General features: G+C 34.8%; 51 protein-coding genes, 28 tRNA genes, 2 rRNA genes, 1 pseudogene and 1 riboswitch (1 of these 83 running past the window's edge). Of the genes and pseudogenes, 77 read left to right on the forward strand and 5 right to left on the reverse strand.

Annotated elements, in window-relative coordinates:
* The 18 genes from BM203_RS05445 to BM203_RS05530 all read left to right on the forward strand — a co-directional run.
* A 23S ribosomal RNA gene (locus BM203_RS05445) occupies positions 1-145 on the forward strand; the annotation flags it as partial.
* 83 nt (positions 146-228) lie between these two features.
* A 5S ribosomal RNA gene (gene rrf / locus BM203_RS05450) occupies positions 229-345 on the forward strand.
* Positions 346-349: 4 nt separating this feature from the next.
* Positions 350-422, forward strand: a tRNA-Val gene (locus tag BM203_RS05455).
* A 4-nt stretch (positions 423-426) separates the two neighbouring features.
* Positions 427-499, forward strand: a tRNA-Lys gene (locus tag BM203_RS05460).
* Between the two features lie 14 nt (positions 500-513).
* A tRNA-Leu gene (locus BM203_RS05465) sits at positions 514-595 on the forward strand.
* 31 nt (positions 596-626) lie between these two features.
* Positions 627-699: transfer RNA gene (locus tag BM203_RS05470), tRNA-Thr, on the forward strand.
* Positions 700-711: 12 nt separating this feature from the next.
* A tRNA-Gly gene (locus tag BM203_RS05475) sits at positions 712-783 on the forward strand.
* A gap of 10 nt (positions 784-793) precedes the next feature.
* A tRNA-Leu gene (locus BM203_RS05480) sits at positions 794-879 on the forward strand.
* 9 nt (positions 880-888) lie between these two features.
* Positions 889-962: transfer RNA gene (locus BM203_RS05485), tRNA-Arg, on the forward strand.
* A 7-nt stretch (positions 963-969) separates the two neighbouring features.
* Positions 970-1043, forward strand: a tRNA-Pro gene (locus tag BM203_RS05490).
* Positions 1044-1080: 37 nt separating this feature from the next.
* Positions 1081-1154: transfer RNA gene (locus BM203_RS05495), tRNA-Met, on the forward strand.
* 13 nt (positions 1155-1167) lie between these two features.
* Positions 1168-1241: transfer RNA gene (locus BM203_RS05500), tRNA-Ile, on the forward strand.
* Positions 1242-1265: 24 nt separating this feature from the next.
* Positions 1266-1339 (forward strand) — tRNA-Met (locus BM203_RS05505).
* A gap of 2 nt (positions 1340-1341) precedes the next feature.
* Positions 1342-1415 (forward strand) — tRNA-Asp (locus tag BM203_RS05510).
* Positions 1416-1421: 6 nt separating this feature from the next.
* Positions 1422-1494 (forward strand) — tRNA-Phe (locus tag BM203_RS05515).
* A gap of 17 nt (positions 1495-1511) precedes the next feature.
* Positions 1512-1582 (forward strand) — tRNA-Gly (locus BM203_RS05520).
* A 4-nt stretch (positions 1583-1586) separates the two neighbouring features.
* A tRNA-Ile gene (locus BM203_RS05525) sits at positions 1587-1660 on the forward strand.
* Between the two features lie 11 nt (positions 1661-1671).
* Positions 1672-1761 (forward strand) — tRNA-Ser (locus tag BM203_RS05530).
* Positions 1762-2683: 922 nt separating this feature from the next.
* Here BM203_RS05530 and BM203_RS08725 read toward each other — a convergent pair.
* Positions 2684-3927 (reverse strand): annotated as a pseudogene (locus BM203_RS08725) (MFS transporter).
* Between the two features lie 125 nt (positions 3928-4052).
* On the opposite strand from BM203_RS08725, the gene BM203_RS05540 reads away from it, so the two are divergent.
* The 21 genes from BM203_RS05540 (at position 4053) to BM203_RS05640 (ending at position 17906) form a co-directional block, all read left to right on the forward strand.
* Entirely contained in the window at positions 4053-4907 is an 855-nt protein-coding gene (locus tag BM203_RS05540; RefSeq protein ID WP_158592374.1) for a helix-turn-helix domain-containing protein, read from the forward strand.
* A 738-nt stretch (positions 4908-5645) separates the two neighbouring features.
* Positions 5646-5717, forward strand: a tRNA-Glu gene (locus BM203_RS05545).
* Positions 5718-5748: 31 nt separating this feature from the next.
* A tRNA-Ser gene (locus tag BM203_RS05550) sits at positions 5749-5835 on the forward strand.
* A gap of 9 nt (positions 5836-5844) precedes the next feature.
* Positions 5845-5918: transfer RNA gene (locus BM203_RS05555), tRNA-Met, on the forward strand.
* A 2-nt stretch (positions 5919-5920) separates the two neighbouring features.
* A tRNA-Asp gene (locus BM203_RS05560) sits at positions 5921-5994 on the forward strand.
* A gap of 6 nt (positions 5995-6000) precedes the next feature.
* A tRNA-Phe gene (locus BM203_RS05565) sits at positions 6001-6073 on the forward strand.
* A 7-nt stretch (positions 6074-6080) separates the two neighbouring features.
* A tRNA-Tyr gene (locus BM203_RS05570) sits at positions 6081-6162 on the forward strand.
* 4 nt (positions 6163-6166) lie between these two features.
* A tRNA-Trp gene (locus BM203_RS05575) sits at positions 6167-6237 on the forward strand.
* Between the two features lie 13 nt (positions 6238-6250).
* Positions 6251-6323: transfer RNA gene (locus tag BM203_RS05580), tRNA-His, on the forward strand.
* A 7-nt stretch (positions 6324-6330) separates the two neighbouring features.
* A tRNA-Gln gene (locus BM203_RS05585) sits at positions 6331-6402 on the forward strand.
* A 21-nt stretch (positions 6403-6423) separates the two neighbouring features.
* Positions 6424-6494: transfer RNA gene (locus BM203_RS05590), tRNA-Cys, on the forward strand.
* A 42-nt stretch (positions 6495-6536) separates the two neighbouring features.
* Positions 6537-6620 (forward strand) — tRNA-Leu (locus tag BM203_RS05595).
* Between the two features lie 113 nt (positions 6621-6733).
* Positions 6734-7906 carry a glycosyltransferase family 4 protein gene (locus BM203_RS05600; RefSeq protein ID WP_090093387.1) on the forward strand — a complete coding sequence of 391 codons (1173 nt, stop codon included), beginning with the start codon at positions 6734-6736 and terminating at the stop codon, positions 7904-7906.
* Positions 7899-8942: a glycosyltransferase family 4 protein gene (locus tag BM203_RS05605; RefSeq protein ID WP_090093389.1), complete on the forward strand. Its 1044-nt coding sequence runs from the start codon at positions 7899-7901 to the stop codon at positions 8940-8942. The genes BM203_RS05600 and BM203_RS05605 overlap by 8 nt, the downstream gene beginning before the upstream one ends.
* A complete protein-coding gene (locus BM203_RS05610) occupies positions 8942-9967 on the forward strand; it encodes a lysylphosphatidylglycerol synthase transmembrane domain-containing protein (protein WP_090093390.1) in 1026 nt (341 codons plus the stop codon). The genes BM203_RS05605 and BM203_RS05610 overlap by 1 nt, the downstream gene beginning before the upstream one ends.
* A 68-nt stretch (positions 9968-10035) precedes the next feature.
* The gene (locus BM203_RS05615; RefSeq protein WP_090093392.1) at positions 10036-12096 is read left to right on the forward strand and encodes an LTA synthase family protein; all 2061 of its coding nucleotides are present in this window, start codon (positions 10036-10038) and stop codon (positions 12094-12096) included.
* A 69-nt stretch (positions 12097-12165) separates the two neighbouring features.
* Complete coding sequence (secG, locus tag BM203_RS05620) at positions 12166-12399, forward strand: preprotein translocase subunit SecG (RefSeq protein WP_090093394.1); 234 nt, start codon at positions 12166-12168, stop codon at positions 12397-12399.
* 71 nt (positions 12400-12470) lie between these two features.
* The gene (rnr, locus tag BM203_RS05625; protein WP_090093395.1) at positions 12471-14783 is read left to right on the forward strand and encodes a ribonuclease R; all 2313 of its coding nucleotides are present in this window, start codon (positions 12471-12473) and stop codon (positions 14781-14783) included.
* Between the two features lie 9 nt (positions 14784-14792).
* Positions 14793-15251 (forward strand): SsrA-binding protein SmpB, encoded by a 459-nt coding sequence (gene smpB / locus BM203_RS05630; RefSeq protein ID WP_090093397.1) that lies wholly within the window; start codon positions 14793-14795, stop codon positions 15249-15251.
* A gap of 581 nt (positions 15252-15832) precedes the next feature.
* A complete protein-coding gene (locus tag BM203_RS05635; RefSeq protein WP_090093398.1) occupies positions 15833-16489 on the forward strand; it encodes a nitroreductase in 657 nt (218 codons plus the stop codon).
* An 82-nt stretch (positions 16490-16571) separates the two neighbouring features.
* Positions 16572-17906 (forward strand): hemolysin family protein, encoded by a 1335-nt coding sequence (locus BM203_RS05640; protein WP_090093400.1) that lies wholly within the window; start codon positions 16572-16574, stop codon positions 17904-17906.
* A gap of 53 nt (positions 17907-17959) precedes the next feature.
* On the opposite strand, the gene hpt is transcribed toward BM203_RS05640, so the two are convergent.
* The gene (gene hpt / locus BM203_RS05645; RefSeq protein WP_090093401.1) at positions 17960-18529 is read right to left on the reverse strand and encodes a hypoxanthine phosphoribosyltransferase; all 570 of its coding nucleotides are present in this window, start codon (positions 18527-18529) and stop codon (positions 17960-17962) included.
* 200 nt (positions 18530-18729) lie between these two features.
* Between hpt and BM203_RS05650 the strand changes: the two genes are divergently transcribed.
* The 3 genes from BM203_RS05650 (at position 18730) to BM203_RS05660 (ending at position 21478) form a co-directional block, all read left to right on the forward strand.
* Entirely contained in the window at positions 18730-19812 is a 1083-nt protein-coding gene (locus tag BM203_RS05650) for a M42 family metallopeptidase (RefSeq protein WP_090093403.1), read from the forward strand.
* A 58-nt stretch (positions 19813-19870) separates the two neighbouring features.
* Positions 19871-19959, forward strand: a riboswitch (TPP riboswitch).
* A 45-nt stretch (positions 19960-20004) separates the two neighbouring features.
* On the forward strand, positions 20005-20583 hold the full coding sequence (locus tag BM203_RS05655; RefSeq protein WP_090093404.1) for an ECF transporter S component: 579 nt from the start codon (positions 20005-20007) through the stop codon (positions 20581-20583).
* A gap of 148 nt (positions 20584-20731) precedes the next feature.
* A complete protein-coding gene (locus BM203_RS05660; RefSeq protein WP_228150114.1) occupies positions 20732-21478 on the forward strand; it encodes a tyrosine-protein phosphatase in 747 nt (248 codons plus the stop codon).
* Between the two features lie 62 nt (positions 21479-21540).
* Here the strand turns inward: BM203_RS05660 and udk are convergent, their stop codons facing one another.
* Positions 21541-22179, reverse strand: a complete 639-nt coding sequence (gene udk, locus BM203_RS05665; protein ID WP_090093407.1) for a uridine kinase — start codon at positions 22177-22179, stop codon at positions 21541-21543.
* A gap of 398 nt (positions 22180-22577) precedes the next feature.
* Here udk and BM203_RS05670 point away from each other — a divergent pair, with 398 nt between their 5' ends.
* The 11 genes from BM203_RS05670 to BM203_RS05720 all read left to right on the forward strand — a co-directional run bounded on the left by BM203_RS05670 (position 22578) and on the right by BM203_RS05720 (position 29866).
* Complete coding sequence (locus BM203_RS05670; RefSeq protein ID WP_090093408.1) at positions 22578-23294, forward strand: GntR family transcriptional regulator; 717 nt, start codon at positions 22578-22580, stop codon at positions 23292-23294.
* 10 nt (positions 23295-23304) lie between these two features.
* Entirely contained in the window at positions 23305-23994 is a 690-nt protein-coding gene (locus BM203_RS05675) for a GntR family transcriptional regulator (RefSeq protein WP_090093410.1), read from the forward strand.
* Positions 23995-24007: 13 nt separating this feature from the next.
* Positions 24008-24475, forward strand: a complete 468-nt coding sequence (locus BM203_RS05680) for a PTS sugar transporter subunit IIB (RefSeq protein WP_090093411.1) — start codon at positions 24008-24010, stop codon at positions 24473-24475.
* A gap of 18 nt (positions 24476-24493) precedes the next feature.
* Entirely contained in the window at positions 24494-25324 is an 831-nt protein-coding gene (locus tag BM203_RS05685) for a PTS mannose/fructose/sorbose/N-acetylgalactosamine transporter subunit IIC (RefSeq protein WP_090093413.1), read from the forward strand.
* Positions 25305-26126 carry a PTS system mannose/fructose/sorbose family transporter subunit IID gene (locus tag BM203_RS05690; protein ID WP_090093414.1) on the forward strand — a complete coding sequence of 274 codons (822 nt, stop codon included), beginning with the start codon at positions 25305-25307 and terminating at the stop codon, positions 26124-26126. The genes BM203_RS05685 and BM203_RS05690 overlap by 20 nt, the downstream gene beginning before the upstream one ends.
* A 17-nt stretch (positions 26127-26143) precedes the next feature.
* Positions 26144-27214: an SIS domain-containing protein gene (locus BM203_RS05695; protein ID WP_090093416.1), complete on the forward strand. Its 1071-nt coding sequence runs from the start codon at positions 26144-26146 to the stop codon at positions 27212-27214.
* Positions 27215-27243: 29 nt separating this feature from the next.
* Complete coding sequence (locus BM203_RS05700) at positions 27244-28239, forward strand: SIS domain-containing protein (RefSeq protein WP_090093418.1); 996 nt, start codon at positions 27244-27246, stop codon at positions 28237-28239.
* A 12-nt stretch (positions 28240-28251) separates the two neighbouring features.
* Positions 28252-28665, forward strand: a complete 414-nt coding sequence (locus BM203_RS05705) for a PTS sugar transporter subunit IIA (RefSeq protein ID WP_090093420.1) — start codon at positions 28252-28254, stop codon at positions 28663-28665.
* A 129-nt stretch (positions 28666-28794) separates the two neighbouring features.
* On the forward strand, positions 28795-29022 hold the full coding sequence (locus tag BM203_RS08525; protein WP_090093421.1) for a hypothetical protein: 228 nt from the start codon (positions 28795-28797) through the stop codon (positions 29020-29022).
* A gap of 146 nt (positions 29023-29168) precedes the next feature.
* Positions 29169-29504: a PTS sugar transporter subunit IIB gene (locus BM203_RS05715; RefSeq protein WP_090093423.1), complete on the forward strand. Its 336-nt coding sequence runs from the start codon at positions 29169-29171 to the stop codon at positions 29502-29504.
* Positions 29505-29518: 14 nt separating this feature from the next.
* On the forward strand, positions 29519-29866 hold the full coding sequence (locus BM203_RS05720; protein WP_090093424.1) for a PTS sugar transporter subunit IIA: 348 nt from the start codon (positions 29519-29521) through the stop codon (positions 29864-29866).
* Positions 29867-29925: 59 nt separating this feature from the next.
* Here BM203_RS05720 and BM203_RS05725 read toward each other — a convergent pair whose 3' ends face one another.
* Positions 29926-31371, reverse strand: a complete 1446-nt coding sequence (locus BM203_RS05725) for a 6-phospho-beta-glucosidase (RefSeq protein ID WP_090093426.1) — start codon at positions 31369-31371, stop codon at positions 29926-29928.
* A gap of 142 nt (positions 31372-31513) precedes the next feature.
* On the opposite strand from BM203_RS05725, the gene BM203_RS05730 reads away from it, so the two are divergent.
* The 8 genes from BM203_RS05730 to BM203_RS05765 all read left to right on the forward strand — a co-directional run bounded on the left by BM203_RS05730 (position 31514) and on the right by BM203_RS05765 (position 39745).
* Positions 31514-32014: a hypothetical protein gene (locus BM203_RS05730; protein ID WP_090093428.1), complete on the forward strand. Its 501-nt coding sequence runs from the start codon at positions 31514-31516 to the stop codon at positions 32012-32014.
* A gap of 84 nt (positions 32015-32098) precedes the next feature.
* Positions 32099-33445: a PTS cellobiose transporter subunit IIC gene (celB, locus tag BM203_RS05735; protein ID WP_090093429.1), complete on the forward strand. Its 1347-nt coding sequence runs from the start codon at positions 32099-32101 to the stop codon at positions 33443-33445.
* A gap of 121 nt (positions 33446-33566) precedes the next feature.
* A complete protein-coding gene (locus tag BM203_RS05740) occupies positions 33567-34031 on the forward strand; it encodes a hypothetical protein (RefSeq protein WP_090093431.1) in 465 nt (154 codons plus the stop codon).
* Between the two features lie 187 nt (positions 34032-34218).
* Entirely contained in the window at positions 34219-34689 is a 471-nt protein-coding gene (locus BM203_RS05745; RefSeq protein WP_090093433.1) for a Dps family protein, read from the forward strand.
* 126 nt (positions 34690-34815) lie between these two features.
* Positions 34816-35511, forward strand: a complete 696-nt coding sequence (rpiA, locus tag BM203_RS05750; protein WP_090093435.1) for a ribose-5-phosphate isomerase RpiA — start codon at positions 34816-34818, stop codon at positions 35509-35511.
* 22 nt (positions 35512-35533) lie between these two features.
* Complete coding sequence (locus BM203_RS05755) at positions 35534-36463, forward strand: nucleoside hydrolase (RefSeq protein WP_090093437.1); 930 nt, start codon at positions 35534-35536, stop codon at positions 36461-36463.
* A gap of 3 nt (positions 36464-36466) precedes the next feature.
* Entirely contained in the window at positions 36467-37192 is a 726-nt protein-coding gene (locus BM203_RS05760; protein WP_090093438.1) for a GntR family transcriptional regulator, read from the forward strand.
* A gap of 153 nt (positions 37193-37345) precedes the next feature.
* Positions 37346-39745, forward strand: coding sequence for a phosphoketolase family protein (locus BM203_RS05765; protein WP_090093439.1), 2400 nt, complete (start codon positions 37346-37348; stop codon positions 39743-39745).
* A gap of 88 nt (positions 39746-39833) precedes the next feature.
* Here BM203_RS05765 and BM203_RS05770 read toward each other — a convergent pair whose 3' ends face one another.
* Entirely contained in the window at positions 39834-41204 is a 1371-nt protein-coding gene (locus BM203_RS05770) for a PTS transporter subunit EIIC (protein ID WP_090093440.1), read from the reverse strand.
* A 202-nt stretch (positions 41205-41406) separates the two neighbouring features.
* On the opposite strand from BM203_RS05770, the gene BM203_RS05775 reads away from it, so the two are divergent.
* The 16 genes from BM203_RS05775 to pcrA form a co-directional block, all read left to right on the forward strand.
* Positions 41407-42600 (forward strand): bifunctional metallophosphatase/5'-nucleotidase, encoded by a 1194-nt coding sequence (locus tag BM203_RS05775; RefSeq protein ID WP_090093441.1) that lies wholly within the window; start codon positions 41407-41409, stop codon positions 42598-42600.
* A 10-nt stretch (positions 42601-42610) separates the two neighbouring features.
* Positions 42611-43783 carry a nucleoside transporter C-terminal domain-containing protein gene (locus BM203_RS05780; protein ID WP_090093442.1) on the forward strand — a complete coding sequence of 391 codons (1173 nt, stop codon included), beginning with the start codon at positions 42611-42613 and terminating at the stop codon, positions 43781-43783.
* A 174-nt stretch (positions 43784-43957) separates the two neighbouring features.
* Entirely contained in the window at positions 43958-46627 is a 2670-nt protein-coding gene (locus BM203_RS05785; RefSeq protein WP_090093443.1) for a calcium-translocating P-type ATPase, PMCA-type, read from the forward strand.
* Between the two features lie 236 nt (positions 46628-46863).
* Complete coding sequence (locus tag BM203_RS05790; protein WP_165777861.1) at positions 46864-47601, forward strand: amino acid ABC transporter ATP-binding protein; 738 nt, start codon at positions 46864-46866, stop codon at positions 47599-47601.
* A gap of 11 nt (positions 47602-47612) precedes the next feature.
* Positions 47613-48428 (forward strand): glutamate ABC transporter substrate-binding protein, encoded by an 816-nt coding sequence (locus BM203_RS05795; protein ID WP_090093446.1) that lies wholly within the window; start codon positions 47613-47615, stop codon positions 48426-48428.
* Positions 48425-49063 (forward strand): amino acid ABC transporter permease, encoded by a 639-nt coding sequence (locus BM203_RS05800; protein WP_090093447.1) that lies wholly within the window; start codon positions 48425-48427, stop codon positions 49061-49063. Before BM203_RS05795 ends, BM203_RS05800 begins: the two co-directional genes overlap by 4 nt.
* A 15-nt stretch (positions 49064-49078) precedes the next feature.
* A complete protein-coding gene (locus BM203_RS05805) occupies positions 49079-49732 on the forward strand; it encodes an amino acid ABC transporter permease (protein WP_090093449.1) in 654 nt (217 codons plus the stop codon).
* A 457-nt stretch (positions 49733-50189) separates the two neighbouring features.
* Positions 50190-51191, forward strand: a complete 1002-nt coding sequence (locus BM203_RS05810) for a helveticin J family class III bacteriocin (RefSeq protein WP_090093451.1) — start codon at positions 50190-50192, stop codon at positions 51189-51191.
* Positions 51192-51567: 376 nt separating this feature from the next.
* Positions 51568-52710, forward strand: a complete 1143-nt coding sequence (locus BM203_RS05815) for a CDP-glycerol glycerophosphotransferase family protein (protein WP_090093453.1) — start codon at positions 51568-51570, stop codon at positions 52708-52710.
* 10 nt (positions 52711-52720) lie between these two features.
* Positions 52721-54145, forward strand: coding sequence for an oligosaccharide flippase family protein (locus BM203_RS05820; RefSeq protein ID WP_090093454.1), 1425 nt, complete (start codon positions 52721-52723; stop codon positions 54143-54145).
* A 7-nt stretch (positions 54146-54152) separates the two neighbouring features.
* The gene (locus tag BM203_RS05825) at positions 54153-54851 is read left to right on the forward strand and encodes a glycosyltransferase family 32 protein (RefSeq protein WP_090093456.1); all 699 of its coding nucleotides are present in this window, start codon (positions 54153-54155) and stop codon (positions 54849-54851) included.
* A gap of 2 nt (positions 54852-54853) precedes the next feature.
* The gene (locus BM203_RS05830) at positions 54854-55318 is read left to right on the forward strand and encodes a SprT family protein (protein WP_090093457.1); all 465 of its coding nucleotides are present in this window, start codon (positions 54854-54856) and stop codon (positions 55316-55318) included.
* A 124-nt stretch (positions 55319-55442) separates the two neighbouring features.
* Positions 55443-56126: a MarR family winged helix-turn-helix transcriptional regulator gene (locus BM203_RS05835; protein ID WP_090093459.1), complete on the forward strand. Its 684-nt coding sequence runs from the start codon at positions 55443-55445 to the stop codon at positions 56124-56126.
* Positions 56127-56327: 201 nt separating this feature from the next.
* Positions 56328-56414: transfer RNA gene (locus BM203_RS05840), tRNA-Leu, on the forward strand.
* Between the two features lie 219 nt (positions 56415-56633).
* Positions 56634-57281: a glycoside hydrolase family 73 protein gene (locus tag BM203_RS05845; RefSeq protein WP_090093461.1), complete on the forward strand. Its 648-nt coding sequence runs from the start codon at positions 56634-56636 to the stop codon at positions 57279-57281.
* Positions 57282-57359: 78 nt separating this feature from the next.
* Positions 57360-57671, forward strand: partial view of a DNA helicase PcrA gene (pcrA, locus tag BM203_RS05850; protein ID WP_090093462.1) — the start only. The gene runs 1929 nt beyond the window's last position; the window shows 312 of its 2241 coding nt (coding positions 1-312); it begins with the start codon at positions 57360-57362; its stop codon lies beyond the right edge, outside the window.

Raw genomic sequence — 57671 nt, forward strand, 5'->3', positions numbered from 1 at the left:
ATCTAAGTGCGAAGCCCCCCTCAAGATGAGATTTCCCATACGAAAGTAGTAAGACACCTCAAAGACGATGAGGTAGATAGGCTAGGAGTGGAAGAGCCGTGAGGTTTGGAGCGGACTAGTACTAATCAGTCGAGGACTTGACCAAAAGCGAAGGCAGTCAAAGAAGAGAGTGGAACGGTTTTTTCGAAGGATAATATTTAGTTTTGAGTGTAAAAGCTCAAAAAGAAGTACGGTGGCAAGAGCAAGAAGGAAACACCTGTAACCATGCCGAACACAGAAGTTAAGCTTCTTAACGCCGAGAGTAGTTGGTGGGAGACTGCCTGCGAGGGTAGGACGTTGCCGTGCTTATGGAGGATTAGCTCAGCTGGGAGAGCATCTGCCTTACAAGCAGGAGGTCACAGGTTCGAGCCCTGTATCCTCCATTCCGAGTCGTTAGCTCAGTCGGTAGAGCATCTGACTTTTAATCAGAGGGTCGACGGTTCAAGCCCGTCACGACTCATGGCCCCATTTTTTGCGGGTGTGGCGGAATTGGCAGACGCGCTAGATTTAGGTTCTAGTGTTTTCGGACGTGTGGGTTCAAGTCCCACCACCCGTATTCGCCAATATTATTACCATATTTACATTATGCCGATTTAGCTCAGTTGGTAGAGCATCTGTCTTGTAAACAGGGGGTCGTACGTTCAAATCGTATAATCGGCATTACATATTTATGCGGAAGTAGTTCAGTGGTAGAACATCACCTTGCCATGGTGGGGGTCGCGGGTTCGAATCCCGTCTTCCGCTTTCATTACTTGCCGGGGTGGCGGAATTGGCAGACGCACGGGACTTAAAATCCCGCGGTTGGTTTCAACCGTACCGGTTCGACTCCGGTCCTCGGCATATAATGACGCGCCCTTAGCGCAACTGGATAGAGTGTCTGACTACGAATCAGAAGGTTGAAGGTTCAAATCCTTCAGGGCGCATTAATTTCGGGAAGTGGCTCAGTTTGGTAGAGCACCTGGTTTGGGACCAGGGGGTCGCAGGTTCGAATCCTGTCTTCCCGATTGTAATCTTTATTATTAATGGTTACATTTGTTTGTTGGCGGTGTAGCTCAGCTGGCTAGAGCGTCCGGTTCATACCCGGGAGGTCGAGGGTTCGATCCCCCCCGCCGCTATTTGTTCGACCTTGGACCTTTAGCTCAGTTGGTTAGAGCAGACGGCTCATAACCGTCCTGTCGTAGGTTCGAGTCCTACAAGGTCCATATGGCATGGTAATTTGTTAATATCGCGGGATGGAGCAGTATGGTAGCTCGTCGGGCTCATAACCCGAAGGTCGGTGGTTCAAATCCATCTCCCGCAATTGGTCCATTGGAGCAGTGGTTTATCTCGTCTCCCTGTCACGGAGAAGATCATCAGTTCGAATCTGATATGGACCGTAAGATGGCTCGGTAGCTCAGTCGGTAGAGCAAAGGATTGAAGCTCCTTGTGTCGGCGGTTCGATTCCGTCCCGCGCCATTTTTTGATATTTATTTGCGGGTATAGTTTAGTGGTAAAACGAAAGCCTTCCAAGCTTTAGTCGCGAGTCCGATTCTCGTTACCCGCTTTAGGGGCCTATAGCTCAGCTGGTTAGAGCGCACGCCTGATAAGCGTGAGGTCGATGGTTCAAGTCCATTTAGGCCCATCTAAATATATGGAGACTTACTCAAGTGGCTGAAGAGGCGCCCCTGCTAAGGGTGTAGATCGGGTTATTCCGGTGCGAGAGTTCGAATCCCTCAGTCTCCGCTATATAATAATAAAAGGCTGATACTTCAACGTATCGAGCCTTTTTATTTACTTTCGTAAGGAAAATGCACGGCAAAAAAGTAATTTACATGTTTAATTTTTGGATTAAAGCAATTACAGTAGCTTCGTGCTCGTTAATAAGTCGTTTTTATGATGACGTTGCCTTGCACCTTAGATCATGACTAAGAGATAAGAAATAGGGTTTACTACTACGCCGGAAGTTTTAACTTAAATGTATGCTAATCTTTTTAATTAGATTTGATAACCAACAATCGTAAAAGAGGTTACGTTATTTTTATTTATGGAGCTAGTCTACTTACTGAAGGAATTAAAAGATGATTAATTTTTTGATATACGAGGTCGAAAAAATCATTTACGTCAATCTATTAATTTGATCTTGCAACAGCTTGGAAGCGTTAAAAATACCAATTCCCAATTTTTTATTCTCTAGTAAAGAGCATAAAGGAAATTCGACCTCCATGCTTTTAAAAAAGGCGTACTGGGCTTGGTGGTACCAAGCAATTTGCCAATTGCGAAAGTGGGAGCATTTTTATCTCTACTGGCGATTTTGCCGCTAATCGCTTATTAGCAAGTATTTAGGGTGTTTTTGGTAATACCACAGAGCAAAATTGAATTTTTGGTTTGTTGCTAACAAATTGTTTTAAAATATGTTGAATAAAATTGCATGATTTAAAAATAGATTGGTCTAATTATTGTGAAATCAAAAAAATAGCTAAAATAAAAAGCCCAGATTAATTGGGCTTTTTATCTGCTATCCAGATTTAATTTCACAAATTTATTTTGGGGACGATTGTTTGTTCTGATTTAGTGGCGTTTTTTGCCTACTTTGTTTAAGGTACATTATATTAAATTGGTAGTGGTATAAATTAAGGACGGTTAAATTGAATCAATTTATTTTTAGTTATGCTGCATTTTTATTGATAGAATAACTCACCTTTACTATTGTTGCTAAAACCATTAAACAAGTTACACCTAATAGTGTTAATGTGATAGTAATACCGAACGAAGCAGTAATTGTAGTAAAAATAGTTGTCATAACTGGCGCAGTCACTACTAAAATCGTATTAAGCATTCCCATAGTTGATGACAAAATGTTTTGGTCGACTGTTTCAACAAGCCACTGTGTTAATTTAGGGCTAGCCGTACCAATAAATATTGCAAGGCTTGCCATGATTGGCAGATAAATGAAAATATTTTTAATAAGCATTGTACCAATAACTACGATACTTAAAGCTGTTGAAATAATTGCGATAGTGAATAATGACATATTCTTGAATAATTTTGTGCCTACAATACTACCAAGTGCCATACCAGCAGTCATTACACCTCCTATTAGGGCAATCGTAAAACTGTATGTTCCAATGACCATAGAAGACTTATTACCGGCGATTACGATTGAAATTAAAGGTTCAATTGTTCCTAAAACTCCATTTAATAAAGCAATTACTAAAACGACTGCTAACAACCCCTTTGCCTTTTTTACTTGTTTGAATGATAAAGCAATTGTTTTAAAGAACCCCTCTTCATTAACTGACGTAGTTCCTTCTTGAGGACGAGTCTTGTAATAATTACGGCCGACGCTGGCAAAAAGGGCACCTGCCACTAGAAATGTTAAGGCGTTGAAGATTGCTAGACTGGAATAAGACATGAAAAGTATAAACCAGAACCAATGAATTGTGCAATCATATTGATAATACCGTTGATCCCACTAACAAATCCTTCAGCTTCAGCAACTTCATCATCTCCAACAATGTTAACAACTAGAGGCATTTGAAGGCCGTTAGAGTATGAGCCAGCGATATCTGATATTAAGTTAATACCAATAACAGCTAAAACTAGATTCCAACCAGCAAAGCCGCTGGCAAAAAGCAAGCCGACGATTAGATAGAGTCCAAAGCGTATAGCGGCTAACCAAACCATTAATTTGAATTTATTTTTGGTACGGTCAGCTAAATAGCCACTAAAAACTTGTAGAATTTGAGGTACTGATTCTGAAATTGAAATCAGTGAAATAGCTAAGGCATAATTTCTTAATTTACTTGCATAAGTAATAAGTGCTAAGTAAAACAAAATATTGCCTGCACCAGATAGAAAACTGGCGATTGTAAATTTTCGATAATCCTTGTTCTTTGCAAAAACGTCCATAATTTTATAACTCCTAAATTAAATATTTTATACATTAAGTTATAACGTGTTTATAATAAGGAATAGCAAAAATGTCGTATTTGAATGTTAAACGCCAAATTTGAATGAAATTAAGAGGATCACGAATGACAATAGGACAATTGCTAAAGCAATATCGAATTGAGAGCTTGAAAACTCAAAAAGAATGGGCTGGTAATACGATTAGTACATCATATTATTCAAAAGTTGAAAAAGACCAGCACAGAATTACAGCCGAGGATCTAATTGCATTATTGCATGCTAATAACATTAAGCTGTGGGAATTTTTTGGCAGGCTTAGTCAAGAAGATAAAGTAAAATATGATGAAAACAGCGATATCGGCGAAGCAATTAATGAAGCGTTTTATCATAATGATAAGGAACAGCTTAAGGATATTAAAAATGTCATTGCAAATAGCGAAATAGTTGATAAAGAAGATCAGTTGCTATTTATAGATGCACTTATAGCTTTAGTTGGCAATCACGTAGAAGATCTTGATGAAAAAGAACGAATTAAGTTGAAAGAAAAGATTTTTAATATTTCTAATTTTGACGAAAATAAATTAGATTTGTATTGTAACTTGATGCCATTTTATGATCTTGATAGCAACTTGTTAATAAGTCGGCGAGTGATTACGCAATTTTGCCATTCTGGGAGTTCGAATGTTCAAGAAACAATATTAGGAATAGAGATAAACATGTTAATTATGTGTATTGAGAAAAGTAGATATAAAGAAACAGAATTCTTTATTCGGACAGCTGATCAAATTAGTACTAAACCAAATTTGTTTTTTTATAAAAACTGCATTTTTATACTTAAAAATATAGTGAATTATCACTATGAAAGAAAGGATGAGTATTTAAATAAAGCTCGAATGGCAATTGATCACATTAGTTCGTTAGGCATGCCGGAGTATAGCAAAGATATGAAAGACATTCTAGATAAGTATGGGAAAAATTAAAAAAGTCGTATTTGATATTTAAAATTCAAATACAACTTTTTTATTATCTTCTGTTAAATCGAAAATATACTTAAGCTACAAAGTTTAAAACAGAAGGAGAGGAAAATGTGAATACATCAACTTTTGGTTGGATCATTATCATTCACTTCTAAGTGATAAGGATGAAAAAAACGACGAAAAATCAAACATCAGGTAATTACAAATGGAGTGCTGATAAAATCTAAAATCACTAGTTTATAAATTAATATGAATAAAAAGGTTGGAAAGGAGAAACCAATATGACAAGATCCCTTAGAATTGGCCCACCATGATTTTCGGTGGTCTTTTTCTTTTTTTAAAGACCTTATATGGTAGCGGATAGTTTGTTTGAAGACACCTGATTAATTCGTTAACTGCTTGATTGTTTTGGCCGCAATACATTCTTCATCTTAGTAATTACTACTGATTATTTAGGTATAGCTTACCAAGAAGTTGAGAACTATAGGATAGCTGCTCGTGTCGCACATGTCTAGATTGTTGACCGGTTAAAAATAAAGAATAGGTTTTTAATGTTATATCTTAAGAAAAAAACAAATTTTTTTCAAAAAAGTCTTGCAAGATCACTTTGAATCCTGTATTATAAATAGCGTTGTGAGTCAGCGTAATAGCTCAACTTAATTATTTTAAAAAAATGTTGACTTTCTTGCTTAAGTTAGGTATTATAATTAAGCGTTATGTGACATTGGTCATGGCAAATCTGACCCGTTGGTCAAGTGGTTAAGACATCGCCCTTTCACGGCGGTAACATGGGTTCAAATCCCGTACGGGTCATTACCACTAATATTTTGGTAAATTTACAATTGGAGGATTACCCAAGCGGCTTAAGGGGACGGTTTTGAAAACCGTTAGACGGTCTTGCCGTGCGTGGGTTCAAATCCCACATCCTCCTTTATAATATCGCGGGATGGAGCAGTATGGTAGCTCGTCGGGCTCATAACCCGAAGGTCGGTGGTTCAAATCCATCTCCCGCAATTGGTCCATTGGAGCAGTGGTTTATCTCGTCTCCCTGTCACGGAGAAGATCATCAGTTCGAATCTGATATGGACCGTAAGATGGCTCGGTAGCTCAGTCGGTAGAGCAAAGGATTGAAGCTCCTTGTGTCGGCGGTTCGATTCCGTCCCGCGCCATCAGCCTGGAGGAGTAGCGAAGTGGCTAAACGCGGCGGTCTGTAAAACCGCTCTCTCTGAGTTCGGCGGTTCGAATCCACCCTCCTCCATAATAGGGATATCGTATAAAGGTAGTACATCGGTCTCCAAAACCGCTAGTGTGGGTTCAATTCCTACTATCCCTGTTAAAACTTTATGGCGGAATTGGTGAAGGGGTTAACACACCGGTTTGTGGATCCGGCATACATGGGTTCGAATCCCATATTCCGCCCTAGCATTGGGATATAGCCAAGCGGTAAGGCACTAGACTTTGACTCTATTATGCGCTGGTTCGAATCCAGCTATCCCAATCTATTAATAAAATATTCGATGGCGGTGTAGCCAAGTGGTAAGGCAGAGGTCTGCAAAACCTTAATCGTCGGTTCAAATCCGATCCCCGCCTTTGGTTCAGTCATTGAGCTTTAAATTAATAAGTAGCTTTTATGGCGGTGTGGCGGAATTGGCAGACGCGTCAGACTCAAAATCTGGTGTCCCTTGGGACGTATCGGTTCGACCCCGATCACCGCTATAATAATTAGCCCTTCTGAAGGGCTATTTTTTTATAATTTTTTGCTTTTTTTCTTATATAAATTGCACAAGTATTAACTAATCTTTATAATACCTTTATACGGAGGTATTCAAATGAATATTGGTATTTTTACCGATACATATTTCCCACAAATAAGTGGAGTGGCAACATCAATTGAAACGCTTAAAGAAGCTCTAGAAGATCAGGGACATAATGTTTTTATTTTTACAACTACTGATCCCCATGTTGAAAAAGGACGAGTAGATGCTAATGTTTTTCGTTTTAGTAGTGTACCGTTTATTTCTTTTACTGATCGCCGAATTGCCTATAGAGGTTTTTTTGAAGCAACTAAGGTTGCTCGCGAAGTTAAGCTTGATATTGTTCATACTCAAACTGAATTTGCACTAGGAATGATAGGTAAGTATGTAGCCCATCAGCTCAAGATTCCAGCCATTCATACTTATCATACAATGTATGAGGACTATTTACATTATGTTCTAAATGGTCATTTGCTTAGACCATATCATGTTAAGCAGTTTACCAAGGTCTTTCTTAAAAACATGGATGGTGCAATTGCTCCTAGCGAACGTGTAGACGAACTTTTAAAACGTTATAGGGTTGGTATACCTATAAAGGTAATTCCAACGGGCGTGGACGTTAAAAACATGAATAAGAAGGTAAATCGTGATATTCGTCAAGAACTAGGCATTGCTGCTGATGCACCAGTAATATTAACTTTAAGTAGAATCGCTGGCGAAAAAAAGATTGACCGCATACTTAATGTGATGCCAGAAATCGTTGAAGAATTTCCTAATGTTTGTTTAGTTATTTCTGGTGATGGACCTGATGTTAAAGTATTGCAAGATCAAGTAGAGCGGTTGACCCTTGAAAATAATGTAATTTTTACTGGTGATGTGAATCATGATGACGTCGGAGCCTTTTACAAAATGGCAAATTTATTTGTTTCAGCAAGTGATACTGAAACACAAGGATTGACTTATATTGAAGCATTAGCAGCTGGAACAAAATGTGTAGTTTATGATACTGATTATACTGAAAATGTTTTTGATGATTCTGACTTTGGTCAAGTATTTACTACTCCAAGCGAGATGCGCGACAAAATTATATTCTATTTAAATAATAAGCAAACTATAATTCCTAAAGATAAACTAAAGACGAAACTCAATCAAATTTCTGCTAAAAAATTTGGTCAAGAAGTTTATCAGTTTTATCAAGAAATAATTGATAATTATCAAGAAAATTTTAAAGAGGATTCAAATGATTAGAATCAACATGTTCTCACAAGCAGATTCTGTAGCTGGTCAAGGCGTTGGCTCGGCTTACAAAGAATTGATGAGCCTACTTAGGACGCATTTAATTAATGAATTTTACGTGACAAATAATAAATATGGGATGAGTGATTTAACCCACTATCATACAATTAATCCAACTTATTATGCCAATAGTTTTTCACCAGCTAGAGGACGTAAGATTGGATATGTGCATTTTTTGCCTGAAACACTTGAAGGTTCACTTCAATTACCTTCATCTGTTAAAAAAGTCTTTTATAACTATGTCATTGATTTTTACAAAAGAATGGATCAAATTGTTGTAGTTAATCCAATTTTTATTGATAAGTTAGTTAAATATGGTATCAGACGAGAAAATATAAAGTACATTCCTAATTTTGTAGCTAAAAATGAATTTTATCCCAAGAAACAAGTAGAAAAAAATGCTTTTCGTCATCAAATAGGGATTCCATTGGATAGATTTGTTGTTTTTGGAGATGGTCAGGTTCAAGCACGTAAAGGTGTTGATGATTTTGTAAAAATGGCCAAAGCTAATCCAGAGGTTCAATTTATTTGGGCTGGTGGTTTCTCATTTGGTAAAATTACTGACGGCTATGAGCATTTTAAAAAAATGGTTGACCAACCACCAAAAAATTTACAATTTACAGGGATCATTGACCGGAAAAAGTTAGTTAACTACTTAAATATTGCCAATCTTTTTGTTTTACCATCATATGATGAATTATTTCCCATGTCAGTTCTTGAAGCATTTAGCTGTGGTACGCCAGTATTATTGCGTGATCTTGACTTATATGAAGCAATTATTAGTGGCTATTATCTAAAAGGCAAGGACTTTGCTGAGATGAATGCACAACTTCGTCAAGCTGTGCAAGATCAAGCTCTCTTAAATAAATACAGTAATTTATCAATTAAAGCTAGTGAAAAATATTCAGAAAATAACTTAGCAAAAATTTGGAACGATTTTTATCATGAACAATATGAAATTGGACAAAAATTAGGGCAGATTCACTAATGAATAAAAAATATTTTTGGGGAATTGTGGTTGTTTTATTAATTAGTGGCGGAGTTTTATACTTAGACCTCAAAGACATACCTTTTGTTCACTTAATCGAAGCTGCTAAAAATATAAATGTTATTGCTTTATTTGCAGTATTTGGCCTAATGATACTATCTTATGCTTTTGAAGCGAGTATATTAGCAGTGTTAGCGAAGAGAAAGAACGAACCTAGGCGCTCAAGATGGGCTTTTTTTCGTATACCGATAATCCAAGCCTTATTTAATGCAATAACGCCTATGTCAACTGGGGGACAACCTTCACAGTTAGCAGCAATGATTCAGATTGGAATTGAAGGAGGACGGGCGACTTCAATTTTATTAATGAAATTTATTATTTATCAAATTGTAGTATTTTTTGCTTATGTGATAACGATTATTACTGGATTTAACTTGGTTGCAACCAAGTTCGCTGGCTTGGCTTTTCTGATTGCGATTGGTTTTTTACTACACATTAGTTCAATTGTCTTTTTACTAGCAATTTTTTTTGCTTATGACTGGACTAAAAGAGTGACAAATATCTTAATGGATTTATTGAGCAGATTTATTAATACTAGCCGAGTTGCTGGCTGGCGAAATGGTACTTTAGAAAAGATTGATACCTTTTATTATGAAAGTCAGAAATTAAGACAGGAAAAAAAGAAATTACTTTTGTCTGGTAGTTTAACGATATTACAGTTACTGTGTTTTTATTCGGTGCCATATTTGATATTACTAACTTTAAATGTATCGGCTGATTGGGTAAGCGTCACTCAAATGAATATTATGATTATGATGTTGATGTCAATAGTCCCAATTCCAGGAGCATCTGGTGGCGCTGAGTATAGTTTTCAGACACTTTTTGCAACATTTGTTTCTTCGCGTGGTTCATTGATTTTGGTTATGTTTTTGTGGCGTTTTGTTACGTATTTTTTTGGCATGATTTTAGGAATATTAGGCTGGATTTTTAAACCTAAAAAAATTTCTAGTACACTAGATGATTGATTTTAATTAAAAGATATAGTAAGTAATCATACTTGATTAGGATATTGGCATGGCAAAAGGAGAATAAAATGACACGAATTAAATCTTTTCTTCAATGGCTAACACAAGATAAATTGGGTTTTTTTGTCATTGTTTTAATGGCCTTTTGGCTAAAAACTTACATAGCATACTTGACCAAATTTAATTTAGGTTCAGTGGGTGCGATGCAAAACTTTTTATTATTTATTAACCCGCTTCCTGCTGCCATTTTATTGATGGGAATAGGTCTATTCTTTAAAGGGCGTAAATCATACTGGATTATTTTATTAATTGATCTATTACTGACTTTTTGGTTATTTGCTAATATTTTATATTATCGGGAATTTTCTAACTTTTTATCTGTTTCAATTATTAAGACTTCTGATTCAACTGCAGATAATTTAGGCAAAAGTATTATAGGAATAATTCATCCAAGTGATTTTTTAGTTTTTCTAGATTTCATAATAATTATTGGATTAATATTCAGTAAGGTAATTAGGTATGATCTTCGTCCTTTAAAATTAAAATTTAATTTATTAGTAGAGGGACTAGCAGCAATATTAATTGGACTTAACTTATTAATGGCACAAAAAGATCGGTCTGGCCTTTTAACTAGAACTTTTGATAATAGTTATATTGTTAAATACTTAGGGATGAATGAATATGCAATCTATGATGGCTTTAAAACCGCCCAAACAAGTGAACAGATGGCTAAAGCTAATGTATCAGATTTGCAATCGGTAAAAAAGTATTTAAAAAGTAATTCTGTTAAACCTAATGCAACATATACTGGCGTTGCCAAAGGGAAAAATGTTTTAATTATTCATTTGGAAAGTTTTCAGCAATTTTTAATTGACTATAAGTGGAAAGGTAAAGCCGTTACCCCCAACTTAAATAAGCTTTATCATTCTAAAAATAGCCTAAGTTTTGCTAATTTTTATAATCAAGTTGGTCAAGGTAAGACATCAGATGCTGAAATGATGCTTGAAAATTCACTTTACGGCTTGCAATCTGGTTCAGCTATGTCTAGTTATGGCACATCTAATACCTTTGAGAGTGCTCCAGCCATTTTAAAGCAAAAAGCAAATTATACAACTGCAGTTATGCATGGTGGAGCAGGATCATTTTGGAATCGAAATAATGCATACAAGCAGTTTGGCTATCAATATTTTATGCCCCTTTCGTACTATGATAATAAGCCAAAATATTATATTGGTTATGGTTTAAAAGATAAAATCTTTTTTTCTCAATCAATTAAATATATAGAGCGCTTGCCGCAACCGTTCTATTTAAAATTGCTAACCGTTACTAACCATTATCCTTATGAAATCGATAAGAAAAACCAAAAAATAGAACGTACGGATACTGGTGATGAAACAGTTGATGGTTATGTTCAAACAGCGCATTACTTGGATCAGGCTGTAGGTGAATTGCTTTCTTGGATGAAAAAAACGGGCCTAGATCAAAAGACAATTTTGGTTCTATATGGTGATCACTACGGTATTTCTGGTAATCATCATCAAGCTAGCGCTGAATTATTAAAGCAAGCTGATTTTACTAATTTCGATAATTTAAAATTTCAAAGGGTACCATTAATATTTAACATGAGAGGGCTTAATGGCGGCATTAAAAAAACATATGGCGGTGAAATAGATGTGTTGCCAACTTTACTAAATTTACTTGGAATTAATAATCAAGATACTATTCAATTTGGGCATGACTTGTTGAGTTCAGCAGCGCCGCAAATTGTTGCTCAAAGAAATGGCGACTTTATTACGCCAAAATATGCAAAAGTAGGCGGAAATTACTATAATACTAAGACAGGATTAGAAATAGAACATCCTGACAAAAAATTAAAAGCTGAACTTGTTGGCCTCTCAAATAAAGTTACTACGCAATTGTCGCTATCAGACCGAGTAATTGCGGGGAATTTGCTACGTTTTTATAAGCCTAAATGGTTTAAAAAAGTTACGCCACATAAATATGATTATAATGAGAAAAAGTCTTTGAAAGATTTGTTTAGTCAAAATAAGACTTCAATGTGGTATCAGAATCATCAGAAGTCAACGCAGTCGAAATTTAAAACTGATGCACCAGAATTGGAAAAATAAAATTAGTAATAAAACATATTTTGTGCTAAAATTTAACAGTAATCGTATCTGTATATTGGAGGCAGCATATTGTATAATTTATTTATGACGCTACTAATTATTGTTTCAATTTTAATCGTTATTGTTACAATGATGCAGCCGCAAAAGCAGCAAGATGCATTAAATGCCTTATCTGGCGGTGCAGTTTTTAGTGGACAAACAAAAAAACGTGGTTTTGAAGCATTTATGGAAAAAGTGACCGCAATTTTATTAGTTCTCTTTTTTGCTTTTGCTATTGTGTTAGCTTATTTGTCCTCAAAATAAGCGTTGGTTCCTCCCAATCAAACGATGGGAGGATTTTTTTTATCTTTTTATTAAAGAATGGAGATTAGTGCATGGCACAAAACGATAAAATCTTAGCTAATGTTTTAGAGATATTTCGTCATAATCCCAAAAAACAATATCAAGTAGAACAAATTGATCGAATGTTGCGACGCGACCGCCTAGGTAACTTTTCTGATATCGTTAAAGCTTTGTCTTTCCTTGAGCAACAAAAACAAATTATCACTGACGGCAACGGACATTATCAGCTTACTCAAGAAAATATTGTTATTGAAGGAGTTTTTAAGGCTAATAGTAAAGGATTTGGCTTTGTGAGACTCGAAGATGAAGAAGCCGATGATGTCTTTATTGCTAAAGATTATACAAATTGTGCACTTGATGGTGATCAAGTGCGTGTAAAGATCACTGCTGGTGGTAACCCTTGGAATGGTAAGGGGCCAGAGGGTCAAGTCGAAGAAGTTGTTGAACATGGCATTGAGAATGTAGTTGGGGAATTTAATCCTTTAACCGATCAACAAGTTAAAGTTAGTCATTATATTGGCTATGTAGTAAGTACCAATAAAAAATTAGCAAATTACCGTATTTATGTGGGGGAAGTCGGACTACACCCACAAAAGGGTGACATTGTTAAGGTGGCAATTGAAAAGTATCCTAATGAAGCTAATCCTGATACAATGCTAGGCATTATTACCAACGTCATTGGTAATAAAAATACTCCTGGTGTTGATATTATGGCAATTGTTTCTGCTCATAACGTTCGTTGTGAATGGGATCAAAAAGCATTGGATCAAGCTAACGCAATCCCGGATCATGTGACTGCTGAAGATATGGCTAACCGAGAAGATATTCGTGAACAACCAACAGTTACAATTGATGGTGATGATTCTAAAGACTTTGATGATGCGGTTGTTTTGTGGAAATTACCTAATGGTAATTATCATTTAGGTGTTCATATTGCTGATGTTGCCTATTATATTAAGGAAAATTCTCCTTTAGACCAAGAGGCATACACTAGGGGTAACAGTACCTATTTAGTTGATCGAGTAATTCCAATGTTACCATTTAGATTATCTAATGGAATTTGTTCCTTAAATGAGGGCGAAGACAGATTAGTTTTATCATGTGATATGGAAATTACTCCTGAAGGTGAACGGGTAAATTACTGTATTCATCCTTCTGTTATGCGCTCACATGCTAGAATGACTTATAACAATGTAAATAAGGTCTTAGATTTAAATAATCATGAACCATTGGCAGAAAAATACCACAAGCTGGCGCCAATGCTACATGATATGGCAGAATTGCACAATGCACTTTATCAAAAGCGCCATCAGCGTGGTGCAATTGATTTTGAAGAACCAGAAGCTAAAATTGTCGTCGATGAGCTAGGGAAACCCGTTGATATTGTCCTTCATAATCGTGGAATTGCTGAAAAAATGATAGAATCCTTTATGCTGATAGCTAATGAAACAGTAGCTGAGGATTTTTATAAAAAGCACGTTCCATTTTTATATCGGGTTCATGAAACTCCAGATGGTGAGCGGATTAAGGGGTTCTTTGAATTTTGTAGTGCTTTTGGGTTGCAAATTACGGCTGATCCTAACCATGTTCGCCCAATTGACTTACAAAAAGTAGTTTCAAAAACATTAGAGACGCCAGAAGAAGCTGTGGTCCAGATGATGATGCTCCGTAGTTTAAAACAGGCACATTATTCAGAAGAACCGCTAGGTCACTTTGGTCTTGCAGCCAAATTTTATACGCATTTTACTTCACCAATTAGGCGTTATTCTGATTTAATGGTTCACCGTATGATTCATGAATACATGGATCAGGGAACCGATAAAGCTATTCAAGCTCATTTTGCTAGTTGTTTACCTGATGTTGCCGATCAAACTTCAACTCAAGAACGTGTGTCAATTGATACTGAACGCGAAGTTAATGATTTAAAGATGACTGAATATATGTCGGATCAAGTTGGACAACACTTTGATGCAGTTGTTTCATCCGTAACTAGTTTTGGTATGTTTATTCAGTTACCCAATACAGTTGAAGGTTTAATTCATATTTCGAATTTAACGGATGATTTTTATAGTTTTAATGAAAAAAGCATGACTTTAACTGGACGAGGAACGCACAAGCAATATCAAGTTGGAATGCCAATTAAGGTTACTTTAATAAATGCTAATATTGAACAGCACCAACTTGACTTTGAAATCTATGATCCTGATGCACCTAAGAAGGCACATAATGATCGTGGGCATGGTTTTAAGAAGACGCAGGACCGTAACCGCTCTAATCATCGTGGTAAGCGGACTGGTTTTCATCAAAGCGGCAATCATCCGCATTTAAGTAAATATAAGCGGTAGGTTAAAAAATTGAAGAATGAAAAGAATGAGAATTTAGTTGCTCAGAACAAGAAAGCGCACCATGATTATTTTGTTAAAGAGACTTTTGAAGCAGGAATTGCTTTAACTGGAACAGAGATTAAATCTGTGCGAGCACGGCGGATAAATTTGCGTGATGGTTATGTTCAGATAATTAATGGATCAGCTTTTTTGGAAAATGTGCATATTAGTGAATACAAGCAAGGTAATCGCTATAACCATGAACCACTTCGAAGTAGACGCCTATTGTTACATAAAAAAGAATTATTGCGTTTAGCAAAGGCACAATCTGAACGTGGAATCGCTATTATTCCGCTTAAAGTATATATCAAACATGGCTTTGCAAAAGTATTACTTGGTGTGGGTCAAGGCAAGAAAAAATATGATAAACGGGAAACAATTAAAAAACGCGATCAAGAACGTGAAATTCGTCGCCAGTATAAAATTTAAAAATAGTTTGGCTAATTAGCAGTCAAACTATTTTTTATTAAAAATTGAATTTATTTTGATTCATTTTATCTAGATAAACAAGCAATTTGATTTTTGGATTTAAACAATTTATTAGTTAAATCTCTTCTTAGAGCTACAGTTAAAGAAGAAAGATTATTTTTATACTTAAAAAATATAAATATAACTGGACTTTATATTGTAGATATAGATAATATAATGCTAAGGTCTAAATTTTGGCTGATTCATTTAAATTAGTTAATTATTATTTTAAGAAAGCGTAGAGTAAATTTGGGCTTGTAATATGTTATTTTATAAACTAATAATTTTAATAAAAATTATATACCACAAGTATAATTGTAACCATTGTCTTCTGACATAAAAATTATGCTTATTTATTCAGATTTCATTTATTTGCTTACAACTGTGATATTTCGTATTATTAAAGTGTATGTGTATGTATAGTTACACTTGCTTATAATAATATACTCGGTTACTTTTTAAAAAGTAGACTATAATTTTGCAAAAGTTATTTAATTTTATATTTTAAAATATTTGCTAATAATGTGAGGATTTGAAACAAAATGGAATTTAATGATGTTTACAATAATGAACGTGTGACACGTAAGTTTACAAATCGTAAAGTCAATGAAAACTTGCTTGCTAAAATAATTGAACGTGCTAAGCAATCACCTTCACTGCTCAATTCACAGCCATGGAAGGCATATGTTTTAACAGGTGAAGCATTAAAAAAATTTAAAAAAGATGTCAGAGAGCAATTGGATGCTAACGTTGAACCAAATGAAGATTTTACCACAATGCTATCACTTAATTGGGATTTATATCCTAGTCAAAATATGGCAACAGTTGGGGCTTCACAACCCTATTTTTTTAATAATAAAATGGAATTGTTTACAGAAGCAAATAATACTATGTTTAATGCCCAAGATATAGTTTTTTTAACAATTCCGAAAGCTTCGCCTATATGGTCGGTGTTTGATCTAGGGATTTTTGCACAAAGTATTATGCTTTTAGCGATTGATGCCGGCTTAGCAATTATGCCAGCCCATTCAATGGTTTCTTATCCTAAAGTAGTAAGGAAATATACCAAAATTCCTGATGAAGAACTAGTCGGAATGGCGATTGGTCTAGGCTATCGTGACAATGCAGCAGAAGTTAATGACTCCAAGTATATTCCTAATAGATTACCTACTGAAGAAGTTTATAAATTAGTTAAGTAAAGGGATAGATTTTTCCATTAAAAGGGAGCGATTAATGTTAAGATATATGCTAAAGGATAATTAATAAAAGGTGATATAAATTTTGAATGATACCCAAATAATTATAAATTTGTTTGCTACCCTAGTAATTTTTGCTTTTGCTGCTTTTTTTGTGGCAGCAGAATTTGCACTAGTGCAGACAAGATCAAGCCAACTTGAAGATATGTTAGCTAATAATGAAGGTAATCCGCGCAAGGTTAAACATGCTCTGCGCATGGTTCATAACTTAAATGAATATTTATCAACAACTCAAGTCGGGACAACACTAGTAGGAGTAGTTTTAGGTTGGTTTTCAGCCGATACGTTTGCCGCGATAATTGAACATCTCTTAAATCTAGCACAGGTGAATTACTCTTTACTTAGATCAATTAGTGCAATTTTGGGTGTGATTTTATTAACTTATTTAGAAGTTGTAGTTACAGAAATTGTACCTAAAAATATTGCAATCGATATGCCAGTAAAGATATTGCTTAAAATTGTTACGCCTCTACAACTTTTTCATACTCTAGTTTATCCATTTGTTTGGTTATTGAATGTTAGTTCTAATTCGCTGTTAAAGTGGCTGGGATTTGAATCAGCTGATGAAGAAAATCAGATTTATTCTCAATCAGAAATTATCAAATTATCAAGAAAAGCTGTTCATGGTGGTTCACTTGATAAAAATGATTTAACTTATATGAAACGTGCTTTTGAATTTAATGATAAAGTTGCCAAAGATATTATGACAGATCGGACTAGGCTAATAGTTATTAATTCAGCTGATACAATTAAGAAGGCTTTAAAAATGTATCTAGATGATGGTTTTAGTCGACTGCCGGTTGTTCGTGATAATAATAAAGATGATATTGTTGGCTATATATATGCTTATGATGTGATTCAACAAAGCCAAATTGACGAACGAGTACCAGTGACAAGAATTATTCGCACAATGATTACAGTTCCAGAATCAATGCCCATTCAAGATATTCTACATTTAATGATAAAAAAACATACCCCAATTGTTTTAGTGGTTGATGAATATGGTGGAACAAGTGGAATTGTAACTGATAAAGATATTTATGAGGAGCTTTTTGGAACTGTTAAAGATGAAATTGACGATGTTTCTGATGATTATATTATTCAAGATAAGAAGGGAAACATCCGAGTTTCTGGTAAAACTACTCTGTATGATTTTGCCCGCTACTTTCGGACAGATTTAAAAAGCTTTCAAGATAGTGATATTATCACAATTGGTGGTTATATAATGGAACATTATCCAGATTTGAAAGAACATCAAACTGTAAAATTAGAGAATTTTGAATTTGAACTGGAAAGTATAGAGCAAGGATTTATGCGTTGGTTTATTGTGAAACCACCAACAAATGAAATTACCGAATAGCTAATATTAAAAAGAGGAACTATTGGTTTTAGATAGTTCCTCTTTTATTAAATTTAATTATTTTTAAGACTAGCAATAACTTCAGGTTTAAGTACCCCGATAAAACGTAAATTACGGTAAAAATTCATAAAATCTAAACCATAACCTACTACAAATTCATTGCCAACTTTTGAGCCGTAATATTCAATCTCAACGTCAGTTCTACGATTAGTTTCTTTATTCAGTAAAACACAGCATTTGACACTTTTGGCGCCACGTTTTTTCAGCAAATCTTTCACATATTTTAAAGTTAATCCTGTGTCAACAATATCTTCAACAATCAGAACGTCACGATCTTTAACATCGGTTTGTAGGTCTGAAATAAGATCTACTTTGCCAGATGATTCTAATTCATTACCGTAGCTGGATACATCAAGAAAATCAATTTCTTCTTTAACATCCATTTCTCGAACAAGGTCAGTTAAAAAGAAAATTGCACCTTTAAGTGCACCAACAACCAGTGGTTGCTTGCCTGCATAGTCTTGGGTTAACTGTTTGCCTAATTTGACGCACATTTTGTGAATATCATCTTCGGTAAACAACTTATGATCAATAATACTGTTAATATTGTCGTTTTTCGGCATTTATTTACCTTTCACTTTAAACAATTTAAATTTCTAATAAAGTCGATTATATCATTTTCTAGATGAAATAGTAGATAGTTTTAATTTTTTTTGTCTATACAAGGTTTTTATTTAAAAATGAAGTTTAATTTAAATTGTAGTTTTCTTAATATAAATTTTGCTACAATTAAGAATAATAGTAAAAAATGAAAGGCTAAAAAATGAAAAAAGAAGAAGAAATTAAAATGCTTAAAGCTTTTGCAGATGCAAACGCAACCTCTGGCTTTGAAGAAGAATTTGTTAAATTGTTTACAGAAACTGTGAAGAATTACGCTGATATTAAAATTGATGGTATGCTGAATGTTTATGCAGCTAAAAAGCAAAATAAAGCTCATCGTCCAATAATCCAGCTTGATGCCCATTCAGATGCTGTTGGCTTTATTACACAGGCTGTAAGACCTAATGGTTTAATCAAATTTGTTCCACTTGGTGGCTGGGTTAAATACAATATTCCAGCTTTACGTGTCAAAATTAGAAATCGTGATGGTGAGTATATTCCAGGAGTAGTGGCAACTAAACCGCCTCATTTTATGACTGAAGCAGAGCGTAACAATGTTCCAGATGTTGCTGACATGTCGATTGATGTTGGTTCAAGCTCACGCGAAGAAACCATTAATGATTACAAAATTGACACTGGCTGTCCAATTTTTGTTGATGTAAAATGCGAATATAATGATAAGACAGGTTTGTTTTTTGGTAAAGATTTTGATGATCGCTTTGGCGCAGCCGCAATGGCGGATGTTCTTGAAGAATTAAAAGATGAACAAACAAACTTTAATATCGTTGCTGCTCTTTCAAGTCAAGAAGAGGTTGGGTTACGAGGTGCGTATGTAACAGCTAGGGAAGTTAAACCCGATTTGGCGATTGTACTAGAATCATGTCCAGCTGATGATACTTTTACCCCTGACTGGTTATCTCAAACTGGTCTTAAAAGAGGACCGATGCTACGTGACATGGATACCTCATTCTTACCTAATCCTAAATTTCAACAGTATGCCTGCGATGTAGCTGATAAAAATCATATTCCTTATACGCGCTCAGTTCGTACTGGTGGGGGACAAGATGGAGCCGCTATTTACTATGAAAATGGTGCACCTACTATTGTGATCGGTATACCTGTACGATATGAACATTCACCATATTGCTTCAGTGCATACCATGATTTTAAGGCTGCAGTTGATTTAGCAGTGGCAATTATTCGTGACATGACTGAGGAAAAGCTTGCTAGTTTTAGTAATTTTTAAATACTTAATAAAATAAAATCGTGTAAGCCAAGGCTACACGATTATGCTATAATACAGAAGAAGTCACTAGGGGTGCATATAGCTGAGAAATACCCTCTGAACCTGAACTGGATAATTCCTGCGTTAGGGAAGTGTAACAGAGTAAATTACTAAGTACTCCTAATGACTTAATAGTTATTTAGGAGTATTTTTATGTTTACAAGATCATCAAAGTGGAATACTAAATCAATTATTTTAGTTGCTTTAATCGGAATAATTATGGGTGTGATTTACACTTATGGCTTCAATTGGGCCTATAATTTAATTAAAATGGTCTTGATTCCAACAGGCTTTGCACCGGTAGTTGATACAGTTTTTACAGGTTTGTGGCTCATGGCTGCGCCTTTAGCAATATATTTTGTGCCAACTGCTGGGTCTGGTACTATTGGTGAATTATTAGCGGCAGTTGTTGAAATGGCGATTGGGGGACAATGGGGAGCAACGACTATTATATCTGGTATTCTACAGGGAGCATTAAATGAAATTGGCTTCTTCCCTAAAAAAGAACGCTATCAGAAATTTTCTTGGGCAAGTGTGATAACAGGAGCAATTTTTGCTGGCTTGGGCTGCTTTATTTTGTCATATGTGCTTTATGGTTGGGCAAAATTTAGTCTTGTATTACAAATAACAATGTTTATTACTAACTTGATTTCAGCTGTTGTTTTTGATGGTATTTTAGTTAAATTAATTATTAATATGTTTGAACGTGCTGTAAAGCCAAAAATAAGTTAATTAGAGTAAAATAGTTGCAACTTATCCTGTCCAAAGGTTGATAGCAGATAAAACAGTTAGCAGCTATTTTTGTTTTGGTTGAAATTTGGCTCTAGCTCGAGTAAATTTTTTGATAAAAAGAATAATTTGGATATAGATAAGGACAATTATGGTAAAAGATATTACGAACTGGCGTTCATTAGGCGGTTATGTCGGTGCAAATGGGAAAAAAGTAAAAGAAAATATGCTTTTTCGGTGTGGACAGTTATTTGATTTATCTTTAGAGCAAAAGGAGGTCGTCCGAAATAATTATCAAATTAAGCAATTGATAGATTTTCGTGGTGCTGATGAACGAAAAGAATATCCAAATTATATTTGGAATGGATTAACTTATATTACGATAGATGTTCTAAAAGATGCTGCTACTAACCAAGCTAGTCTTGATGAAATTATTTCTGCTAATGGGGATGTTGCAGGTAATATGCTAATTACATACAAGCAACTAGCCTTAACAAATTCTGCGCGTGAGGGATATCAACAATTTTTGCTGACTCTAGTTGCCAATCCCGTACCAACAGCATTCCATTGCTTTGCAGGAAAAGATCGCACTGGTGTTGCAGCAGCGTTAATTTTAAAGTGTTTGGGTGTTGGTAATCATGATATTTTTACTGATTATTTAAAGACAATTGAAGCAAGAAGCAAAGCTAATAACGAAATTTTAAAGCTTTTAAAAGGAAAATTAGATGCAGTTCAACTTGAAAGTGTAAAGGTAGCACTAACTGTACAGCCTTCGTATTTAGAATGCTATTTTAAAACAATTAAGCAGAATTATGGGGATTTTGATAATTACTTGGTAAATGGTTTGAAGTTGCCAGCTGATTTTAAGGAAAAAATGCAAGGTACTTATTTAGAATAATTAATGAATAATCATCAAATAACTTAGTAGCAAAAAGGACTGATCTCGAACATACAGGAGAATCAGCCCTTTTTATTTAGAACAGAATGTACTTTGGTTGTCAACATATCAATCGCAACATCATTAGTGCCACCTTCTGGAATAATGATATCAGCATAACGTTTAGTGGGTTCAATAAATTGATGATACATTGGCTTAACTGTATCAAGGTACTGTTCAATTACTGAATTAATTGAGCGCCCACGTTCTTCAATGTCTCGTTCAAGTCGGCGAATAAAACGAATATCGTCATCAGTATCAACGTAAACTTTAATATCCATTAAGTCACGAATTTTTTTACTAGATAAAACTAAAATTCCTTCAAGTATAATAATATCAACGGGTTCAGTATGAATTGTTTCGCTGCTACGAGTGTGCTCTTTAAAATTATAAACTGGCATCTCAATCGGTTTATGTTGTAATAAACTTTGCAAATGCTTAGTCAAAAGGGGAACATCAAAAGCATCTGGATGATCGTAGTTAATATTTAAGCGTACATTCATTGGCACCCCGGTGTTATCTTTATAGTATGAATCTTGCGTCATAATTAAGACATGCTCATTTTCTTGCATTTGTTCCACAATTTTATTGGCAATAGTCGTTTTACCGCTGCCTGAACCACCGGTTATACCGATTACAACGGGTTTTTCAAGTTGAGACATTAAGACACTCCTTTTTTTATCAAATAACATTTTACTTTACTTTGTCAAGAATTACCAATTGATTAGGCAAAAAATACTGATTTAGCAAATAAAATTTATTTGGATATAGTCAGAATTGGGAAAATAGTTCTCAATTGTTAAGTTAGCTAACTTGCTCGTGGCTCAGCTTAATTTAATAAGTTTTATTTTGGAAATAAGTGTATTAGATTTTGCTTGCTAGTGTACCCATTTCCCCAAGAGCTATTGACTCATTTTGTGAAAGCGATTACTATATCTTTGGTACCAAAAAATAATTATTTATCATTTATATTTTAAGAAAGTGATTTTAACGGTCATGTTTTAACCTTGATTAATTTTTAAAAGATACATTAATTACTAAAAGAGGACCAATAACTAAAATGGAATATAAAGAAAGAACAGCTGCTACGCAAGCTCAGGAATATATACAAGATTTAATTCAATTTAGGCCCGCTACTAAATTTTTGCCATCACAAAGAGAAATTGCTGAAGAACTAGGAGTTAGTCGCAATGCTGTGTTACATGCACTAGTGAAATTGAAGAATGCAGATCAAGTTTCAACTAAGGAAAGGACAGGAATCGTTGTAAATACTAAAATTAATATTAATATGCTTGGCATGGAATCGATGACAGCAGAGATAAATGACCGAACGATTCAAATTAACCATCTAACTACTGAATTGATTTCTGTACCAAAAAATTTAACTAATTTTTTTGGTCCAACGGTAAAGAAATTAATTAAAATAAGCCGAGTACGATTAAAAAATAAAATCCCCCTAACCTATGAAACTACGTACTTTAATGCTGCAAAATTTAAAGTATTTGTTGAAATTGATTTTACTAATAAATCTTTATATGCGTTATTAAAAGATAAATACGGAATTGTCTTAGCTTATGGTAAGGAAAATATTGCTTGTAGCCTGGCAAATGAAAAAATAAGTGAAATTTTAAAGGTGAAAAAAGATACCCCGCTTTATCGCATCGATAGTTTTAATTATTTAGAGGATGCTACCCCCATAGAGGCAACTACCCAGTACCTGATTGGCAGTAAATTTAAATATCATTTTACGGCTGCTGATATTTATACTTATTTGTAGGGATAAAAAAGTGTTATTTAAAGAAGTTCATGCGGATTTGAAGTTGAAAATCAAGCAAAAGAATTATTTGCCTGGCAGTAATTTACCCACTGAGACGGAATTACAGGAATATTATCAGGTCAGTAGAACAACTATTCGCAGAGCAATTGATCAACTTGTAGCAGAAAATAAGGTTATACGAAAAAAAGGCAGCGGCTTATTCGTTGCTCCAGCAATTTCAAAGCAAAATATCTTAGAAATGACAGGTATCATTAAACAATCAGTTCCCGAACTAGCAGATATGATAAAATTTAAAGATAGTTATTTAAGGTTAGTGGGTCCATATTATGCTGATGTTTTTAATATTGGTGCTAATGAACTGCTATATTTTATTTCGTTTGTAATCAATATAAAAGGACAATTAACATGGGAAAAGTTGATTTTACCCCTAGAATATTTTCCTGACTTTGATCCAACTTGCTTAAAGATAATGTCGATTATTGAAGCAGTTAATTCTGGAAAATTAAAACCCAAGAACTTATTTCAAGATTTTCAATTAATAAGAGCAACGGATGAGATAGGCAAGCAGTTATGCATCCAAAAACAAGCGCCAGTATTTAAAATAACTAATCTTTTTTCAACTAAAGATAGCAAAATTGTAGCCGTTGAGTACAGGCTACAAGATGCTTTAACTACCAAGTACTCAATTGATTTTAATTAGTGGAGGAAAAATAATGATTAAGCTTGTAAGAGTAGACCATCGATTAGTTCACGGCCAAGTGGCCGTTTCTTGGTTCAATAGTCTAGATGTAAATACAATTTTTGTGGTTAATGATGAAGTTGCTAAGGATGATTTTCGGAAATCAGCTATTAGATTGGCTAAACCAGAGAACTCTAAATTAGTAATGAAATCGGTTGATGATAGTATCAAAGCCATTAATTCTGGGGTAACTGATAAGTATAAAATGCTAATTGTAGTTGAATCGGTGGCCGATGCGACTAAGTTAATTAAGGGTACAGGAGAAAAAATTAAAAGTTTGAATTTGGGTGGAACTAAACCACGGCCTAAAACTAAAAATTATGCAAAAACAATTAACTTAACTCCGACAGAAGCAGATCAGCTTGATGAACTTCAAGCTAGTGGGGTTGATGTTTGGATAAAGCAAGTTCCCAATGATGATAAGCGGGAATTTCATAAATAGAGTTGAGGAGTTTAAGGTATGAATGTTTATGTAACAGCAATTATTTTAGCCTTAATTGCAATGTTGGGAAATGGTGAGTATTTTTTAGGTTCATCAATGCTATCAAGACCACTTGTAACATGCACATTAACAGGACTAGTATTAGGAAATCTGCAACAAGGCATCATTATGGGTGCAACTTTGGAACTAGCCTTTGTAGGTTCATTTTCAATTGGAGGAGCTATTCCCCCGGAAATTATTTCAGGTAGTGTTTTAGGTACAGCTTTTGCTATCGGCGCTGGGAAAAGTACCGCTGTTGCTTTAACGCTTGGTATTCCTATTGCATCACTAGTTTTAGTAATTAAAAATTTGTGCTTTATCTTTATTTTGCCTTACTTTGTTCATCGAGCTGATCATTATGCAGAATTAGCTGACGGCAGTGGTATAAGTCGAATGAATGTTTTAGGAGGATTTTTTTCAGTTAACTTACCAATTGGTTTAGTGGTAGGGATTTCTTATATTTTAGGTAGCCCAGTAATTAAAGGAATTTTAAGTGTAATTCCGCAATTCATTATTAATGGTTTGGGAATTGCTACTGGATTGCTACCAGCTTATGGTTTTGCCCTTTTAATGAAAATGATGATTAATAAAAAGAATGCAACTTTTTTTATCATCGGATTTGCGTTAGCAGTTTATTTAAAGATTTCAGTTACCGGAGTTGCCATTTTTGGAGCTTGTCTTGCCTTGATTTTAACGGGCTATTCCGCATTTAACGGTAAACCAGTAGTAAATACGGCGTCAAGTGCTAATAAAACAGCTAAATTAAATACAGAAAATGGAGGCATTGACTATGAAGATGAAGAATTCTAAGTTACTTACTAAAAAAGACCTAATGAAGACTTTTTGGCGCTCATTTACAATGGAATGGGCATGGAACTATGAGCGGCAGATGAATTTAGGTTACTCCTATGCCATGGTTCCTGCCTTACGGAAAATCTATGGGAATAATAAGGAAAAATTGCAGGCTGCTTACAAACGCCACCTGGAATTCTATAATGTCACTCCATGGTTAAGTACTTTTCCATTAGGAATTTCCATTGCAATGGAAGAGCAAAATAAACTTGATCCTGAATTTGACGATGCAGCAATTAATAACATTAAGGTGGCGCTGATGGGTCCACTAAGTGGTATTGGTGATTCATTTTTTTGGGGTACTTTACGGGTGATTGCAACCGGGATAGGTACTTCCCTTGCTCTGCAAGGGAATATCTTAGGTCCACTACTATTTTTGCTAATTTTTAATATTCCAGCATTATTGGTGCGCTATTATGGCTTATTTGTTGGTTATAATGTTGGTTCATCATTTATCGATAAAATTCAAAAAACAGGATTAATGGATAAGATGACCTATGGAGCATCTGTGTTAGGGTTAGCTGTTGTCGGTGCAATGGTGGCGACAATGGTGACTTTAAAAATGCCCTTAAAAATTGGTAGCGGGGCGCAAGCAACATCGATTCAAAAAATATGTGATGGGATAGTACCAGGTATTTTACCCTTACTGTTCACATTCTTCATTTTTTGGCTTGACCGAAAAGGTTGGAAATCACAGTACATTCTTCTGTTGATTGCCGCAATTGGTATATTTGGTGCCTGGTCAGGTTTATTAGGATAATATTTAAGGAGATATTTGTGAAAAGCATTGAAGATTATGTTAATTTAGAACCGCAATATTATCAGTCCGTTCTCGATAATTATCAAAGTTTGTTTGGGGACAAGTTCACCAAGGACGAGGTAATGAAATTTGATAACGTAGTAATTTATGCAACAGGGTCAAGTTCAAATGCAGCTTATGGTGCCTTGCCCTTTATGAGTAAAATTTTAAAAATGCCGGTACGAATTGAAGAACCATCAATTTCGGAAAATTATCTGTTGAATGTCAAAAAAAATACTTTGTGTTTGGCAATTTCACAAGGTGGTCATAGTTATTCAGTAGTCAAATTAATCGAACGTTTGCAAGAAGCAGGACATAAAGTATATACGCTGACTAGCGAACTTGATAGTCCGGTTGCCAAGATTAGTAAAAATCTTTTATTAATGGGGATGCCGGTAGAAGAAATGCCATATGTTAGTGCTGGTTATAGTGTGGAAATTTTAGATTTACTACTAATCACATTAACAATTGCGAGCGTAAAAAATCAAATTACTAGCGTGTGTTATCAAAAATATTTAACCGAACTGACATCAATTATGCAGGCAATGCCTTCTGTTATTAAAAGGTCTAGTCAGTGGGTTGATTTGCATTTATCTGAATTTAGTAATGCACAAAGAATAATGTTTATTGGCTACGGAGCTGCTTATGGAGTTAGCCGAGAAGGCGAAACGAAAATAACCGAAGCTGTTCGAATCAGTTCTTGGGGTAAAGAACTAGAAGAATATATGCATGGCCCTTATTTAGGACTAAAACATGATGATTTTGTTATTTGCTTGGAGCCTAATGGAAAATTACAAAAGCGGCAAGAACTATTGCAACAATTTTTAAATAAGCATATTGAGCACGTTTACTCAATTTATGCCGGTGTGGCTCAAAATTTAGGTAGTCATGATTTAAGTCTTCAAGTAGAAACAAATGAACTGTTAAGCGCTTTATTTATGACTGTTCCGGTTCATTTACTGGCTTATCGTTTGTCGCAAAAAAAGGGAATTGATTTGCAACGTTCAGCTTACCCTGATTTCGATGAAATTACAGCGTCAAAGATCTAATCATAATTTTAAAAAAGAGGAAAATACAAATGCGTAAATTTAATAAGCAAGAATTAATTCAAAGCATGGATGGTGCCCTTAAGCTAAGAGGCAAGATTAATGAAATAATTGATCCATTATTTAACAAAGGTATTTCTAATATTTGTTGGTTAGGAATTGGTGGCACCTATGCTTCAGGTATGCAAGCTAACATTCATATGAAAGAAAAGAGTGCCTTGGAAACTTTTTATCAAAATGCAGCAGAATATATTGTAACTGGTAATAAACGAATTACAGATAAAACATTAGTAATCATTTCATCTGTTACGGGTAATACTAAAGAGATGGTTGAGGCCGTCAAAAAGTTGAATGAAGTAGGTGCAACTATCTTGGGTTTTATGGATGATCCGAAAGCAAAGCTTGTCTCTAGTTTGACTTACTGCATCTCTTATCCAGAAAACGAACAACTAAAGTTCTTTATGGTTGGTGATCGCTTAATGTATCTAAATGGTGAATTTCCTGATTATGAAGACTTTTATCAAGAAATGGAGCAGTATTTCGCTCAAGACATTGCCGAAGTTAGTGTAAAAGCAGATGCTTTTGCTAAAGATTTTGCACAAAAGCACCATGATGATGCAATTCATTACTTTGTTGGCGCTGGTAATCAATGGGGGGCAACTTATTCTTATGCAATGTGTTATTGGGAGGAACAACATTGGTTAAAAACACGCGCAGTTGAAGCAGCAGAATTTTTCCATGGCATGTTTGAAATAATTGATCGTGATACTCCCGTAACCGTATATGTAGGAGAAGATAGCCAGCGACCTTTAAGTGAGCGGGTAGCCCACTTTTTACCTGAAATTTGTGGTAATTATACGATTATTGATGCCAAAGATTATGACTTACCAGGTATTTCAGAAAAATATCGTGGAACATTATCACCATTTGTTTTCCACGCAATCAATAACCGGATTGATATTCATATTGAACACTTGAATCGTCATCCGATGGATATAAGACGCTATTATCGAGCTTTAGACTATTAATTGGTGATATTTATGATTGGTGTGATAGTTTGTATGCATGGTAACTCTGCACTAGAACTAGTGAAAAGTGCGGAAATGATTTGTGGCAAGCAGGAAAATTGCTATACAGTCAATTTTACAATGGGCGAATCATTAGATGAATTAAGCGAACAATTAACTAATAAAATAGAGTTATTGTCTCAGCCGTTGATTTGTTTGACGGATTTAAAGGGCGGTACGCCATTTAATACATTAGTTAACCTTAAAAAGCAATATTCAAATATAGAAATTGTAGCGGGCGTTAATATGCCAATGTTGCTAGAACTATTTGTTAGTCGTGAACAAATGGCAATGCCAGAATTACTTGAGACTATTATAGAAGCGGGGACAGCTGGTGTATACCAATATGTTACTGAAAAAATAGTTGATGAAGATGAAGAATTTTAAGTCATTTTGCTTTTATGAAATATTTATTTACTAATATTATATTTTTATATATTACTAGTAACTGTAGATGCTATAATGTATTGTCTCTAAAGTGCATAGTTATTAAGAATAACTAAAAGGAGTAGTAATATGTCTAGGAGTTTTAATTATATTAATGGTTCAAAATTTGAAAGCTTTTTTGGTGTAATATTAATATGTTTAGCAGTATATCAACTATTTAATAGTGTGAAATATACTAAGGGGATACTACATAAAGGAACTAACAATGGCTTTTCTTTAGGAGCAATCACGTTTTCATTTTTCTTTAGTCTAATATTATTTGTGATTGGTATTTTAACGATTATGCAAAAATTTTAAAGACGATAGTTATGGATGTATTTAAAATTTTTAATGATAATTAAAAATTAATTTAAACATTTTATAGGTCATAATAGTAAGCGCTACCTAAAAAGTGGTATAATAAAATAAATTTTATGGATACATTCTAGGAGGAAAATTTTATTATGGCAGAACAAACAATTATGCTAAATTGTAGTGCAGGTATGAGCACATCATTACTAGTAACAAAAATGCAACAGGCAGCTCAAGAGCAAGGAATCGATGCAAAAATTTTTGCTTGTCCTGCTTCAGAAGCCTCACAACATATTGGGCAAGAAGAAATTGATTGTGTCCTACTTGGACCACAAGTTAGTTATATGAAAGATGATTTTGTCAATAAAGTAAAAGGCAAAGGAAAAGATGGTCAAGATATTCCACTTGATGTAATTAATATGCAAGCATACGGCATGATGGATGGTAAAAAAGTATTACAACAAGCAGAAGATTTAATTAACGGCTAAAACGGGAGATTAAGATGGCAGAAAATCAGACAGAAGAGCAAACTTTACAGGCTGCGATGGGTCTAATTGCCAATGGTGGTAATGCAAAAAGTTTGGCTTTTGAGGCGATTCGTCAAGCTAAAAAAGGCGATATTAAAGGAGCGCGAGCTAAGTTAAAAGAAGCTGATGCTTCTTTAAATGAAGCTCATAATTCGCAAACTGCAATGTTGACCCAAGAAGCTCAAGGAGGGCACACTAATGTAACTCTACTTGTAGTTCATTCACAAGATCATTTGATGAATGCAATTACCTTTAGAGATTTAGCAGGTGAAATGGTTGATTTGTATGAGAAATTATATGAAGCTAATTCCTTGGCAAAATAAATGAATAACAAAAAACGAAGTTCAATTTAACTTCGTTTTTTGTTATTCATTTATATATTTTAATTCAAATCTAAACCGTTAGTTTTAATTACTTTTTTATACCAGTCAAATGAATCTTTCCGTGAACGACTCAGGTCTCCTTCGCCAGCGTCATTTTTGTCAACGTAGATAAAGCCATAACGCTTATCCATTTGTCCTGTTCCAGCTGAAACTAAATCAATAGGTCCCCAAGGAAGGTAACCCATTAAGTCAACACCATCAATTTCTACGGCTTTTTCCATTTCAGAAATATGTTTTCTCAAATAATCAACGCGGTAATCATCATGAATAGAGCCATCTGCTTCAACTTTATCGTATGCACCAAGACCATTTTCAACGATGAATAGTGGCTTATGATAACGATCTGTTAAATGATTTAAAGCAATGCGTAGACCTTCAGGATCAATTTCCCAGCCCCAATCGCTACGTTCTAAAGTTGGATTTTTGGCCACGGCTTTAGCTAAATCATTTAGTTCATCTGGCTTAACTTTTTCCGCTGAAACGGTAGTTGTTTGATAATAACTAAAGCCAACATAATCAACAGTTCCTTCTTTTAGGACAATTCGATCTTCATCGGTAATGTCTGACCGATAACCATTTCTGTTAATATAAGTTTCAACTTCTTTAGGATATTCACCAAAAACGTGGACATCTGAGAACCAATCGCGGCGTTGTTCAAATTTGTCAGCCAATAGTACATCTGCTGAAGATGAAGTAAGAGGCCGAACAGGTGAATAATTAATCATACAGCCAATTTCAAAGTTAGGATTAATTTTGTGCCCAACTTTAACTGCCAAAGCTGATGCAACTAATTCATAATGAGCAGCTTGGTACATGGCTGCTTCTTTTTCTTTCTCACTGAGATTATTAAGAATAATTCCTGAATTTGTAGCTATTAAAAAGTCTTCATTATATGCAGATTGATTATCAATCTCATTAAATGTCATCCAGTACTTCACACTATCTTTATAGCGCTTAAAGCAGACAGTAGCAAACCGAACAAAAAAGTCAATTAATTTCCGGTTGGTGAAACCATTATATTTTTTGACTAAATTGAACGGAATTTCAAAGTGTGAAAGAGTCACTACAGGTTCAATTCCATAATGATGGCAAGTTGCGAATAAATCGTCATAAAATTTCAGACCAGCTTCATTAGGCTCTTCGTCATCACCATTAGGGAAAATTCTGGTCCAAGCGATTGAAGTTCTAAAAGCCTTAAAACCCATCTCTGCCATTAATTTGATATCTTCTTTATAGTGATGATAGAAGTCTATGGCACTATGATTTGGGTAATTCTTTCCTTCAATGACGCCATCGGTAATTTCACGTGGCTTAGTTGCTGATCCCACAGTCATTACATCGGCAATTGACATTCCTTTGCCGTCAACATTCCAAGCACCTTCTAATTGGTGCGCAGCAACGGCACCGCCCCATAAAAAACCATCTGGCATTTTTGCTGAATACATATTTTTCTCCTTTTGTCATTTATACTGATAGCGCTAACAGATTTATTTTATAATAAATTGAAGTGTTTTATCAAGTTAAATAATAATTGGCTTTTATCAGTATCTAAGGACTATAATAAAATCATAAGATGGGGGATTTTTTATGATAAATAAGAAAGAAAATCAAGCAGACTATCAACGTAAAAACCATGAAGACACTATAAAGTATTTATACTTTAGTCGTTATTTAATGTTGCGTTATATAGTGGTCATTTTTTTGTTTACTAATCTTTTTTGGTTATTAATTCTAATTCAATATCAAACGTGGCTTGGAGTTGTTATAGCAGGAATTATGACTTTAATTGCTACGGCTGCAGCGATTGAACAATTAGCTAAATTACATAATCGAAAATTAGCTGTACCAATAACGCAAGCCTTTTTGTGGCTACAATTGTTGGTTAACCTGTTATTGGCGGGGAGTCTTTTTTTACCTATTAGAGTAGACTTATTCCCTTTTATAAACACTAATAATGTTTGTTATTTAATATTAGCTATCCTTTTTATCGGTGTTATTTTAGCGTATTGGTCAATTAAGCGAATCCACCAGATTACAAATAATCGTGATAGGTACGTTAAGGTTATTGAAACTTTCAAAAATAATTAAAAAATTCTTGCATTAGTTATGAAAACGGTTACAATATTAATTAAGTAGTTTTAAAAAATTACTATTTTGAAGGGAGTTTTAAAAATGACAGAACCAAGTAAGAAACCGCTTAAGGATCGGATTGCCGCCATAGCGGGTAAATTTGCGGCAACGAGATTTGTACGGGCAATTATGGATGCGGGTTATAGTGTGATCTCGTTTTCAATTGTCGGAGCATTTTTCTTGATTTTGACGGTGTTGCCACAGATTATTAATACACCGGGATTTATAAGCTTTTATGCGAATACGATTGGCCGTTTTTCTAATTTATACCAATCAGTCTATAACGCAACAATGGGGATTATTGCCCTAGTTTTTTCCGGCACTTTTGCCTATTCTTACACTAAAATTTATCATGATGAAGAAAAAATTAACTTAGTCCCGATGAATGGGTTAATGATGTTTTTAATGGGCTTCTTTATCACGGTAGCCGAATTGGTCTGGAAGAATGGCCGAATGGAATTCGTGCAAGTTTTCAGTAAAACCCAAATGGTTGCTGGGGGTTATGAGGCCAATACTTCAGGAATTTATCGAATTGGTGCAGTCGGGATCTTTATTGGTTTAGTCGTAGCTTGGTTGACTGTCCAAATTTATCGTTATACCATTAAGCATAACTGGCAAATTAAGATGCCAGCATCAGTTCCATCTGGCGTTTCAAATTCCTTTAGTGCTTTAATTCCTGCTTTTTGTGTCGCAATTATTATTGCTGCAATTAATGCTGGATTTGTTTTAGCTGGAACAGATTTATTTAAGATTTTATTTATTCCGTTTTCCTTTATTAGCGACATTGCTGATACTTGGTGGGGCTTTTTAATTATTGTATTTTTAATTCACTTCTTATGGTGGTTTGGTATCCATGGGACAACAATTATCAGTTCATTTTATGCCCCAATTGTTTTAGCCAATATGTCTGCTAATGTTAAAGGAGCGCATCACTTCTTTGCTGGTGACCCGACTAACGCCTTTATTACTATTGGTGGCTCAGGTGCGATGTTAGGTGTCGCTATTTGGCTGGTAGTAGGAGCACGTTCAGCTCAATTAAAGGAATTGGGAAAGGTTGAAATTGTGCCCGCAATTTTTAATATTAACGAACCATTAATTTTCGGCTTACCGATTGTATATAATATCGATTTAATGATTCCATTTGTTTGTGCACCACTTGCGTCAGGAATTATTGCTTACTTAGGAATAAGTTCACATTTGGTGCCAAAAATTATTGTGCAACAACCATGGCCGACACCGGTTGGCTTAGGTGGTTTTATTGCTACTGCTAGTTGGCAAGGAGGGGTTTTGGCGATTGTGTGTGCAATTGTTGCTTTCCTTGTTTGGTATCCATTTATCAAGCATTATGACAATGTCTTATTGAAGAAAGAACAAACTGCTACTGACTAACAATAATTAATAATATAAAAAAACTGGCTGCATTTGCAGGCAGTTTTTTATATTATTAAAGAAAGCGTTACCAAAAAGGTGCTATAATAGAAAATAGAAATAATGAAAAGAGGTATGACTGATGCTTATTTTTGGTAAAAAATTAAATTTTCGGCCATTATTAATTGGATTGTTATTTTGCTTGGGAATAGGAATCTTAGCGGCAATAATGCTACAACTAATGAATATTCACCCAATTATTTGGGCTGTTTTAGCAGGAGTAATAATTTTTTTATTGATTACTCTAGTTTATTACCCGACAGTTTTGCAGGATGAATTTAATTATTTTACTATTTCTAAGCAAGAAATAACATATTACAATTATGGTAATCGTTTCAACAAATTTAAATTATTGTTGTTGGGTAAAAATGCTCCTGTAAAGACAATTAAACTGACTGACATTAAATTAGCTCACTTAGCTGGTAAAAATGAAATCAAAAAAATGGCTTTTACAGTGCCTTTTGATATGTTGCAAGTTTATTTTTCAGGCATTATTTCTATGCTGATGAATCAATTTGGGCTTGAACTTGTATTAAATAATGGGTAAAAAATATACCTGTCACTTGCTCGTGATCATATCTATAATCCTGAAAAAACTTATAATCAAGCTAACACAGCTATCAATATGATTAAGAGGTAGTAAGTTAAATTTTATAAACTAAATTTTGGTATTGCGACCGCTTTCTTGTTATGATGAAGAAGTAAGCAAGGTATCTGAAATGGAGGAATTCTAAATGAAATACCCAAAGACTAAAGAAGTATTAAATCAATTAGTAGCGGATTTAACGCAAATGCATATGGTCGTTCACCAACATCACTGGTATATGAGAGGAAATCGCTTTTTAAAACTACATCCATACTTAGACAAGGTAATGGACGAATTAGCTGATCAGCTTGATCAAGTTTCAGAGCGCTTAATTACGCTTGATGGCTCTCCCGTCTCAACTTTAAGTGAAATTGCTGAGAAAACAAAAATTGCGGATGAAAAGGGCAATTGGACTGAAACAATTGATGAACGTTATGCCAAAATAATTGCTGGTTATAAATACTTAGAAGGGCTTTATGAAGAGGGAATCAGAGTTAGTGATGAAGAAGGCGACTATTCAACTAATGATATGCTAACGGGTTTCCATACTGATATAGAGAAACGGATTTGGATGATGGCTAGTGAGATTAATCAAGCTCCTACTATTGATCCAGAATAATGAAACTAGCAAATAAAAAGACAGTCTTTTGGGCTGTCTTTTTTAGTGCCATGATTATTAAATTTATTTGCTATAATAAAGTTAATTTGCTGGTTATTAAAAATAATTATGAGAAAGGTGTAGGTAATGGACAAACAGAATCAAGATGAATTAAAAAAAAGAGCAGCGATCAAGGCTGCGAGTTTGGTGCGCTCAGGGATGAAATTAGGGATAGGCACGGGCTCAACGGTTGCTTATTTAATCGATGAACTAGGTCGTCGTAAAAAAGAAGAACATTTAGAATTAGCGGCAATTGTTACGACTTCCAGCAGAAGTAAGAGACAAATGGAGCGGTGGGGCTTTCAAGTTAATGAATTAGCTGAAGTTGATCAACTTGACTTAACGATTGATGGTGCTGACCGTTTTGCTACTGACTTTTCCGGTATTAAAGGTGGTGGCGGTGCCTTGACTATGGAGAAAAATGTAGCAGTTAATTCTAAAAAAATAATCTGGATTGTTGATGAATCTAAAGTAGTTGATTATTTGAGTGGTTTTCCTTTACCAGTTGAAGTATTACCCATTTCCTGCGAGCAAAATTTTCGCCGATTTCAAGCGCAAGGGCTCAAGCCTACATGGCGCATGGCTGCTGATGAAAAGCGATTTGTTACTCACTATGGCAATTATATAATTGATTTAAATATTGAACAAATTTTAGTGCCACAAGGATTAGCAGCTTATCTTGACCATATGGTAGGAGTAGTCGAACATGGCCTTTTTATAAATATGTGTGATGAAGTGATTATTGCTCACACTAACGGTAAAATAGAGCAACGTAAAAAATAATTTTTGTAAAGAGGGAAAATATATGACAAAAAAACCATTAATTATTAGTACTGATCCAGGAATAGATGATGTAGTAGCACTAACAATTGCCCTTTTTTCTGCTAAGCTTGATGTGAAATTAATTGCAGCAACTTGGGGTAATGTACCATTAGCTAACACTTTGGTTAATACATTAAAATTAGAAGCATTTTTAAAAACGAAGGTACCAGTTGTCTCCGGTGCAACGTGTCCTTTATTACGTCAAGCTATTGATGCTTCTGATGTTCATGGTAAAAATGGTCTTGCTGGTTATGAATTTCCTGCAGCTGATCAAAGTTTACTGCAGCCAGGATTAGCGGCAAGTGCAATTCACCAAGTTGTGGAGCAAAGTTCAGAAAAAGTAACTTTAATGCAGATTGGACCAGCAACTGATTTCGCTCTTTACTTTCGGCAATTTCCAGAGGATCTAGCTAAAATTGAGCAGTTAGTAATCATGGGGGGAGCAATTGGACGCGGAAACTGGGGCCCATATAGTGAATATAATGTTGCTGGGGATCCAGAAGCTGCGCAAATTGTTTTTTCTAGCGGTGTAAAAACACTGTTGGCGCCATTAGAATTAGGTCATCAAGCTTATATTACCCAGGAAACGTTACAAGAAATTAAACAGATTGGTGATGTTGGTGATATGCTGTATAACATTATGACGAATTTACATGATGAAACAGAAACAGATGGTCGCGAAATATATGATGCCTTAGCAGCTGGAATGTTAATTGAACCAGATATGTATACTTTTAAGCCAGCCTATGTAGTTATTGATACAAAAAGCAGTAATGCTTACGGGGCATCGATGATTGATTTTGATAATTTCTTTGGTCAGCAACCAAATGTACAAGTAGGAGTAAAAATTAACCAAACTGTTTTTGCAAGCTGGCTTGTAAATGAAATTACTAAAGCAGAACAATTGAGGTAATTAATGACAGATTTTGTGTATCGCACGGTAATGCGTGATATAAAACAGAATATTTTAGAAAATAAGTACGATGGGATGCGTCTTCCAGATGAACGAAGTTTGGCAGATCATTATCAGGTAAGTCGTTCATCAATGAAAAGAGCAATGGAGCTCCTTTCACAGGAAGGAATTGTGTTTAAAAAACGTGGCAGTGGCACTTTTATTAACCCGCTATATCTAAAAAATCAGTCTCTGTTTCGTTATGATGGTTCCAATCTGGGTTTAACCGATAGTCTTAAAGTACCAGGTAAAACTCAAGGTATTAAGTTAATTGATTTTAATGTTATTCCAGCGTCAAAGGCAATTGCACAAGACCTATTTTTGGAACCTAATGATTTTGTGTATGAATTTCATCGCTTGCGTTTATTAAATGAGCAGCCTTTTTTGCTGGAAACGGGCTATTTACCTATCAAAATTGTACCGGAACTGAAACCCGAACACTTAAAAAAGTCCTTATTTAATTATTTAGAAGATAAGCAGAACAAAGTTGTTACTAAGGCATTTTTAAATATTACGGTTGATTCATCTAACGAGAATGATCAAAAATGTTTGCAACTCAAAAAAACAGAGCCAGTAGGCGTAATAGAAGGAATTTTTTTCTTAGATGATGGTACTCCATTTGAAGTATCAACCATGCGGATACATTATCAGTACATGAGATTCAATACTTTTGTTAATTTAAATCAATAAAAGACAGGCTTTTAGCCTGTTTTTTTGAATACCATATTTAGTAGCCTTCAAAATTGGAACGAACCAATTATAAAAATGGTTGAACTTAAATGGAAACTTGTTATAATATGTGTATCAAGTGAAACTAAAAACTTTAAAAAAGGGAGAATTAAAATGGCAGTTGATTATGACTCAAATGAATTTCTTAAAAGCGTTGATGCCCATTGGCGTGCCGCTAACTACTTATCGGTTGGTCAGCTTTTCTTAATGAGCAATCCATTATTGAAGGAAGAACTTAAGGCAAGTGATGTTAAGCCTAAGCCGATTGGCCATTGGGGCACCATTTCACCACAGAACTTTATTTATGCCCATTTAAATCGGGTAATCAAAAAATATGATCTTGACATGTTTTACATTGAAGGATCCGGTCATGGTGGTCAGGTAATGGTTTCTAATGCCTACCTTGATGGCTCTTATAGTGAGCTTTATCCAGATATTCAACAGGATGAAAAGGGGATGGCCAAATTATTCAAGCGTTTTAGTTTTCCAGGCGGCTCAGCCTCACATGCTGCCCCAGAAACTCCAGGTTCAATGCATGAAGGTGGCGAGTTAGGTTATTCGATTTCTCACGGTACTGGTGCTATTTTGGATAATCCAGATGTAATTGCGGCCGTTGAAGTTGGTGATGGTGAAGCTGAAACGGGTCCTTTGGCAGCCAGTTGGTTTAGTGATAAATTTATTAACCCAATTAAAGATGGTGCAGTTTTACCAATTTTGCAAATTAATGGTTTTAAAATTTCTAATCCAACGATTGTTTCCAGAATGTCCGATGAAGAATTAACTAAGTATTTTGAAGGAATGGGTTGGCATCCGTATATTATTTCAGCTTATCAAGGTGGAGAATTTGCTGGTTATAAGGACCATATGCAAGTGCACCAAGAAATGGCTAAACTTATGGACACTGTAATTGAAGAAATTAAAGCTATCCAAAAGAATGCACGTGATAATAATGATGAATCTGTTGCCCATTGGCCAATGATTATTTTCCGTGTACCTAAAGGATGGACGGGTCCTAAATTTGATCTTGACGGCAATCCCATTGAAAATTCATTTAGAGCTCACCAAATTCCAATTCCAGTTGCTCAAGCTGATATGGAACATCAAGAAATGTTACTAGATTGGTTGCAGAGTTATAATCCAGCAGAATTATTTGATGAAAATGGTGCTCCTACTGCTATCGTAACTGCTGATAATGTTCAGGGTGACAGACGCATGGCTATGAACCCGATTACTAACGGTGGAAAAAATGCCAAACGTTTGAATTTACCTGATTATCGTAAGTATGCTTTAAAATTTGACCAACCTGGTTCAATTGAAGCAGAAGATATGACGGAATGGGCAAAATATCTAAATGAAATTGCCAATCTTAACCCTAATGATTTTAGGGGCTTTGGTCCTGATGAAACTAAATCAAATCGATTATTTAAATTTATTGATGATCAAAAACGGCAATGGGAAGGTTCAGTTCATACCCCTAATGATGAAAATTTGGCACCAAGTGGTCGCTTAATTGATTCGCAATTGTCGGAGCACCAAGATGAAGGGTGGCTTGAAGGATATGTTCTTTCTGGACGACATGGCTTTTTTGCTACTTATGAATCATTTGGCCGCGTAGTTGATTCAATGTTGACTCAACATATGAAGTGGTTAAGAAAGGCTAAGGAACAATACTGGCGCAAGGATTATCCTTCACTTAACTTTGTAGCTACTTCAACTGTTTTTCAACAAGATCATAACGGCTATACCCACCAAGATCCAGGTATTCTTACTCATATGTATGAAAAGAATCGTCCAGACCTTGTTCATGAATATTTACCAGCTGATACCAACTCACTCTTAGCAATTTCACAAAAAGCTTTTACTGATCGTGAATGTATTAATATTCTGGTTACTTCTAAGCAAGAGCGTCCGCAGTGGTTCTCTATTGATGAAGCAACGAGAATTGCTGAGCATGGTTTATCATATATTGACTGGGCGTCTACTGATCAAAATGCTAAACCAGATGTAGTTTTTGCTTCAACTGAGACTGAGCCAACAATGGAATCGCTTGCAGCAATCGACCTTTTGCATAAGAACTTCCCAGCTTTAAAAATTCGTTACATTAACATTATTGATGTAATGAAGTTAATTAATACTGAGGATAATCCAGCAGCAATTTCTGATGCAGAATTTGAGCAACTATTTCCAAGTGATGTACCTGTTATCTTTGCTTGGCATGGATACAAGGCGATGATGGAATCGATTTGGTTTGGTCGCGGGCGTAGCAATGTTCATATTCATTGCTATGAAGAAGAAGGTGATATTACTACCCCATTTGATATGCGAGTAGTCAACCAACTTGACCGTTTCCATTTAGCAAAGGATGCAATTTTGAGTGTACCGCAATATGCAGAGCAAAGTGCTGGTTTTGTTGCTAAAATGGATCAATTGCTGGCGAAGCATCACCAATACATTAGAGATAATGGTAAGGATATCCCTGAAGTTACTGAATGGCAGTGGTCTGGCTTGAAGTAGCAATTAGTTAGCTATTTTTATAAAATGAAAAAGTTGTTAAGTCTTACTGAGAAGCATAGACTTAACAACTTTTTTGCTAGAGATAGAATTATTTCTTTGTACTCTTTTCAAAGCCCCAAAAGTAAGTGAGCAGAGCCCCTGTTAAAAGTGCGGTTCCCGAACCTAGAATCATGAATCCAATTGGCTCATACATCATCATTAAGATTGAAAAAATATTATCAATTAAAAATGATTTAACCACAACGTGTAAAGAGGCACTAACTGCACCACCTAGCCCACCAGCAATTGCCGTAATAATAATTAAACGCTTGGAAGGCATAATTAAACCATATAAAATTGGTTCAGTTACGCCTGCAAAAATTCCAGTAACTGTTACTGAACCTGCTAAACTTTCTAGTTTAGCATTTTTACTTTTAATTAAACTATATAAGAATGCACCTAAAGCAACACCAATTTGAGCCCAAAATGCGCATACGCTGACGCCACCAATGACATCACCACCATAGACTTTTAAATTTTGTAACGTAATTGGGACGAGTCCCCAATGTAATCCTAAGACAGTCAAAAATGAGTAGGATGCTCCCAGTACTAAACCTGCTACTAATCTACTTTTGCCAAATAGCCACATAATAATTGTGGAAATCCAATTACCCACTGTATTACCAAATGGCCCAAAAATTAAAACGGTTGCTGGTACTAAAATAATTAAACAAATTGTTGAATTTAAAAAAATTTGTAGTTGTTGCGGAATAATTCGTTTTAATAAACGTTCTAAAATTACATATGCCCCAATAATGACAAATATAGGAAAAACAGTAGTTGAATAATCAATCGGGTCTAATGGCATTCCTAAAAAGTTTAAACCGTGTTTGCCAATTAAATGGGTAAAACTGGGTTCTAATAATGCAGCTCCTAATGCTCCGCCAACAAAAGGATCAGCCTTAAATTCTTTGGCTAAAGTAATACCAACAAAAATAGGTAAAAAATAGAAAACGGAATTGCCTGCCGCAGCTAATACCAAATATGGCGTACTAGTGGCTGATAACCAATGCAGACTAGTCAATACAGTCAGGATAGCCTTAACCATGCCTGCGCCAGACATAATTGAAAGTAAAGGCATAAAAGCGCCTGAAATAATTTTTGTCAATGAAGATTTTACTTTATTACTTGAATTAGCTTCAGGTAATTTATTTGAATCAGTCTGTTTATTAGCGGCTAATTTTTGTTGAATAATGTCATAATATTCAGCTACGTTGGGACCAATTACAATTTGATCTTGCCCGCCAGTGTGTACGATACTTAAAACACAGGATAAATCATTTAATTTTTTTTCATCAATTTTATGACTATCTTTAAGTTCAAATCTTAGTCTAGTCACACAATGGACTAGACTATTTACGTTTTGCGGACCACCAACATATTTTAAAATAGCTACTGCATCTTTATTTATTTTATCCATATATTCTCCCCGGTAAATTATATTATATTATTAATTTTTTATTTTATATTTTTTAAAAAATTAATAATATAATAATTTAATCAGATTATAATGTCAATATATAATTAATTGACTCAAAAAAATATATTGATATTTACGAACTATTTATTATAAAATTAATTGTATTGTTAACAATATTAATATTAATGCAAAGGAAAAAACAATGACTAAGCAAATAAATGTGTTAACCACAACGGATATTCACGGCTTCATTGCTAATACGGGAGAACAGCCAGCATTGGCTTTTGAGGGATTAAAAGAAAAGTATCCTCATTCATTATTAATGGATAGTGGGGACTTTTTTGTGGGGAATCCTTTAACTACCTTTTTCTGTGATCACATGACGGTTTCACCATTAGTAGATTATGCTAATGCAATTGGTTTTGATGTTATGGTACCTGGTAACCATGACTTTGATCACGGAATTAATTATTTGAAAGAGCAGGTTAAGCATTTAAATGCTGACTATGTATGTTGTAATGCTTTTTCTGAGGAAGATGAGTTACTTTTCCCACCATTTGCTATTAAAGAAATTAATGGTATTAAAGTAGGGGTTATTGGCTTAGTAACTAGTCGAATGTCAATGATTAGTGATTTTCCAGTTACCAGGGGTGTGATTGTTAAAACAGCTTTACCAGAGTTGCAAAAGCAAGTTGCCGTTTTAAGAGATCAAGTAGATCTGATTTTAGTAGGGTATCATGGTGGAATTGAACGTGACTTAGCAACACATAATGAAATCAATTATGCAACGGGAGAAGACGAAACTTTTAAATTGGTTTCACAAACTCCAGGGATTGATGGATTTAGTTGTGGTCATCAACATCGGGTTAATCATGGACAAATTGGACAAACTTTAATTGTTCAATGTGGTTATCGTGGCAATTATTATGGTCATTTAACGTTTGAATTCGATGATTATAATAAAATCATTCAGCGAAAAGAAGAAGTGGTTGCCAGTGAAACTCTACCAGCAAAAGCTGAGAGCTTTTATGATGAGCAAGAATATCAAGAATGGCTAAGTGAAGAACTTGATCTTAGTCAGTTGGTTAGCTTTTTGCAAGAGAAATTTGCGCGCACAAATTTAGGAATTTTTATCAATTTACAAGGTAAAACTAGAAAACAGGTAATTGATTCCTTTACTATTCCTTATGGTGTTAGAATTTATCATTTGACTAAGTCTGAATACACAACTTTTAGCCAACAGCCTTGGACCCTAAAAGAGGAGCATTCTCCTAATGATGCTCAAGATTTTGTTGTTTTAACAAATTCATATGATGTACCAGAGTATCGTTTGACTGAACAATTTGTTGATAATATTTTTGATGAATATTCATACTATTTAAAACAACGCGGATAAGGAGAAGAGAATGGGATTAATTGGAATAATTTTAGTTTTGGGCTTATTGTATTGGGTTAGTTTTGATCGGGAAAATATTGATTATAAATCAATTTTATATCTGTTTATTACAGAAATAATTTTGCTGTTTTTAATACTGAAAACTTCAATCGGTAACTGGATTATTAATGGGCTTTCTAGTAGTTTAAACATTATTAGTGCTTCTAGTAGTAAGGGCGTCAATTTTGTTTTCGGTAATTTGAAAAATCCTGGTGTAGTTTCGCAATTTTTCTTAGATGTGCTACTACCATTAATTTTTATTTGTGCCTTAATTGAATTATTACAGTACTTACGCATCTTACCGTTTATTATAAAATATGTTGGTAAAGTACTTAAAAAGTTGTTTCACATTGATGAAATTAATGCTTTTGCAATTTTAAGTTATCCAATTGTAAGTAACGGTGTATTTGTTCCCTTTAAAGACCAGATGAAGGAAATGGCTCCTAACCAGTTGTTCACCTTGTCTATATATACTTTATCAAATACTACTTTGACAATGATTGCTTCATACATGCACATTATTAAGTCAGAATTTATTCTTGTAGCGCTGGTACTTAATTTATTTACATCAATTATTGTCGCAAAAATCGTTGCGCCATATGATATTACGCAAGTTAATTATGAAATTTCAACTAAAAGTACAAACCAGAAATCACTTATTACACGTTTGATTGACAGTATGGGTTTGGGTTTTAAATTAGCGATTAATATTTCAATTTCAATCATTGGTTTTGTTTCTTTAATTACATTTGTTAACATTATTTTCAAATCGGCCTGCGGCAAGACTTTAACTGCTTTAATTGGCTATGTTTGTGCTCCAGTTGCATTTTTAATGGGAATTGATCCACATTCAATTGTTAGTGCCGGGACAGTTTTAGCAACGAAAGCTTTTACAAATATTTTTGTAGCAATTAATCAAATTAATATGAATGCCGTGCCAGTTAAAACCCAAGCAATCGTTAGCGTATTTTTGATTTCATTTGCTAACTTACCTAATCTAGGGACCACATTAGGTATTATGCATACTATGGTCGATGAAGAACATGGTGAAGCAATTGCTAAACACGCCTTGCGTTTATTTATGGTGGCAACTGCAGTAAGTATTATTAATGGCGCACTCGCTGGATTATTTTATTCATTTTAATTATTTATTCTTGTTAAAAATACCAAAATTATTTATAATTAAATAATCATAAGGGAGTAACAGCAATTATTTGCGGTAAGTCCAACAATCGAAGAAATACTTCTGGACTTATCTTAATTAGTGAGACTTGTGTGCTAAGCGCATGAGTCTTTTTTTAGTAATTAGGGGGTTAAAATATTGCAAGATTTTTATCATCAAACTGTCGCAGCAATTGAACAGGAATTTTCTACTTCGTGTGCTAAGGGATTAACAGACAGTCAAGTGCTTGAAGCACGAGAAAAATATGGTTCTAATAGTTTGGCAGGCAAGAAAAAAATTAGTATCTGGCAAAGGCTTTTAGCGCAATTTAAGGACTTTATGATTATCGTTTTAATTATTGCAGCTGTTTTATCGGGTTTTGTGGCTCAAGAATGGACTGATGCAGCGATTATTATGGTCGTAGTTATGTTAAATGCTATTCTTGGAGTATTTCAAGAAGCACGTTCAGAAGAAGCAATTAATGCCTTAAAGAAAATGGCTACACCGAATGCGCATGTGCGACGTGGAGGACAGATTGTAGAAATTCCGAGTCCGCAATTAGTTCCCGGTGATATAGTTTTACTTGAAGCTGGGGATGTTGTACCGGCTGATCTGCGTTTAACAGTAGCTAAAAGTTTAAAAGTTGAGGAATCAGCTTTAACCGGTGAATCTGTACCAGTTGACAAAGAAGCGACAATTATTAATGACGTAAAAGTTGCTTTAGCAGACCAGAAAAATATGGCTTTTGCTAATACTAATGTGACTTATGGGCGCGGAGAAGGTATTGTAACAGAAACAGGGATGAATACTCAAGTTGGTAAAATAGCTACAATGCTTAATAATACTGATGAAACAGATACCCCTTTGAAACGTAATCTTAATCAATTAGGCAAAACTTTAACGATCATGATTTTGCTGATTTGTGCAATCGTGTTTGTTGTTGGCTTTTTTACGAAAAGAGGAACCGAGCCAACGGATAAATTGGCAATTGACATGTTTTTAGTAGCCGTTTCTTTAGCTGTGGCTGCGATACCTGAAGGCTTGCCAGCAATTGTAACAATTATTCTAGCACTGGGTACCCAGGTAATGGCTAAGCACAAATCAATAGTACGCAAGCTTCCGGCGGTCGAAACACTGGGAGCTACAGACATTATTTGTTCTGACAAGACTGGAACTTTAACACAAAATAAAATGACTGTTGAGCAAGTTTTTTACAATAATCAACAGCATCCAGCTACACAAGCACTTGCAGCCGATAATCATGCTTTAATGACCATGGTTCTAGCAAATGATTCTAAATTAGATAATAATAATAAACTATTAGGAGATCCGACAGAAACTGCTCTAATTCAATTTGCCCTTAATCAAAAAATTGATGTTCAGCAACTTCTGCAAGTGCATAAACGGCTGCAAGAGGTACCGTTTGATTCTAGTCGGAAATTAATGAGTACCATTAATTTGGACCAGCAGCAGTATTTTGTAGCAGTCAAAGGTGCTCCCGATCAATTGCTTAAGCGTGTAACCAGAATTGAACAAAATGGTAAAATTAAGCCTATTACTGAAGAGCAGAGGGCAGCAATTGCGGCTGCCAACCAGGAAATGGCGCAAAAAGCTTTGCGAGTATTGGGGTTAGCATATAAAACTGTTGATCAGTTATATGATGAACCAACTACTGATAATGTTGAGCAAAACTTGATTTTTGCAGGATTAGTTGGAATGATTGATCCGGAACGTCCTGAAGCTAAAGCAGCAATTGCTGAGGCACATAGTGCTGGTATTAAAACAGTTATGATTACTGGCGACTATCAAGTAACTGCTCAAGCTATTGCTGAAAGATTAGGGATTTTAGCTCCTAATCAAGATGAGCGAGTAGTTACAGGTGGACAGTTAGATAATTTTAGTGATAATTATTTGGCAGAACATGTGCCTGATTTTAGTGTGTATGCTAGAGTTTCACCAGAACATAAGGTACGCATCGTTAAAGCTTGGCAGTCACGTGGTAAGATTGTTGCGATGACTGGAGATGGCGTTAATGATGCCCCAAGTTTGAAACAGGCAGATATTGGTATTGGGATGGGGATCACAGGTACTGAAGTTTCTAAAGGCGCCAGTGATATGATTTTAGCAGATGATAATTTTGCAACAATTGTTGAGGCAGTCAAGCAAGGAAGAAAAGTATTTAGTAATATTCAAAAGGCAATTCTTTATTTAATGAGTTGCAATGTTGGTGAAGTATTAACCGTATTTATGATGACAATGCTAGGCTGGGATATTCTAGCACCGGTTCAATTATTATGGATAAACTTGGTAACAGACACACTACCAGCAATTGCTTTGGGACTTGAACCCGTTGAAAAGGGGATAATGAAAAGAATGCCGCGTGGAAAACAATCAAACTTTTTCAGTGGGGGAGTAGCCAGCTCAATTGTTTACCAAGGAGTACTAGAAGGAATACTAGTTTTAACTACCTACCAATTGGGATTGAATTTTGGCCCACATGTCGGTAATACCAGCTTACAGCATCAGGATGCTTTGACAATGGCTTTCTTAACGCTGGGATTGATTCAACTTTTCCATGCGGTTAATTCTAAATATATTCACCAATCGATTTTTTCAAAAAGAACGTTTGCGAATAAGTGGTTTAATCTGGCAATTTTAATTTCTGCAGTTGTCATGTCTGCAGTTGAATTGCCGTTTATGAATCAGTTCTTTGATGTAACTGAGTTAAATATTACACAATGGCTAATAGTTTTAGTAGCTGGTTTGGGTATGATTGTTATTGTTGAAGTAGTTAAGTTTGTGCAACGTATATTAGGTAAAAAATAAATTAAATAATAAAAAAGCTCTTTGATAAAGTTAACAATTATGAAATAGTCTAAATTGTTATAATAAGAGCTTTTTGTTTGTTATTCAGCACTTTTTTAAAAGTTACCAAGTATAATTTTTTATTAAATTTATGCATATTTTCTAAAAAAATTAACCATTTATAGTATACTAGAAAACATATATTTTACTTTGCAATAAAATTTTTGTTGCAATTAAATACGAAAGAGGCGATAACAGTGTCGATGATAGAGTTCCATGACGTGCAAAAATATTACGGTCATTTTCACGCATTGCACGACATTAATTTAGAAATTGATCAAGGCGAAACCGTAGTTTTGATTGGACCTTCAGGCTCAGGGAAAAGCACCTTAGTGCGTACTGTAAATGGTCTGGAGTCAATTCAAAAGGGTCAATTGATTGTTAACGGGCACGACCTGTCAGATCCTAAGACTAATTTAAATATTTTACGTAGTGACGTTGGAATGGTATTTCAACATTTTAATTTATATAAAAATAAAGATGTACTCGAAAATATTATGTTAGCCCCTAGAATTGTTAGTCACATTCCTGAAGCAGAGAATAAGAAGCGGGCAATGGACTTACTAGAAATGGTTGGCTTAGAAAAATGGGCCCATAACATGCCTTCACAAATTTCTGGTGGACAAAAGCAGCGTGTGGCGATTGCTAGAACATTAGCAATGCGCCCAAAGCTAATTTTATATGATGAGCCAACTTCAGCACTTGATCCAGAAATGATTGATGATGTTTTGCAAGTTATAAAGAAAGTTGCTAATGATAGTGGGATGACCTCTTTAATCGTAACTCATGAAATGGGCTTTGCTAAAGAAGTAGCTAATCGAGTAATTTTCATGGATAAGGGTACAATTGTCGAAGATGATGATTGTCAAAGCTTTTTCAAACAACCAAAAACAGTACGTGCCCAACAATTTTTGAGTAAAATCATCTCTCACTAAGGAGGTTATGTATGAAAAAGAAATTTTGGCTAATTTCTCTTATGGCTTGCATTTTTCTGGTGAGTGGATGCGGTAAAAGTACAAATAACCAGTCTGTTTTAAAAGATGTTCAACAGGCGAATACAATCACTTGGGGCGTTAAAGGTGATGTAAAATTATTTGGTTTAATTGATGTACATGATGGTCAACAAAAAGGCTTTGACGTCGATATGGCTAAGCATATTACTAAGCACATTTTAGGACCTAAAGGTCGTGCTGAATTTGTTACGACCACTTCGCAGTCGAGAATACCGCTACTTAAAAACCGAAATGTGGATGCGGTAATTGCAACAATGACGATAACCCCTGAACGAAAAAAAGTAATTTCTTTTTCTAAATCGTATTTTGATGCTGGTCAATCACTTTTGGTTCCCAAAAATTCAAAAATCAAAAGTACCAAAGATCTTAGTGGTAAAACCGTCATTGGAGTTGTTGGTGCGAATTCGGTGCAAAACATAAAAAAAGTTGCACCTAAGGCAAAAATAATTGAACTTCAGGATTATGCTCAGGCAATGAATGCTTTAAAATCTAAGCAGGGAGATGCTTTGACCACCGATAATGGTATTTTGTTTGGTCTTGCTGTTCAAAACCCAGGCTATGAAGTTCGTGGCGGAACATTTACTGTTGAACCATATGGTGTTGCAGTTGATAAAGGACAAACCGCATTTGCCGAGGCTGTTGACAAGGCAGTACTTGAGATGCAGCATAATGGTGAATATAATCGTTTGATTAAAAAGTGGTTTGGCGATGTTCCAGGTTTTAAGTATAAGGAGCTGTATCGCCAATGATTAATATTTTTACCAAATTTAGTAGCCAATTATTAATTGGACTGGGCTGGACAGTTTTTTCTAGTATAATTGCACTGTTTTTTAGTCTAATTATTGGGACAATTTTTGCTATTATGGAAGTTTTACCAAGTAAGGTAATGCGTACAATTGGTCGAGCTTATGTTGAAATTATGCGTAACATTCCATTATTAGTAATCACAATGTTTTTTTATTTAGTGATTCCCAACTATGTAGTAAAGATTAGTGGATTTACTGCTGGGACAATTGGATTAACCCTCTATACCTCGGCCTTCATTGCTGAAACAATCCGTTCTGGTATCCAATCTGTTTCTGGAGGTCAAATGGAAGGGGCGCGTTCAACGGGAATGACATATTGGCAAGCAATGCGCTATATTATTTTGCCACAAGCTTTTAAGATTGTTATTCCACCATTAGGTAATCAATTTGTTAACCTAGTTAAAAATTCATCAGTTCTAGCTTTTGTGGCGGGATTTGACTTAATGTATCAGGCTAATACAATTGCTTCGACTACATTTGATACTATTAATAGCTATTTAGTGGTAGGAATCTTGTATTTAATCATAACTCTACCACTTAGCTATTATATGCAACACTTAGAAAAGAAATTGGCTTAAGGGAGGTACATTGAAATGCAAAATTGGATTAATGCCCTTTCATGGCTTAATTTACGTTTTTTATTAATGGGCCTTTGGGTAACTATTTATATTTCGGTAATCTCCGTTATCTTAAGTTTTATTATTGGTTCCATTTTGGGTATTATTAGGTATTCTAAAATTAAATGGATTTCAAAAATTGTCGGTTTCATTATCGACATTATTCGTAATGTACCATTACTTTTGATTATTTTCTTCACTTATTTTGGGTTGCCAAATTTTGGCTTGCGGCCAGAAACAATTCCAGCTGCAATTATTGCAATGACAGTATTTGAGTCAAGTATGATTGCTGAAATTGTTCGTTCGGGGATTCAATCTGTTTCTGAAGGCCAAATGGAGGGCGCCCGTTCGACAGGGATGTCTTTTGTGCAAGCTCTCTGGCATGTAGTATTGCCCCAAGCATACAAAAACATGATACCAACCATTATTAGTCAATTTGTGTCGTTAATTAAAGATACTTCGTTGGCAACAATTATTGTTGTACCAGAAATGATGCAGCATGCGCAAGTTATTTATGGCCAAAATGCTAACTATATCTTGCCAATGTTTGCTGCTTTAGCAGTTTTATATTTTATTGTTTGTTTTACCCTGTCAGTAATTGGAAATGCGATTGGGCGGCATTTATCTTAATAAAACTGATTTTTAGTAAGTCAATGGGAGTATTTTGGAATGCCCCCAATTAATAAAACTGAATTAACGGCAACTAGTCAGAATTTATACGACTAACTATTAGTTTTAATTTCGATGAATGCAAGCTTAAAAAAGCACCTTGGAGGTTGTCTTGATTCACCTGTGGGAGTGGCAAAAGATACTACTTACATGGCTAAGACTAATTAAGCGGCTAAAGAAGAAGCTGGTGACACATTCAACAGGAAGTAAGGCACTTGTTTGTTACATTTACGAATGCTGAATTAAATCTATCCGTGGATTGGTAGTAACTAGAGTCACTTACTTGATCTAGTACTGCTAGTTATTATGAATAGGCCTTAAAGAATCCTCGTAAGTTTAAACGCTCATTGAAATAAAAAGTTATTCAAACCGCTGGCATTTTGTCAGCGGTTTTGACATTTTAAAAAAAGAGGTCCTTATGATACTGAAGCAATCAGACTTTTCTTTAACTCTTGTTAGTGAAATTTTTAATAAATTACAAGGGTTACATAATAATGTCATTCAAAAAGTAAGCATTGTTGGCCAGAATTTGTATGCCTTGCAATACAATAACCAACAAGATCCTCATAATTATGTTTATCGGGCTAGAAAAAGACGCTATCCTCTTTTTAAGCAAGTTTTTAATGCTTCCCAAATGGCGGGTGGTCATACGCAGACACTTGATTTGGCTAATCAGCCAAATATGTGGTTTATTGGTACGAAAAAAAACCACTTTAATTGGTCAACGCAATTAGCCCGCGTCACAATTCCATCTAGAAGCGCCCATACAAGCAATACCGAATTTGTTCGTTTGGCTTATCTTAACCGAGCTGGACGTGGATTGCGGGTTATAGAGCATCAGGGGGTGGATACCTATTTACCTTTTCGGGGAAATGATTTACTTAGATTTGATGCGGCTATTTCGCCGGCAGGTAAATTGTTAATGTTAGTTACTATTGATCAGCAAACTGCTACTCTGTCAAAGGGAAATAACGGTTATTTTATTCTATATGATTTAGCTGTAATTAATGCAGCTCTTGATAAAGTGGGTATTGGCTATGTTAACCTTGGTGAATTACCATATTTAAGCGAATTTTATATTAACCATATTATAGCTGTTGATAAAATTGGTTCTTTACAAGGATTTGCTCTTGATGAAAAAAGAAATGTGTATATTTCTAGCGAATTCGCGCCTAGCCAAGGTAATTTAAGCCAAAAACCACGGCGGATTATTAAAATCCCATGGGGCGCATGGGGCTCATCTAATGATCAAGGATGGCAAATTCTTGACTTTGATCAAGCGAATATTGATATTTTAGGTTATGCAACTGAGTTGGAGAATATTCAAGTGATCTCAGAAAATAATCTATATTTAACGATTTCTTATCATAATGGTGCCGGGGTGACAACACGGAGTCGAGTTTATCAAGTTAAGTGGTAAAAAAGATTGAACATTAGTGAAATTTTTAAAATTTAGGTATAGTTTAAGGACAGCTACTAAAAATAAAGGTGTCCCAATTATCCAATTAATATTAATTAAAGAAGTACTAAAACTTAAGCAACTTGTGCTTTAAAAAGGTAGACTTTTAAAGTTATCACATAGGAGCATTTTGCTGCTTAAACTTTGAATAGAAATCAAAAATTTAAAAGATCTAAGAATAATTTTAAAATAGTGTAGCAGTACTTTATTTAATCTATACTTTACTAATAGAGTTTGTTAGCGCAATATTAATTTACTAAAAAGTTTGCAATGTAAGTAAAACACTTGAAAGATTCACTATCTTTTGGGTACGCTTGGAAAATAGAAAGATTGGCTAATGAAGAATTTTCTGTTTCGTTTATATTTGAGCCTAATGAAATTTGGCGCTCGGTTTACTAAGATACAAGATAATAAAATTGTAATTCTAAATGGTGCTGGCCGTTCAGGTTCGAACGGTTATTTATTTGGTAAATATATGAAAGAAGCCCATTCAGAATATAAAGTAACTTTGGTCGAACCATGGCCTTCTTCACACTTGTCCTTTGCAATTTGGCGCGAAATTGGTGCAGCTAAGTATGTAGTAACAACGCACCAGCCATTTAAAATTCATAAGAAACAAATTAATATTCAATTTTGGCACGGAATTCCCCTCAAGCGAATGGGAATTATGGCCAATAATACTAATCGAAAAACGGACTTGCGTAACCAATATTTATGGCAAAAAAATGCCGATATTGTTACTTCTAGCTCTGATCTTTATGAAAGCTTGATGAGTGCGTGCTGTGCAATTGAAAATGACAAGTATCAGAAAGTTGGTTTTCCCCGCCTTGACGCTTTAAAGTCCCCGACAATTTCTCAATCTCAATTGTTACATGACTTATTTAAAATTGTTGATGATCAAGCTCAAATTGGGATTTATCTGCCAACTTTTCGCTATGAAATGGAAGATAGCCAAGTTTTAGCCCAAATTAAGGCTGGCAACTTTTTGACCTTACCAGATTTTGATGTAGAACAGCTTAATTGTGCTTTGAAAAAACAACATCAGTATTTAGTGGTTAAATTGCATCCCTATGAAATGAGTTTTTTTGAACACTTGACTAGTCAGTTTTCTAATATTGCTTTTCTAAATAATGATTATTTGTTTGAACATGATTATGATTTATATGAATTATTAGGTGCTACTAATTTCCTAATTACTGATTTTTCATCAATTTATTTTGATTATCTAAATTTGGATCAGCCAATTATTTTTCTCACGAATTATTTGACTAAATATGAAAATACACGCGGTTTGCTGCTGAGTCCATATGAACAAGTTGTGCCTGGAATTTGTGTAAAAAGCCAACAGGAACTACTTGTTGCTTTAACCAATTCGGATGAATATCAGTCAAAGCGACAGTATTGGCTAGATTTGACTAATCAAGTTCAAGGTCATTCATGTTGTGATGATATTTTTACTTTAATGTCAACAAACTATTAAAGGGGAAATTGTGAAAAGAACTTTTTTAAATATTTTATATAATGCTGTTTATCAAATTTTTTTAGTTTTAGTGCCATTGATAACCGTGCCTTATCTTTCGCGGATATTAGGTCCCCATACTTATGGAATTTACAGTAATGTAAATAATATTGTGCAATTTTTAATGATATTTTGTACCCTGTCAGTCTCTTATATTGGAATGCGAACAATTTCCCAAACTCGTTCCCATGGTAATCAGCAAGAACTGACTAAAGTTTTTTGGGGCTTGTGGTATTTTCAAGCAATTGCTGGGGCAGCTACAGTTATAATTTTATTGGTTGTAGTTGGCCATTATCGAATTAAATATGGAAATTATTTATTACTGATGATACCATATTTGATTGCTGCCCAAGTTGATATTTCGTGGTTTTTTCAAGGACTAGCTGAATTTGGGCGTGTTGTTTTGAAAAACACGGCTGTCAAGTTAGTTTCAGTTATTTTAATTTTAGTCTGGGTTAAAGAACCAAGTGATTTATGGAAATACATGTTAATTATGTCGGTTTCGACTTTATTGGGATCGCTTGTTTTTTGGTTTGATATTCATCGCTATATTGGTGGACCAGTTAAGCATTTTTATCAATTTAACACAACTATTAAAGCTATCATTACGTTATTAATTCCCCAAATTGCCACCCAAATTTATACTTCCCTGGATAAGCCAATTTTAGGTCTTTTTCAAAATTCTACCCAAGTTGCTTTTTATGATAATTCGCAGCGCATTTCTAATATGGTTTTAGGAATTGTTACTAGTATTTCCTTGGTAATTATGCCTAAAATGGCTGGTGAAGGGCAAAAGCAGCAACGAATAATTCTAAAAAAGTCATTGGATGCGACAGTGATGCTAGGAACAATGTTTGCGGTGATCATTATGGCCAATACTAAGGAATTTGTTCCGTTCTTTTTTGGCGCCAAGTTTATCCCAATGACCCCGTTAATGTTTTTCTTTGCCCTGACAATTATCATGATTCCGATGGGCGGCGTGTTTGCCAATCAGTTTGCCTTAGCCAATCATCGCGATCGAGATTATGCTATTCCAGTGATTGTAGGAGCCATTTTAGAAGTGGTTTTAAGTTATTTTTTGGATCAATTATACGGGGCAACTGGCGCAATGCTTGCAATTTTAACAACCGAATTAATCGTTTTAATCTTACGTTTACTAATTGTGCGTGATGGTTACGACTTTAAATATTCATTTCAAGAAGTTCCAAAATATTTCTTAATTGCTGGGATTGTCTTAGTAGTAGGTATGCTACTACCACAGCTAGTTTCATCAGCTTTCTTCAACATGGCAATGAAATCGCTTATTATGTTTATCTTATACATTGCCCTGATGTTTCTTTTACGGCTTGACTTTAATCAAGATTTAATTATGTTATTTAAAAAATTTTTTAAGTGAGGTTAAAATGATTCCCAAAATTATTCACTATGTCTGGGTCGGTGGGAAACCGAAACCTAAAAACATCCAGCGTTGCATGAAAACATGGCGTAAGCACTTAGGAGATTATCAAATTATTGAGTGGAATGAACAAAATTTTAATGTTCATGAAAATGAATATGTTGCCCAAGCTTATAAAGCGCAAAAGTGGGCGTTTGTTTCTGACTATATTCGGGCAAAAGCTATTTATGAGCAGGGGGGCATATATTTAGACACTGATGTTTTAGTTTTAGATGACTTAGCCGCACTATTAAATAATCGTGCTTTTGTTGGCTTTGAAAATAAGGATAACCCTTTTACTGCTGTTTTTGGGGCTGAACCCCATCATCCATTACTTAAAGATATGCTAGCTTATTATGACGGGCGTGATTTTACTTTTGATGCCAAAGACCAATTAGCCGGTGTCAATACCCTATCTGTTTCAAATATTTTGAAACAGAAGTATGGGGCAAAAGCTAATAATCAAGAGCAAGTTTTAAAAGAAAAGATTCATGTTTATCCGGATGGAATTTTATGCAATCCGTCTGCTAAATCGAAGACAATTCATGTTTTTACTGGAACGTGGATGGAAGGCGAAAAACCCTTAAAAAGAAAATTAGTAACAGCGCTTAAAGTTAGAATAAAGACTAAGAAAGAAGCTGCTCTGTATGCGAAAATATTAAAATAGCAATGAATGAACAAGAACTACAAAAATTAGTTGAATTGCTATCAATTAAGTATTTTGGGCGCAAGTTTAAACATCAAGTTAAAATTAATCGGCGAATGACAACCACTGGGGGACGTTATCACTTAAATGATCACCATTTGGAAATTAATCGTCACTTTTTAGCACCACAATACAAACATGAATTAGTGGGAATTATTAAGCACGAACTGGTGCATTACCATTTACATTTAGCTAAATTAGGTTATCGTCACTCTGATTGGGAATTTAAGACCTTACTCAAACAAGTGGGTGGGTTGCGTTATGCACCCGATATTGGTTTACGGCGCCACCAGCCAGTTAGCTATTTATATCAGTGCGAATTTTGTAAACAAAAGTATGCTCGAGTACGTCCAATTAATATTGCCAAGTATGGCTGTAGCAAATGTCGTGGACACCTTAAGTTAATAAAAATGAGATCTAAAAAATAAAGCTGCAAAAGTTGTTAAATTTTTGCAGTTTTTGTTTGACAAAATGTTAGGTACGAAACTATAATTTAAGTATAAAATTAGGTACCTAACAAAAATAAAATTAGTAAGGTAAGGAGCTTTTATTATGAGTCAAACAAGTGATAACTTAATGAAAAAATTATACTTTATTATGCGTGCTAGTCGCTACTTTATGTTTGAGAATAAGCAGCCAATTTCAGGGCAAAAAAGAGTGTTGGCAGTTTTAAAATTAGAAGATGGCTTAACCCAAAATTATTTGGCAGAAGTTTTGGCATTGCAACCGGGATCATTGGCTGAATTATTGAAAAAAATGGAGGTAAAGGGTTATATTAAACGTGAAACGGACAACCAAGACAAACGGGTAAAACGAGTTTTTCTAACCAGTGAGGGAAAAGAGGAAGCAGGTCGACTGAAAGAACTCGAAAAGGCGCAAGATACTGCCCCCTTCTTTGCCGGCTTAAGTGAGAATGAGCAACAAGAATTTGGTCAGTATTTAGAAAAGATTGCTGATGGCTGGGATGAGAATCTAAAACAACAAGCGCAAAAATTTGTTGATCCAGCATTTCGGATGAAAGCAATTTTCCAGTGGCGTAAATATGCTGCCCAACATAACTTATCACGAGCAGAAAGTAATAATATGTGTCGGAGAATGCAAAAGTGGAATCATTTTGCAAACTATCAAGATTTTAAGCATGATAAGAACAGAAGGCATTGCCAATTTAATGAAATTCCAGAGTATAACGCAGATTTTTGGCACCGATTTTGGCATAATGATGAAGAAGAAAGATAATTAAGTAAGGGTTTTTCAAGTTTGAAAAACCCTTTTCGTTTTCAAATAATGAGTTCAGCTATGACTACTTTTACAAGTGATTTAGGTCATGATAGGTACAAGTAATTGATTATAAAAAGAGAAACGGGCAAATAAGTTAATAAAAAGCGCAGGAAAGTATTGAACTGAATTTGATTTTACAGTATACTAATTACTGTATTTGCGGGCATGGCGGAATTGGCAGACGCGCAAGACTAAGGATCTTGTGATCGTTTTTAGATCGTGGAAGTTCGAGTCTTCTTGCCCGCATCATTTGTAATGGAGTAGCAACTCCATTTTTTTGTTTAAAAATAAAATTCAAATAAAAATGTGAAATACTCTGTAATTGTTAAATTGATATCTAACTTTTATGGGGTATTTTTAAATATTAATTATCTTTTTTTATTTTAAAAATTAATTACATTCCATAATTTTAACGTGCGAGAAGGTATACTTATTGTAACAACTATTTTAAGTAAGGACTTTTTTATGGTAAAAAAACGCAGGGGTAAAAAACAATCTAACTGGCTAATTATTATAGAAACGTTTGTCATTTTGTTTGTATTAATAATTGCTTTCGTCAGTTTTAGATACTATCGTCGTCAAGCAATTGAAACAGAAAAAATCAGACAACAACAAATTGCACGGGAAGCAGCTAGACAAAAGATTATTAAGCAGCACAAAGCTTTTATTAATGAGATTGGTCCAGTTGCTCAAGAAGTTGACAAATCATATGAACTTTTACCTAGTATTACGATTGCCCAAGCATGTTTGGAAAGCAACTACGGTAAAAGTAGTTTATCGCAAAAATACAATAACTTATTTGGGGTAAAGGGTTCTAACCCTAACACGTCGGCAATTTTGACGACTAAGGAATTTGAAAAAGGGAAATGGGTTTTAGTAAAAGCACGTTTTCAAATTTATGATTCCTATGAAGCATCGATTCGGGCTCATGCTCGTCTTTTTCAACGAGGTACTAGTTGGAATAAAAATCAATATCAGCATGTTCTTGCGGCCAAAGACTATCAAACGCAAGCCCATGCTTTAGTCAAAGATGGTTATGCTACTGATCCAAATTATGCAGATAAATTAATTAAAATAATTCAGCAGTATCAACTTGATCGATTTGACAAGTAAGAAACAAACCATGCCAAATTTATATAACATTTTTGGTACAATAAGATGGCTATCAAAAATCAGACGAAGGGAATTAGAATGAGCGAAGAATCTATTTTAGCGGGCTTAAATCCGCAGCAAAAGCAAGCTGTTAAAACGACTGAGGGACCGCTTTTAGTGGTTGCTGGAGCAGGTTCTGGAAAAACCTCAGTTTTAACTAGACGGATTGCATATCTTGTTAATGAAAAAGGAATTTTACCCTGGAATATTTTGGCGATTACTTTTACTAATAAAGCAGCCGCAGAAATGCGCGAGCGGGAACGGGAATTACTTGGTTCACAAGCAGAGAGTATATGGATGTCAACTTTTCATGCATTGTGTGTGAGAATTTTACGTCGTGATGCGGAAAAA

The organism is Lactobacillus bombicola (assembly GCF_900112665.1).
Taxonomy (GTDB): Bacteria; Bacillota; Bacilli; order Lactobacillales; family Lactobacillaceae; genus Lactobacillus; species Lactobacillus bombicola.

Coding starts and splice junctions, on each gene's coding strand:
- BM203_RS05540 (WP_158592374.1), top strand. CDS start 4,053: ATGACAATAGGACAATTGCTAAAGCAATATCGAATTGAGAGCTTGAAA.
- BM203_RS05600 (WP_090093387.1), top strand. CDS start 6,734: ATGAATATTGGTATTTTTACCGATACATATTTCCCACAAATAAGTGGA.
- BM203_RS05605 (WP_090093389.1), top strand. CDS start 7,899: ATGATTAGAATCAACATGTTCTCACAAGCAGATTCTGTAGCTGGTCAA.
- BM203_RS05610 (WP_090093390.1), top strand. CDS start 8,942: ATGAATAAAAAATATTTTTGGGGAATTGTGGTTGTTTTATTAATTAGT.
- BM203_RS05615 (WP_090093392.1), top strand. CDS start 10,036: ATGACACGAATTAAATCTTTTCTTCAATGGCTAACACAAGATAAATTG.
- rnr (WP_090093395.1), top strand. CDS start 12,471: ATGGCACAAAACGATAAAATCTTAGCTAATGTTTTAGAGATATTTCGT.
- BM203_RS05635 (WP_090093398.1), top strand. CDS start 15,833: ATGGAATTTAATGATGTTTACAATAATGAACGTGTGACACGTAAGTTT.
- hpt (WP_090093401.1), bottom strand. CDS start 18,529: ATGCCGAAAAACGACAATATTAACAGTATTATTGATCATAAGTTGTTT.
- BM203_RS05650 (WP_090093403.1), top strand. CDS start 18,730: ATGAAAAAAGAAGAAGAAATTAAAATGCTTAAAGCTTTTGCAGATGCA.
- BM203_RS05655 (WP_090093404.1), top strand. CDS start 20,005: ATGTTTACAAGATCATCAAAGTGGAATACTAAATCAATTATTTTAGTT.
- BM203_RS05660 (WP_228150114.1), top strand. CDS start 20,732: ATGGTAAAAGATATTACGAACTGGCGTTCATTAGGCGGTTATGTCGGT.
- udk (WP_090093407.1), bottom strand. CDS start 22,179: ATGTCTCAACTTGAAAAACCCGTTGTAATCGGTATAACCGGTGGTTCA.
- BM203_RS05670 (WP_090093408.1), top strand. CDS start 22,578: ATGGAATATAAAGAAAGAACAGCTGCTACGCAAGCTCAGGAATATATA.
- BM203_RS05680 (WP_090093411.1), top strand. CDS start 24,008: ATGATTAAGCTTGTAAGAGTAGACCATCGATTAGTTCACGGCCAAGTG.
- BM203_RS05685 (WP_090093413.1), top strand. CDS start 24,494: ATGAATGTTTATGTAACAGCAATTATTTTAGCCTTAATTGCAATGTTG.
- BM203_RS05690 (WP_090093414.1), top strand. CDS start 25,305: ATGAAGATGAAGAATTCTAAGTTACTTACTAAAAAAGACCTAATGAAG.
- BM203_RS05700 (WP_090093418.1), top strand. CDS start 27,244: ATGCGTAAATTTAATAAGCAAGAATTAATTCAAAGCATGGATGGTGCC.
- BM203_RS05705 (WP_090093420.1), top strand. CDS start 28,252: ATGATTGGTGTGATAGTTTGTATGCATGGTAACTCTGCACTAGAACTA.
- BM203_RS08525 (WP_090093421.1), top strand. CDS start 28,795: ATGTCTAGGAGTTTTAATTATATTAATGGTTCAAAATTTGAAAGCTTT.
- BM203_RS05715 (WP_090093423.1), top strand. CDS start 29,169: ATGGCAGAACAAACAATTATGCTAAATTGTAGTGCAGGTATGAGCACA.
- BM203_RS05720 (WP_090093424.1), top strand. CDS start 29,519: ATGGCAGAAAATCAGACAGAAGAGCAAACTTTACAGGCTGCGATGGGT.
- BM203_RS05725 (WP_090093426.1), bottom strand. CDS start 31,371: ATGTATTCAGCAAAAATGCCAGATGGTTTTTTATGGGGCGGTGCCGTT.
- BM203_RS05730 (WP_090093428.1), top strand. CDS start 31,514: ATGATAAATAAGAAAGAAAATCAAGCAGACTATCAACGTAAAAACCAT.
- celB (WP_090093429.1), top strand. CDS start 32,099: ATGACAGAACCAAGTAAGAAACCGCTTAAGGATCGGATTGCCGCCATA.
- BM203_RS05740 (WP_090093431.1), top strand. CDS start 33,567: ATGCTTATTTTTGGTAAAAAATTAAATTTTCGGCCATTATTAATTGGA.
- BM203_RS05745 (WP_090093433.1), top strand. CDS start 34,219: ATGAAATACCCAAAGACTAAAGAAGTATTAAATCAATTAGTAGCGGAT.
- rpiA (WP_090093435.1), top strand. CDS start 34,816: ATGGACAAACAGAATCAAGATGAATTAAAAAAAAGAGCAGCGATCAAG.
- BM203_RS05755 (WP_090093437.1), top strand. CDS start 35,534: ATGACAAAAAAACCATTAATTATTAGTACTGATCCAGGAATAGATGAT.
- BM203_RS05760 (WP_090093438.1), top strand. CDS start 36,467: ATGACAGATTTTGTGTATCGCACGGTAATGCGTGATATAAAACAGAAT.
- BM203_RS05765 (WP_090093439.1), top strand. CDS start 37,346: ATGGCAGTTGATTATGACTCAAATGAATTTCTTAAAAGCGTTGATGCC.
- BM203_RS05770 (WP_090093440.1), bottom strand. CDS start 41,204: ATGGATAAAATAAATAAAGATGCAGTAGCTATTTTAAAATATGTTGGT.
- BM203_RS05775 (WP_090093441.1), top strand. CDS start 41,407: ATGACTAAGCAAATAAATGTGTTAACCACAACGGATATTCACGGCTTC.
- BM203_RS05780 (WP_090093442.1), top strand. CDS start 42,611: ATGGGATTAATTGGAATAATTTTAGTTTTGGGCTTATTGTATTGGGTT.
- BM203_RS05795 (WP_090093446.1), top strand. CDS start 47,613: ATGAAAAAGAAATTTTGGCTAATTTCTCTTATGGCTTGCATTTTTCTG.
- BM203_RS05800 (WP_090093447.1), top strand. CDS start 48,425: ATGATTAATATTTTTACCAAATTTAGTAGCCAATTATTAATTGGACTG.
- BM203_RS05805 (WP_090093449.1), top strand. CDS start 49,079: ATGCAAAATTGGATTAATGCCCTTTCATGGCTTAATTTACGTTTTTTA.
- BM203_RS05810 (WP_090093451.1), top strand. CDS start 50,190: ATGATACTGAAGCAATCAGACTTTTCTTTAACTCTTGTTAGTGAAATT.
- BM203_RS05815 (WP_090093453.1), top strand. CDS start 51,568: ATGAAGAATTTTCTGTTTCGTTTATATTTGAGCCTAATGAAATTTGGC.
- BM203_RS05825 (WP_090093456.1), top strand. CDS start 54,153: ATGATTCCCAAAATTATTCACTATGTCTGGGTCGGTGGGAAACCGAAA.
- BM203_RS05830 (WP_090093457.1), top strand. CDS start 54,854: ATGAATGAACAAGAACTACAAAAATTAGTTGAATTGCTATCAATTAAG.
- BM203_RS05835 (WP_090093459.1), top strand. CDS start 55,443: ATGAGTCAAACAAGTGATAACTTAATGAAAAAATTATACTTTATTATG.
- BM203_RS05845 (WP_090093461.1), top strand. CDS start 56,634: ATGGTAAAAAAACGCAGGGGTAAAAAACAATCTAACTGGCTAATTATT.